Source organism: Sulfurimonas sp. NW7 (assembly GCF_051132265.1).
In the GTDB taxonomy this organism is placed as follows: domain Bacteria; phylum Campylobacterota; class Campylobacteria; order Campylobacterales; family Sulfurimonadaceae; genus Sulfurimonas; species Sulfurimonas hydrogeniphila.
On the sequence record NZ_CP093235.1, the window covers coordinates 1,497,897 to 1,554,705 of the forward strand.

A 56,809-nucleotide genomic window follows, 5' to 3' on the forward strand; every position below is an offset into this window, starting at 1 on the left:
AGTTTATCCTTGAAGAGATTGTCTTTGATGAAAAAACAAATAAATACTTCAGTGAATTAAAGGTGCGTATATTATGAAAATAAATCTTGAAGACTATCTCCATAGAATAGATGCAGCTTTTAAAAACAAAACCCAAAAAGACATCTATATGACTTACCTGATGGTTGTCGGTATCATTTTTACCTTTGCATACCTTCTGTTCTGGGACAGTTCCTTTGACAAATTCACACAGACAAGAGCCAGTGTGCAAAATCTCCAGACAAAGATAAATGCCGATAAAACATTTCTGCAGCATAATCCAGAATCAAAAATTCTACAGCTTGAAAAAGAAATCAGGAACATAAACAATGAGATAATTGTCATAAAAGATACCAACTCTTATATAAAAAGTAAAATTGAGACTATTTCATCTTTAATATATGATGAACGGGCATGGGGTGAATATCTTGATTCCATAGCGACTAATGCACAAAGATATAATGTCAAACTGCTTACCCTGACAAACAAATATGCAAAAAATGAGAGTTCTTTTGGACACATACTCGATATTACAATTGAATCAACTGCGAATTATAAAAACACCTTGAAGTTTATCAATTCATTAGAACAGAGTGAACTGGTCGTTGATATCCACAACTTTGATATAAAAGCTGATCAGGCGTTGATTTCTGATTTAAATATATCTGTATGGGGGATTACATACTAATGAAAAAATTCTACTTGATTTTAATGCTCCTTCTGACTTCGCAACTTTTTTCCAACAATCTGGCATGGGTTGATGAGCAGATTGAAGCCATTAAACCACCAAGAATCGGAGTTTCTGAAAAAGAGATTGCAAGGATAAAAGATCCTTTTATTTTTTTACACAAGAAAAATGATTCCAAAAAAAACAAAACAACCAAAAAAACAGTATTTGGTGCGCATGCAAACTACAAAAAAGTCACGCAACACAGCACTGTGCATTTCAGGCTTGATGCCATCTTAAACAAATCGGCAATGATTAATGGAAAATGGTATAAACAGGGTAAATATATTTATGGTTATAAATTGATTAAAGTCGGTAGAAATTCTGTTCTATTAGTTCGAAAAAATAAAAAACTTCTGCTTTCAACAAAAAGTAAAAGTAAAAAAATAAAAATCTATAATAAGTAGGGATCTCAAATGAAATTTATACAAACATCGGTTTATGCAACAATAATGACCGCGATGCTTTCAACAACCAGCTTTGCAGATTGTTCTTATGAGCTTTTTAGTATCAGTTCTGCAAAAAATACCAAAATCATTGACTTTGTAGAACAATTGAGTGATGAATGTGGTTTCAGTATCATAGTAACTGACCCTCATGCCGAACAATTCCTGAAAACCAAACTGAATAAAACAAACTTAAAGAATTTAACGATTGATGAAGTGTTAGATATTATATTGACACAGCATAACCTTTCCTATACTCTTGAAAACAACCTTTTAAAAATATCCTATTTAACAACAAAAGTTTTCAACATAGACTATATTCTTTCACAAAGAAAAAGCACAGGCAGTACAGATGTCACGCTCAGTTCTTCCTCAAATGCACAACAACAGGGAGGAGGAGCTGGCGGTGGCGGCGGCAGATCTTCCAATTCCCAAAGAGGTGCCGGTGGAAACTCAGGAACCGGTGGAGGCAATTCTACATCAGATACAGGTGTAAAAATCGAAAGTTCTGATGAAGTTAAATTTTGGGAGCAACTTGATACAGAGTTTCAGAGTATTCTCAACCGTCCAAATGACATCTACAAAGCAACGCCTCCAATTATAAACAAAAATGCAGGTCTGATAACTGTAACAGCTACAGACAAACAGCTCAAACGTTTTGAAAGTTATCTAAAAAAATTACAAGACAAGGTAAAACTCCAGGTACTGATTGATGTACAACTGCTCTCCGTTACCATGAGCAAGGGAAAAACAACAGGTATAGACTGGAAACAGCTGTATGCTCTGCAAAATGTCAAACTCTCTGCAAGTACAGCAAACTATAACAATATCGGTACGACAATACCTGCCAATGGAATTATTACAGATACCGCTGCTACAGGTGCGGGTGCATCACAACTTTTTACTATGAGTGCCGGCGGACAACTGACAGAGGTTATCAAATTTTTAAAAACACAGGGAGATGTTACTTCCATATCGAATCCGAAAGTGCTTACTTTAAACAACCAACCGGCACTTATTACAGCAGGGACAGAGTATTTTTATAAAATCCTCTCATCAACCAACCAACAGGGAACAGGCGGCGGAGTCGCTGCTACAACCCAAACCGATTTGGTCAATTCTGTCTTTGCCGGCGTTCTTTTAACAATTACTCCGGAAATTTCTGATGACAAAACAATCACTCTGAGAATAAACCCCTCTCTCTCAGAAACAACAACAGATATCTCCCAAACACCAAATACAGGAAGAGATATGCCGCCGGATTTAAACCGCCGTCAACTCTCTTCTGTTGTAACTGTCAAAGACGGCAACAGAATTATTTTGGGCGGACTTATAAATTCCAAAAACACAAATAATTCAAATCAGGTTCCAATCTTAGGCAGTATTCCGTTCCTTGGTAATTTATTTAAACATGAAGAAATGGTAAAAACAGTTGAAGAACTTGTCATAATTATTGAACCGCATATTATCCATAAAGAAAAAGATTCAATCTCTTTAAGTGATTTAGGTTATGAGGGACTGAGCGACGAATTACTTACACTGGAAATGGCCTCAAAAAAGAAAAAAGAGATAAAACTGAATCAGACTGATGACAAGGAAGAAGGTAAATAACATATGGAGAGTATCTTTGCAAATTCAAAAAATGTTTTCTTAGATACAGTCAATGCCAAGGACTATATACAACTAGACAGAGTCTCCACAATCTATAAATCCTTAAAAGACTCTATATCCAAACCATTAAAGATGGTACTTCTTTTTGGAAAACCGGGAACCGGAAAAAGTATGTTCCTGAGCAAACTCTATGATGATTTAGTGCAAGAGTGCGATATCTATCTTTATGAAACACCTATTTTAGATGAAACAGAATTTTATAAAGTCCTCGCTCAGGATATTTTCAACATCCAATATAATGACACCTTAAACTTAACGCAGTTTATGAAAATTGTAAAAGAGAGAGCTGTTGAGCAGGTACCAATTGTTTTACTTGATGAAGCACAGCTCTATTCTGAAGTTTTAATGGAAAAAATAAGACTTTTATCAGATACAAGATGTATTAAATTTGTTATAACCCTGCACAAAACAGAAAAAGAAGATCTCATCGCAAAAGAGCATTTTCAAACAAGAATCTGGGAAACTTTTGAACTTGAAAATGCATCAAAAGCAGAACTCAAGATTTATATACAAAAAAAACTTATGAAAGCAAACTGTTTTGATACAGCAAATATGTTTCACACTAAAACAGTAAATAATATCTACAAACTTACACAGGGGAATTACAGAGATACCAATAAACTGCTTTATACTCTTTTTGATATTTATCATACTTATGAACAAAACAGTCATTATTCATTAAGTACTACACATATTCCCAACAAATTTATTGAAATGGCTGCCATACACACAGGACTTATCAATGCTTAATATTCGTGATTTGGAGAAACGTTGGAAAATCTATAAAATAAAATCATTTTTACCTTACTTCATTGTCAGTATTGTTTTATTCGCGATTGTTCCGGCTGTTTACTACTTTTATACAGCCAACAGTAAAGCTGTATCACAAAAAAAGCCTGTAACAGCAAAAAAAACAGTTCAAAAATCAATTCTTCCGCCAAAAAACCAACCGGCAGCAGTAAAAGTCAAGCCGGTAAAAAAACAACCTGCGCCAATGGCTGTACAGCCAAAACCAGTAACAGCACAACCTAAAACAGTTGTCGCAGACAAAACAAAAGAAACCTCTTTCCAAACACTCAAGCCATCAATGAATTTTATGAAAAACATTCAACATGAAGTAAGACAACCACAATACAGATATAAACAAACAAAGCACAAGCATTTCAAAGAAAGAAAAGTTACAGAGGCTGTTCAAGATATCTCAGTCAAATCGCCTTCAATAAAAAAAGAGAAAAAAATCAGTATCACTATCCAAAGAAAAGAGACCCAAAATGATATTTTTGAAATTATCAAGCGTTTTAAAAAGAACAAGAACCCTGCTTTGAGTCTTTTTGTCGCAAAAAAATATTATGAACTTGGAAACTACAAACAGGCATATAATTATGCACTGATTACAAATCAGATCAATTCCAATATTGAGGCAAGCTGGATTGTTTTTGCAAAATCTCTTATGCAGCTTCACCAAAAAAACAAAGCAATCCATACACTGCAGGAATATATAAAAGTTTCACACTCAAGTAATGCCGAAATTCTCTTAAATGAAATCAAATCAGGAAAATTCAGATGAAATTACTACTGCTAATCATGGTTACATGTAACCTTTATGCCTATAATATAAAACAAAATTTATTTACTCTATATCAAAATAAAAAATATGAAGAGGTCTGCACCATAGGTTTTAACAATTTTCAAAGATATAAAAAAGATGAAGAGTTTGTCAGTTTATATGCATTTGGCTGTTTACATTCAGACTATATAGACAGATTGTCAATACCAATAACAATGCTGAAGTTTTCAAAAGAAGCTCGTGCAAACTCAGCCTATTTTGCAGTTATTTTGATGCAAAAGAAACTTTTGTACCATGCCCTTATCGACGGATATGAATTATCTCAATATGTTTTGCCATCAACAGATTATATATTGTCAAAAGTCTTTGATTTATATGTAAAACTTGGAAAACACAAACCCAGAACCTTTTATCTGTTCAATGATCCGACAGATAAAAAACTAAGCTATAAACTCTATATTTCAAAAGATGACAGAATAAGCAAGATGATTATTGAAGAATATTATGATACAATAATTTTAAAACGTCACATATACTGGTAGGAGTTATTGTGGATAGAATAACAACTGATTTACTTGCCAACGGCTCAATTATGAAAAGCCAGGTTGACAGGCTTCTGGCAAAAGGAATTAGTGAAAATTTAATTCTCAGAGATATCACACTTTCCGGATTCATGACTATGGATCGTCTTGTAAGATTTATTGTGCAACAAATAAGAGAAGGTGTTTATGATCTCTCCATTATAGACAATTATGATTATATAGAAGAAAAAGCAGTCCTGCAAAGGCTTGCAAAAGAGCTGAATCTTCTTTTTGTTGATCTTGATTCGATTGATATGGATTACAATCTCATTGAAAAAGCGCCTCTGAACCAACTTGAAAAACATAATGCTATTCCTGTTTCACAGGATGATCTGAGTGTTACTGTCGCTTTTAGCGATCCTTTAAACATGGATGCACAAGAAGCTGTCCAAAGACTCTTTCCAAGAAAAGTTCTTAAAATTGCTTTGGCAACAAAAAAACAAATTGTATCCTATCTCTATAAGATCAGTCTCAAAGACAGTATTAAAGATCTGGTCAAAAAAATACGTGATGAACTAAATTCCATCAGTTCTATTGAGGAGCAACAAGAGGCCTCCTCTATTTTACAACTCATAGATGTTGTTTTAAAAACATGTATTAATGCACGGGCAAGTGATGTCCACATCGAACCTACTGAAAAAAACTGTGTGGTTCGTGGACGTGTTGACGGAAAACTCACAGAAATGTTTATTTTCGAAAAAGACATCTATCCGCCTCTGGCATCAAGACTCAAACTGCTTGCAAATTTGGATATAGCTGAAAAAAGAAAGCCGCAAGACGGCAGATTTTCAACTTCTGTAGGGGCAAAAGAGTATGATTTTCGTATATCAACACTGCCCATTCTTTATGGCGAATCAATTGTTATGCGTGTTTTAGACAAACAAAAAGCGCTTGTAAAACTGGAAGATGCCGGGATGGACGCCAACAGCTATCAAAAACTGCTCAAGGGTCTCAAAACTCCTTATGGAATTATTCTGGTTACAGGACCTACAGGAAGTGGTAAAACAACTACTTTATATGGTGCATTAAATGAGCTGAGAAATGTTGAAGACAAAGTTATTACTGTTGAAGACCCCGTAGAGTACAGAATGAATCTTATTCAACAGGTACAGGTAAATGCAAAAGTAGGTTTGAGTTTTGCTGATGCGCTCAGGTCAATTTTAAGACAAGATCCGGATAAAATTATGATTGGTGAAATTCGAGACCAGGAGACTCTCGAAATTGCCATAAAAGCAGCACTTACCGGTCATATGGTTATATCTACGCTTCATACAAATGATGCAATCAGTGCAATACCCAGAATGGCCGACATGGGAATAGAACACTACCTCATCAGTGGTGCACTTGTAGCCATTCAGGCACAAAGACTTGTACGAAAGATATGCAGACACTGCAAAGTAGAAGACACTCTTTCCGCATCCGTTTTGGAAGAGATAGACGGGGTTGTGCCCGAAGGGACAATCTTTTACAAAGGCAGAGGGTGTAAAGAGTGTTCAGATACAGGATATATGGGAAGAGAAATGATTTGTGAAGTACTTAATATTTCAGAAGAACTCTCTTCTTTGATTGCCAAAGGTGCATCAAAAGAACAGATGCTTGAACAGGCAAAAAAAGAGGGATTTGTCGGACTCTTTCAAAATGGCATCCAAAAAGCAATTGACGGAATAACCAGCATAGAAGAGATATTAAAGGTAGCCAAGGGATGAAGTATTTTATAGCCACTGTTTTAACAAAAGGAAAAAAAGAGGAGATTGGACTCTATGCTGAAAACAAAAAAGAAGCAAACAGTTATGCCAAACTGAAATTTTCCGGTATCATCATCAAGGTTTCAGAAGCGCAGGAGCCTCTTGAAGTACAACTTAAAAGATTTAAAACAAATTTTTTATCAAATATAAAAAAAAGAAAAATCAAACCTGATGCTCTTATTGCTGCTATCCGGCAACTGGCTGTTATGACAAATGCCGGTATTTCCATCCATGATTCTCTGACAGAGATAGCAAATGCAACAACAGACGAAGCCCTCAAGAGTGTTTTTTCAAAAATTGCAGAAGATATCAATGCAGGACACTCCATTTCATCTGCCATGCAGAACTTCCGGTATGAACTTGGAAATCTTACAATTGCGATGGTCGAACTCGGAGAAAAGACAGGTAATCTGGATGAAGCCTTATACTCTTTGGCAAATATGCTTGAAGAGATACGGGCCAATGTTGTAAAGTTTAAAAAAGCGATGGCATACCCGCGAAATGTCATGATTGCCATGGCTATAGCGTTTACAGTTTTAATATCCTACGTTGTCCCTCAGTTTAAAGCTATATTTGAAGAACTTCATGCCGAACTGCCTCTGCCGACAGTTATTCTTTTAAAACTTGAATATATTTTCAATAACTTCGGTCCCTATGTTTTAGCCGGATTGGCTGTAGCATTTTTAATATTCAAATATCTTATCAACAATTATGAACATATAAGATACGGTTGGCATAAATTTTTACTGAGAGTTTATCTCATAAAAAATATTATTAAATTTGCAACTTTAAGTAGATTTACCCTTGTATTTTCTGAACTTATCCGTGCCGGAATTCCAATAGCTGAAGCTCTTGACACCGCCACAGCAATGGTAGACAATCTTCCTCTCAAAAGAAAACTCCAATCAGTCATCAGCACTGTAGAAAAAGGAGGAACACTGAATAAAGGACTTGAGGAAACAGGACTTTTTGAAAATATGATTATTCAGATGATTCGTGCCGGAGAAGACAGTGGTACCCTTGATACAATGATTAAAAAAGTTGCAGAATATTATAAGATGCGATTTGATGCCATTATAGACGGTTTAAGTGAAGCCATTGAACCAATTATGCTGCTTATTATAGCTTCTATGGTTATATTACTGGCACTTGGTATTTTCTTGCCAATGTGGGATATGGGCAATGCGGTGCAGGGAAGAAGATAGCTACACCGTACTAACAGTTGCTACTCTGGCAGTTTTGGAAAGAAAATTTTTCATATTTTCTTCACTGGCTGTAACTGTATAAGAGACTTTTTCATCAAACTCTTTTTGAGAAACAGTGACAGCAAACTCTTTGCACTCATACTCTATAAAGCGCACATCACTGTAATCAAAAACAATTTTTTGCGTCAATTCTTTTTTATACTCATACAGCTCTGCTTTTTCAATTACTAAATTCACAGCATCACTGTATGCTCTGACCAATCCGCCAGTTCCTAACTTTGTACCGCCAAAATAGCGTACGACAATCACGGCAGTATTGATAAGTTTCTGTCCTTGCAAAACCATCAGAGAGGGTTTTCCCGATGTTCCGGAAGGTTCACCGTCATCACTTGAGTGTTCAACTGTTTGATCATACTTATTCAGGTATCTGTATGCCGTTACAAAATGCCGTGCTTTAGGATGTTCTTCTTTTAGTTTATGAAGCAGCGTTTCATATTTGTCGTATGGCACCAGGTAAGCAATAAACTTTGACTGCTTCACTTCAAGAGTATTTGCATACTCTTCTTTTATATAGTACATGTAAAGTATATTTTACGCTAAATTGGTATAAACTTTTTGAACATCCTCATCATCTTCGAGTCTTTCTAAAATTTTATCTACATCAGCCTGCTCTTCTTCGCTGATTTGTATCGGAGTATTTGCAATTCGCTCAAGTGTTGCTTTTGTAATTTCTACACCCATTTTTTCCAGTGCTTCATTCATCGTACCAAAACTTGTATAGTCAGCTGTCACTAAAACAACTCCGTCTTCTGTTTCTATCTCTTCAAGCCCTGCATCTATAAGTTCAAGTTCCAGTTCTTCTATATCCATATCTTCTGAAAGTGGAAATTCAAAAAGAGCTTTTCTCGAAAACATAAATTCCAAAGAACCGTTTGTAAGCATTTCTCCACCGTTCTTATTTAAAATACTTTTGACATTTGCTACTGTTCTTGTGTTGTTATCAGTTGCACACTCAATAAAAAGCAGTACACCGTGAGGCGCTTTTCCCTCAAAATTTACCTCTTTCATATCGGCACTGTCTTTGGCAGTCGCCCTTTTTATAGCCGCATCAATATTGTCTTTTGGCATATTTTCAGCTTTTGCATTTAAAATTGCAGTTCTAAGCTTAGCATTCATATCAGGATCACATCCACCCTCTTTTGCCGCCATTGTGATAACTTTACCAAGTTTTGGGAACAATTTGGACATTGCTCCCCATCTTTTTAATTTTGATGCTTTTCTATATTCAAATGCTCTACCCATAAAAAAATTCCTTATTCCGATTATTTTTGAAATTATACCATTTTAGGTGTATAATACGACACAAGGAACATTAATGAGGCTCAGTTTTAGATTAAAACATCATTTTTTCAGTGCTTTTCGCGAACTCTTTGTACACCATCACGGTTCATTGGAATTTCGTGCAAAAATTTTTGCCCTGATAATTGCAGCCAATAAAGAAGCAACAGTGGAAAGCTATATCCTTATAAAAAATATTGGACTGGATCTCTACAAAGAAGATACTGACAGAGCAAATCTTCTGATGCTTTCAACAAAAGAACTTGTCAAAAAAGTACAAGACAACAATGGTTTAAATATTGACGCACTTGTTTTAAACATACAAAAAGAGTTGAAAATAATTCCCAGATACGCACATAAAATAGATATCGATTCACTTCGCAGACTACTCCAGTATACTTATGATACGGACACTTTGGCCTACCAGGAAAATATTTTAGAATTTTTACAAAAAATTAAAGATGAAACACTCAATGACAAAGGATAACCTGTGGATATACAAACATTAGCACTCCATGCCGGATATGAAAAAGATACGCAAGGGACTATGGCGGTTCCGATTTATCAGACAACTGCCTATGAGTTTCGTGATGTAGAACATGCTGCGAATCTTTTTTCATTAAAAGAACTCGGCAACATATACACACGTCTTAACAATCCTACAACGGATGTTTTTGAAAAACGTTTTGCAGCACTTGAAGAGGGTGAAGCAGCCATTGCTACAGCAAGCGGTATGAGTGCAATCTTTTTTGCAATTGCCAATGCAGCCCAGGCAGGAGACAATATTATTTGTGCCAAACAGCTTTATGGAGGAAGCTTGACGCTCAGCACGCATACACTCAAACGTTTTGGCATAGAAGCCAGATTTTTTGATGTGCATCAACCCAAAGAGATAGAAGCACTTATTGATGAAAATACAAAAATAGTCTTTTTTGAATCATTGACTAATCCGAGTATTGATGTTGCGGATATAGAGGCAATTACCTCCATTGCAGACAAATATAATATTTTAACTGTTGTTGACAATACAGTTGCAACCCCTGCTTTGTGCCGTCCTTTTGAGTTTGGAGCAGATATTACTGTACACAGTGCCAGTAAATATACTACAGGTCAGGGGCTTGCCATAGGCGGAATCATGGTTGAGAGAAAGAATCTTGCAGAAAAACTCAAAGACAATCCGAGATATGCTCATTTTAATGAACCTGATGCTTCGTACCACGGACTTGTCTACACAGATGTCGGGCTTCCTCCCTACACACTTCGCGCCCGTCTTTCCCTTTTGCGTGATTTGGGTGCTGTTGTCTCTCCCTTTAATTCATGGCTCTTTATTCAAGGAATGGAAACACTCCCCTTACGCATGAGAGAACATTCAAAAAATGCACTTTTACTGGCAGAATTTTTAGAATCACATCCTAAAGTAAAAAAAGTAAACTACCCTGGCTTAAAAAGTAATCCTAACTATAAGAATGCTCAAAAATACTTTCAAGACGGTTTGTGCAGTGGACTGCTCAGTTTTGAGGTTGAAAATTTTGATGAAGCAACAAAAATTGTCAATGCCACAAAACTCTATTCACTTGTTGTCAATATCGGTGATTCAAAATCGATTATTACGCACCCTGCTTCGACAACGCACCAGCAACTCTCACATGAAGAACTGCTTGCCTGTGGTGTTCCTGAAGGTCTGATTAGAATTTCCTGTGGTTTGGAGAGTCCAAAAGATTTAATTGAAGATATGAAAGAGGCACTTGAAGCATAATTAAGACTCTTTTGCTAAAATACTGTTACTAATTTTCGGAGAGCAATCACCTTGTCTTTAAACCTGCAAACGCATACAGAACATTTTACAAACCCGCTTTATCTTGAAAGCGGGCGTATTTTAGAACCGTATGATATTATTTATGAAACCTATGGCACACTTAATGAAGAGAAGAGCAATGTAGTGGTTGTCTGTCATGCACTTACCGGTTCACATCATGCTGCAGGACTGTATGAAGATGATGCAAAACCCGGCTGGTGGGATGGCTTTATCGGTCCGGGAAAAGCCATTGATACTGACAGATATTTTGTAATATGCTCAAATGTCATAGGCAGTTGTTTTGGTTCCACAGGTCCTATGAGCATGCAGTACCCCCATCACGAACCCTACCGTTACAAATTTCCGGTTGTCAGCATAAAAGACATGGTAAAAGCACAGCGTATTTTGTTTGACAGGCTCGATATTCACAGAGTACATGCAATAATCGGCGGTTCCATGGGCGGTATGCAGGCACTGCAGTTTGCCATACACTATCCAAACTTTGCCAACAAAATTATTGCAATGGCAACAACACATGCAACACAGCCATGGGCAATAGCTTTTAACAAAGTTGCGCAGGAATCCATTCTCAATGATCCTGATTTCAAACAGGGATATTATGATCCGAATCTTCTCAAAGAACAGGGACTCTCAGGGATGGCAGTCGGTCGTATGGCGGGACATATCAGCTTTTTGTCTCCAGAATCAATGCGTGAAAAATTTGGCAGAGAGTATAAACTCACAGATGGGCTGTATGAGCTTTTTGGAAAGTTTCAGGTAGAGTCTTATCTGGAATACAACGGGTACAATTTTACAAAATGGTTTGATCCCTTGTCTTATCTTTATATCACAAAAGCCATTAACATATATGACCTGTCTCGAGGATTTGATTCACTGGATGAAGCACTTAAAAGAATAACCTCTGCTCTGTATCTGATAAGTTTTAAAAATGATCTGCTGTTTAAAAACACTGAAATGCAAGAAATGGCACAGATACTCAAAAAAATAGGAAACAGAAATCATGATTATATAGATATTGACAGCAACTATGGTCATGACGCATTTTTGGTAGAGCTTGATAAATTTGAAAACAATGTAAAGGATGCACTCAATGGCTAAAGAAAAATTTGAAAAAAAACTCCAAAATGCCAAAGAAATTTTGGAAACACTTATGAGCCCCGAGATTACACTTGAAGAGAGTGTAAAAGCCTATGAAAAAGGCATGAAAGAGTTGGCCGAAGCACAAAAAATGCTTGAAGAAGCTCAAATCAAAATTCAAAATTTAAAAACTACGCAATGAGAGCGGCAGTTTTACAGCTCAATGCACAGGGAATGAGTTCTACAAAACTTTATAACTATATTCGGGTAGCCAGTAAAAAAGGCGTCAAAGTCCTACTTCTTGGTGAATACGTTCTCAATCCTTTTTTCAAAGAACTCGAACAGATGTCTGTCTCTATGATAAAAGAGCAGGCACTCCATCAGATTAAAATCCTCAAAGAACTCTCTTTAACATACAGTATAACAATAATCGCTCCCTTGGTTATTGTCAAAAAAGATAAGATTTACAAATGTATTGCAAAGTTTTCTCCAACATCTGCCTCTTACTACAATCAGCAAATCCTTATTAACTATGCCCACTGGAATGAAGAAAAATTCTTTGCAAATGCACTTGCACCACTGCTCTCCCCTATGGTTTTTAAAATTGACGGCTTCAAATTTGCGGTAATGAACGGATTTGAACTTCATTTTGATGAATTTTTTGCTAAACTTAGAAATAAAAACATAGACTGTTTGCTTGTACCGAGCGTTTCAACTTTTGACTCTTATGAGAGATGGAAAGCATTAATACTCACAAGAGCATTTACACACAATATGTATATACTCAGAGCCAACAGAATCGGTGAGTATCAGGACAAAGAGTTTGTATGGAAATTTTACGGTGATTCTATATTGGCATCCCCGAATGCGGAAGTTTTAAACCATTTGGGAAATACTGAAGAGTTAATGATAGTTGATATGAGTCATACAGAGGTAGTGCGCTCTCGTCGCACATGGGGATTTAAAGAAGCTATCAGCAAGAGAGCATTAAAACTTACAAAAAAGGATTTATAATGATGGAGTATTTTCACAGACAGGTGCAACTTTGGGGAGAAGAGACACAAAAAAATCTTCAAACAAAAAAAATAGCAATTGTTGGAGCAGGAGGGCTTGGTTCTTCGCTTGCCTTTGCTTTGGGATCAACAGGAATCGGAGAAATCCACATTATAGATTTTGATGAAGTCAGTCTGCATAACATTCATAGACAAATCGCTTTTAAACTAGGAGATGAAGGGAAGAACAAGGCAAAAATAAATGCTGAAATTATACAACAGCGATGTCCCTTCACAAAAGCTGTTTCCCATGAGTGTAATTTTGAAGAGTGGAGCAAAAAAAACATTACAGTGGATCTCATTTTAGATGCCACAGATAATCTTCCTACACGCGGGGATATTAACACGTATGCAAAAAAAGTCAATACACCCTGGATTTATGGAAGTGTAGAAGCATTTCACGGACAGGTCTGTTTTTTTGACAAATCATCTTTTAATGACGCCTTTAAAATTGTACAAAAAACACCCGCAGGTATTGCAGCACCGATTGTGATGCACATAGCATCTCTGCAGGCAAACCTTGCTTTGAGATTCTTGGCGGGTTTACATGTAAAGAAAGATTTACTTTATTATCTTTTTTTTAATGAAGAAGGAGAATTGATTACTCAGAAATTCGGATTGCCAACAGCGGATTAGTTACAAACAAAAGAGGGAACGAAAAATGTTATGTTTGCCCCTTATTTTAACCCGCCAATTCTAATATCAAGTGCAATTTTTTAAAAGTAAGTTGAAAGGTAGGGTTAACTGATAACCTGCTAATCTATTTCAACCAAAAAATAAAAATTGACAAAGCATAAAAAAATAGTTCCAAGAGTGTTGAAAAATTTTGTTGAAAAAACAATACACCAATTCAAATTTAAAGTTCGTTGTTTAGGGGGTTTGTAAGTGGTGGGTTCTGAGTGACTCGAACACTCGACCGCTCGGTTATGAGCCGAGAGCTCTAACCAACTGAGCTAAGAACCCACTTATTGTTGGTAGGTCGGAATTATACAAGGAGCTTCCTTATATAATCCTTATTATACGGTTACTACTGCGTATTTATCATCCAGATGGAAAATATATCCAAATATCTCCAAAATGAGTACAGTGATGTTTCTGTCACCCCTTTTTCTTTTAGCTCTTCAATGAGCGGCTTATAGAGTTCCAGCCATGTTTGACGTGCTTTTGCATCAATGCGAAACGGTGCGTGACGACCTACCATTTGCGGTGCCCCTCTGTTTTGATTAAAATACTTCGGTCCTCCACATATTTGAATGAAAAAGTCTGCCGAATTCACTTTTGCTTTTTCAAATTCTGCATCATCCTGAGGAAAAAGATGAGAAATATCACTCTGCTTTATTGCATCATAGTGTTTGGAAATCAGTTCCCTGATGCCTTCCTCCCCTACTTCCAGTAAAAACTCCGGTATTGGTTTTGTCACCGGTGGTCTTACACCAAACTGTGCCTGACTTATTTCTAAATTCATTTTTATCCTTTGTTTGCTTGAGGTGGTTTGATTTTATATACAACAGCATAAAGCAAGGGGACATACAACAGATTTAACACTGTCGCCCATGCGATACCATACCCCAAAGATATTGCCATCGGTTGGAGTATTTTTGCCTGACCTGATGCAAAAAATATAAGTGTTAAAAGCCCCAGTACAGTTGTCAGCGATGTCAAAAGAATCGGTCTGAGTCGTGTTTGCGCTCTTTTCATCAGATCTTCTGTATTTTTGGCATTTTTTATAAAATCTACCATGATAAGCCCGTCATTGACAACAACACCTGCAAGCCCTACTATACCTATGAGTCCCGGCATAGTCAGGTTTAGCCCCATTATCCAGTGTCCCACATAAACACCCAGAAGTACAAGAGGAATTGTACTGATAACAATTAAAGATTTTCTTATAGAATCAAAGAGCCACACCAAAGTAATAAAAATTAAAAATATTGCTATAAGCGCCGACTGCATCATCTCTCTTTTGTTTTTGTTATTCTCTTTTTCTTCTCCTTTGATATCTACAGCAATGCCCTCTTTTTTAAACTTTTGCAGTGTCGGTTGAAGTTTTTTCATGAGTTCGGATGATGTTATAATTTTTTTGTCTGTAGAAGCATAAACACTGCGTACTCTTTTGCCGTTTTCTTTTTTAAGCGTTACAAAGCTTTGTATATACTCAAAATCACATATCTCTTTTAAGGCAACATATTTGTCTGATCCCGGAACCTGCAATTCAATTGTATGTATGGAACGTATCTCTTTATTTACATTGCTGTCAAGTCGTATACGCACCAAGCCCTGGTCATTAAAAAGTTTTCCGTATTCCCCTTTAAGATAATATGCCCGCAGTTCATTTGAAACATCCTGTTCGGTAAAGCCCAGTTCCTGACCATATCTGTTTACATGTAACTTTAATTCTTTCTCACCGAGCGTTGCATCATCCGCTATATTGTAAACACCCTTGATACCTGCGAGTTCTTTTTCAAGAATTTTCAGATAGGGTACAACACTTTGGGCATTTTTTGTACTCAAACCAATTTCGACATCATGTGCTATCACTCCTGCACCAGGAACTTTCACAACAAGTTCTTCAAAAGCTGATTTTTGATTTTTCAATACTTTTTTAATCTCTTTTGCTATCTCTTTTGCATCTTTTTTACGTGTTTGTACTCCAGGGTTGTATTCTATAGAGAGATAAGGACTGATGTATGTATCAAAAAAATTCTCAGGCGCGCGCTCATGTAAATCTATAAATATATGAAACATATTTTCACCGAGTTCGGCTCTGTTTTTGGCATCCATTTTAAAACCGATAACAGAAGTTACAGAGGAGACATCTTCATTATTTATGTTTTTAAGGATGATATTCTCCAGTTTTGTTACAATTTTTTCCGTATCTTTGAGTTCATTGTTAATATTGACCTTTCCGTAGACATATATTTGAGTATTGTCAAAATCCGGAAAAAGCTGAAATTTTGCATTTTTAATCATTACAAATTCAAGTAAAACAATGCTCACAACAATAACACTCAAAGAGAGAAACTTTCTTCTAAAAAGAAAATGCAGGGCTGTACTGTACCAGTCATGCATTTTCTGCCAAAATCGTTTTGTAAAACTCCCTTCTTTGGAGACTTTCAAAAAGTCATGTGCATGCAAAGGAAGAAAATAAAAAGCTTCAAAGAGTGAAGAGAGTAAAAGGACCGTTATCATTATAGGAATTATCTTAATAAACATTCCCATTTCACCTGTCATCAAGAGCATAGGTAAAAATGCGAAAACTGTTGTAAGCGTTGCCGTAAGTACGGCAGGAAACATCTCTGCCGCACCTGTTATGACCGCTTCTTTTCTATCCATCCCCTCTTCAAGGTGTCTGTAGATGTTCTCGGCTACAACTATTGCCTCATCAACGAGCATTCCAAGCGCAATCAGTGCTCCCAGAAGAGAGAGCATATTAAGACTGTCTCCCAATATTTCTGTCACGATAAGCCCTATCATAAAACTTACAGGAATACCGAGTGCAACAACAAAGGCTATGCCTCTGTTGATAAAAATCAGCATTGCCAGAAAAACAAGCATCAAACCAAACATTATATTTGAAAAGACGGTATTGAGGCGGTTTTTAATCCATACAGAAGTATCTGTGTAGATGTTGTAATCCAAATCAGGATGTTTTGCTTCTTGTTTTTTTAAAAGTTCTCGTATCTCTTTTACCAAAGCAATGGCATTGCCGTTTTTGCTCTTTGTGACATTTATTGAAATATTTCGTACCCCATTATAGTGGGAGAGTTCCACCTCATCACTCAACTTGAAAGAAACCTCTGCAATATCGCCGATTTTAACTCTTTTTCCACCAACATCAATCAGTGTATTTTCAACCGCCTTTTGTGTCTTTTCACCGTTGTATGTAGAAATATAAAGATGATTTGCTTTTTGTTTGATAGTGCCTATGGGAAAAATCGAACTTATTTTGGAGAGTTGTGCGATAACCAGTGTTGAGGAGAGTCCGTAGGCTCTTATTTTTTGCGGATTAAGCTGTATATCCAACTCTTCATCGGCATCACCACGAATTGTAATGTCGCTCAAATCTTTAAACTTGCTTAATTCTGTTTTAAGTTCATCTGCATGTTTTAGCAGTGTTTCTTTAGGAACATCACCGGAGAGAGCTATAAGAACAAGGGGAAATGCATGTGTTTTGATTTTGGCAACAGGCTCATTCATATCCGCCGGCAAATCTTTTTTTACACTGCTCACCACATCTTTGACATCATTGAGTACTGTAATATTGTCCGAACCGTTCTTAATGTCTGCACTGATACTGAATGAACCGTTTTTGATACTGCTTTTTATATCTTCAAGTGCATCAATATTCTGCAAATCATTTTCAATACTCTGCACAACCATTTTGTCCAAAATATCAGCCGATGTTCCGGCATAACCGCCTTTTATGGTTATTTTATCCATATTCATCGGAGGGAAAATTTCTTTGGGTATATTGATATACGCAAAAATGGAGAGCATAAAAATAAAGAGTAATAGTATATGATTTAAAAGTGGTTTTTCTATAGCAAATTCTATAAACTTACGAATCACTGCTGTTCCTTAAAAGAGAGTATCTAGTATTTGATTTTTAAATTTTATCGACTCAACAGAAGCACGGATGAGTTTGTTTTCTTCTTTGAGCGTATCATACTCTACTTTGAGTTTTGCAATATCTCTGCTTTTAAAGTAAATTTGCTCTGTAATGTAAATTTTAGGAAATGCAAACATGGCTATAAATGTCAACACCAGCAACATATATAAAAAATAGTTCAGACCTAACTTTTGTTTTGATATGACCAGATTATCAAGTTCATCTAAAAGTTCGTTCTTTTCGCTCATTTTTCACCCATTTGGAACAGACGCATTTTTGCGCTGCGGCTCCTGACATTTTCTTTGAGTTCTTCATCTGTAGCCGTAATCGGTTTTTTCGTTAAAATCTTTCCTAACTGATTATTGTTTCCGCATGTACAGCGAAATGCCTCAGGAGGACATATGCATGATTTGGACCATTTGGAAAACTCTCTTTTAACAATCCTGTCTTCAAGAGAGTGAAAAGATATTATTGCTACTTTTGCATCCGGCAGTTTTGCTTCTTCTATGCTCTTGAGCAGTGATCTGAGTTCACCGAGTTCATCATTTACTTCTATGCGGATTGCCTGCATCAAAAGTGTTGCAGGATGAATTTTCTTGCCTCTTGGCATATATGGTTTGACGGCTTCGCTTAACTCTTTTGCAGAAACAAAAGGACGGTTTTGCACAATAGCATCTGCAATTTTTTTATAGTTTCTGAGTTCTCCGTATTCTAAAAGTATTTTTTCAAGTTCGCTTTTAGCATATTCATTCACTACATGTAAAGCACTCAGTGGTGCTTCTTTGTCCATACGCATGTCAAGTGTCTCACTCTCGTACGAAAAGCCCCTCTCTTTTTGGTCAAGCTGCAAAGAAGACACCCCTATGTCTGCAAGGATGCCTTTAATTTCGCCGGGATCAACCTCTTGCAAAATTTCTTGCATCACATTTGAAAAACGGCCTTTTCTTATACTTACTCTCTTACCGTATTGTTCAAGACGTTTTGTTGAAAAGTCTATAGCGGTCTGATCCTGATCAATTGCTATGAGTTTTATATTTGGATTGGCTTCAAGTATCATACAGGAGTGTCCGCCGTACCCCATGGTACAGTCTATCACTATACCCTCTTGTAAATCTTTAAAAGCTTCGACAACCTCTTTATATAAAACCGGAACATGTGGAATATTTTGCAAAAGACACCCTGTCAATAGAAATTTATTAGTGATTATACAGCAAATTTGATTTAGGTTTAATTTTTTATACTGTATGATTTACTCCAAGAACAAAAAAAGGGTCTTCTTATGGTTTTACAGTATCAAAATGAGTTACTTGCTCTGGCAGCTATATTTCTGCTCATACTCATTTATCTTGGAATAAAACGAAAAAACAAAACAGAAGCTGACACAAAAGCGGCTAAAAAAGAAGAAGCACTCAAAGCAGAGCAAAGTGGACAAAGTACTGCAACACCACAAAAAAAGATTCAAGAAAAAAAAATACAACATTCTGTGCCAAGGCATGCAAAGATAACAAAAGAAGATTTTAAAATATTTGCCGGGGAAAGAATTCTTTTGGCCGAAGACAATCTCATCAACCAAAAAGTAATCCTTGGAGTCCTTGGAGACAGCGGTATAGAGGTTGTTGTGGCAAATGACGGACAGGAAGCACTTGACATCCTCAAAACAGACAAAAATTTTCTCATTATACTCATGGACGCGCATATGCCGAGAGTTGACGGGTTTGAAGCCACCAGAGCTATCAGACATGATCCGCAGAACAATCATATCCCTGTCATTGCACTGAGTGGAGATACGGCAAGTGATGACATTAGAAAAATGAAAGAAGCCGGTATGGATGAACATCTTGAAAAGCCTTTGCAGGTCGGTGCTTTGTATGATATTTTGTATCATTACTCAAGCAGAATCTCTTCTGCTGAAGAGAATTCTTCGGATTTACCAACTTTAGATACACACAGAGGATTGCAGGTATGCGGAAATGACAGTGATTTTTACCATGATATTTTAAAAGAGTTTCTTGTCGCCTACAGCAACTCAGCAGAGGAGTTGGAAATTTTATTCAAAAACAATAAAACAGATCAGGCTGACAGTCTGTTACTTGACATCATCGGTGTCTCTGCAAATATTGGGGCGGATGCCTTAACTGCCTGTGCAAACGATATTAAAAACAAAATAGCCAAAAATGAAAGTAGCGATCTTACTTTATATAAGAAAAGAGTTCAAGAACTTATCCAAAGCATTGAGAATTATTTTCTTACATGTAAGTAACGGGATAAGCCTAAGCAACTTACATATAAGAAAAACTATTACCAATCTACACATATAAATAATTCCTTAAATAAATAACAAAATTCATTCACCTAATGTAACACTAATTATAAAAATAAGATAAAATCATTATGTTAGTCAATAAAATTGATTTATATCAATATTATTGGTATCAGAAAAGACTAGAATACATATGATTCTAAAATATTAACAGAGTTTAAGGAGTGTAAAATGATCGATCCATCTATAATCAGACCGGAAATTGCGTTGGATGATTTTCTAACTATATTTGTATCGTCAGCACTTGTGTTAGTTTTTGGAGGATTTTATGTTGGTATATATACTGCAGTAAAAGTTAAACTACTAAAACCGTGGAGTATGCTTTTTGCATACATGTTTTGGGTATTGACTGCCTATTGTTTGTATTTAATGGGAAGTTTAATGCATGTCGGGGAATTTACTGCAAAAGCTTTAGTTGTCGCAGCAATTGGATTGTTTTTACTTCCATTTGCTGTTTATTATATGCAAAATCAGGTTCATGAAGAAAATGAACACTGATTGTTAATATATATTTTGACAATAAATTTATAGGAGGATACAGTGGCTAATAAATCTGTATGGAGTGACAATCGTTTCTGGCGAAGAACAGCAACGTGGGTTACAGGTTTTGCATCAGTTCTTTTAATTTGGCTAACGTTTGATACGTCAGCTCAGATTGCAATGGGAAATGATCAGGATCTACAAAACAAGGTGACGAAGAGGGTTCCAGGACCTACCGTTATAAATTACAAAATCACGTATGAAATGAGCGCAAAACGTGGTCATGAAATTCCTGTGATTGGGGAAAAAGAAAAGTTCTTTGGTAGAGATGACTATTCTGAAGAAGAAGCCGGGGCTTTACTTCACTTAGGCAAGTTGGGCTCACAGGCCAAAAACTGTATGGATTGTCATACACTTCTTGGGAATGGCGCATACTATGCACCTGACTTAACAAAAGCATGGTTGGACCCTGCATGGGGACCAGATGGTGCGATGCAGGCTTTAACGGGGAAAAACACAAAAGAAGAGGCGATGGCTGAATTCCTTATGCATCCGGACCAGTATCCTACACATGCCCGTATGATGCCGGACTTAGGTATCACAGCAAAAGAGGCTAAAGGTTTAGTTGCTTTCTTGAAACATATGTCATCTATTGACACAAATGGCTTCCCAAGAAACTTTGGAAAAATAAAAGGAGCAGTTCATGGCAAGTAAATATTTAACAGGTGTCGGAAGTGAATCAAAACAGTTGGCAACATGGTACTTTACATTTGCAGCTATTCTCTTTGGCGCCCAATTACTTTTCGGGTTAGTGGCAGCGATTCAGTATGTAATGCCTGGTTTTTTATATGGCGTTCTGGACTTTTCAATTGCCAGAATTATACATATTAATGCACTCGTTGTTTGGATGGTCTTTGCAATGTTTGGTTCTGTTTACTGGTTACTGCCGGATGAGACAGGTATTGAGACAGTCGGTATCAAAATCGGAAAGCTTTTGTTTTGGATTTTTGCAGCAGCAATCGTTGTCGTTGTACTTGTATACCTGTTCATTCAGGTAGGTCCTGCAGATGCAACAACAATCTGGTTTATTACAGAGGGTCGTGAATATATTGAAGCACCTCGTTGGGCTGACTGGGGCATTGTCGTTGTCGCACTTGGATTTGTCGGAAATCTTTTCTTAACAGGAATGAAAGGGGAGCAGACAGGAATTGTCACCGTTCTTATGGCAGATATGATTGCCTTTGCAGGTCTTTATTTGGCCGGTATGTTCTTTACGGACAATATTTCAGTTGATCAGTACTGGTGGTGGTGGGTAATCCACTTATGGGTTGAGGCTACCTGGGAAGTTTTCGTTGGCGCGATTGCGGCTTACGGTCTTATTACTATGATTGGCGCGCACCGTAAAGTTGTTGAAATGTGGTTATGGATAGAAGTTGCAATGCTTTTCGGTTCAGGTATTCTTGGACTTGGGCACCACTACTTCTGGATTGGTACACCTGAATACTGGTGGGAAATTGGTGCACTATTCTCTGCACTTGAACCGTTACCGCTTGTAGCTATGTTTATTCATGTACTTTATGATTGGGGTAAAACGCAAGGTGGAGAAGAAGCAAGAGGAAACAATGTTTCTGTTATTAACAATAAGCCTGCATTTACATGGTTTGTCCTTAATGCTTTTGGTAACTTCTTGGGTGCAGGTATTTGGGGATTTTTCCATACACTACCTCAAGTAAACCTTTATACTCACGGTACACAGTTTACTTCGGCACACGGGCACTTAGCTTTCTTTGGTGCTTATGCAACTATTCTTGTCGGTATGATGTATATCGCAGTTCAAGGCACAAACGGGATTAAAATTATGAAAAACACGAAAGCCTCTATATGGGCTGTTAGCCTGATAGTTAGTGGGGTAGTCGGCATGACCGTAGCACTTACGATTGCAGGATATGTACAGGTTCTTGTTTCTCGTGCACAGATGGGTGCTACTTGGGCAGGATATTTTGACGGTCAAAGCGGAATGTGGTTTTCTCAAGCAATGGATTGGAGACTCATTATGGGTGTAGTTACATTCACAGGTTTCATATTCTTGGCAAAAGATTTACTTACAACTGGTAAAAATCCAGTACACGAAAGATAAGGAGATACAATGTTTGAACCATTTACAGATGTCAACCCGAGTTTTTTCGGTTGGCTTAACCAAGGTCCTTTGACCTTAACAATTTTTCTGCACACTATAATAATACTTCCAATGATTTGGATCTATTTTCAGGAGAAGAAACGTTTGGAAAATGAAAACTAGTCGGTATTGACTCTTTATTGAGTCAATATCTAATCATATTTTAGAAGGAGAAATAAAATGAGATTAGGTAAATTAGTTATATCAGCTGCAGCGTTTGCAGTTGTCAGTTCAGGTCTGTTTGCGGGTACTTCGCATATGGATGTTGAGAAAATGTTCGAAAAAGAGTGTCAGGGTTGTCACGGTCCAAATCATGAAGGGGGCGTCGGTGCGGATTTGCGTCCGGCAAAATTAGAAAAGAAAAATGCATACAGTCTGGCTGAAGTTATTTTAAATGGTCGCCCCGGAACTGCAATGCCTGCATTTGCAAATAAAATGAATCAAGCAGATGCACAAAAAATGGTGGATTATCTTCAGCATTTCAAAGGTAAAAAAATAGAAGTCCTTACGCTCGATGCGGTAAAACAAGGCTGGAAAAAACTTAATGATAGAGCAAAGCTATTAAAAAAATATCCGCATGCAGTGGATGTAAAACATGTTACGGATATTTGTTTTGTTACAGAACGTGATGCAGAAAGAGTTACTTTTATCGATGGCACAAGTGGTAAAATACTTTCACGTCACCCTGCAGGTTTCGCTGTTCACGTAACAGTAACAAACAAACGTCAACCTCGTTATGCATACTCAATCTCTCGTTCGGGTTTAGTCACTATGTTTGACCTTGCATCAAAAGGTCAGCAAAAAATTGCACAGGTACAAGTCGGTTCCGATTCTCGTGGTTTAGCAGTTTCACCTGATGGAAAATACCTCATGGCAGGAAACTATGTTCCGGGCGGTGCAATTTTAATGGATGCAATGACACTTGAGCCGTTAAAAGTTTACCCAACTTCATCTGTAATTAATATGGACGGAGATATCGGTTCATCTCGTGTAGCAGGTATCTATGATACTCCATACGGTCCATATATTGCATTTGCACTCAAAGATGCAGGGCATGTCTATATTATAGATTATTCTAAACCAAACTTCCCAATTGTCGGAGATATTCCAAATATCGGTAAAATCCTGCATGACGGTTTTGAAAATGAAGGAAAAGAAATAGGCCGTTACCTAATGCAAGCTTCTCAAGGAAGTGATGTAATGGGTGTAGTTGACTTTAAAACAAAATCTTTGGTTGCCAAAGTATACACAGGTCCGGGAAGCAAGCCGCATCCAGGTCAGGGTTCATCATGGTATAATGACAGATACGGTCAACTCTATGCGACAAACAGTATGAATGTCGGTGATGTAGTTATTTGGGACAGCAACTGGGATGTTGTTGCACATGTAAGAACTGCAGGCGGCGGTCTATTTGTCGGTACAAGTGAGCATACACCGTTTATCTGGTCTGATTGTGTACTCGGCGGTCCAGATAACTGGAATAAAATCTACCTTATCAACAAACAAACATTAGAGACTGATAGAATTTTGACAGTCGGTACAAAAAAAGGAACTATTACAGATCCTGTAACGCATAAAACACTTTACAGTTGGAAAGTCCCTACTGTTAAAGATAAAAAAGGCAAAGTAATTATTCCTCGTATTTTACATGCTGAACCTGCTAATCATGGTCATTGGACAATGGTTTCAGAGTGGAATGCCGGTCGTATCGGTATTTATGAAGCGAAAACCGGTAAATTTGTTAAATATATAGAAGGTTTGACAACACCGACGTTTACATATTCTATCGAACACAGACAGTCTATTCCTGGCGCGTAGACTCTACTTTTATATTTCTCCCTTTTTTGGGAGGAATCCTCTCATTACTTGATATAAATCATCTTTTTTTTCATAATATTTTTTTATAATTATATATCTAAGCTTTTTATTTAATTTTTCCCTGTTTTTTGGGATTTATAAGCAAAATTTCAAGTAAATTTTCGCTACAATATAAGCAATATACAGTTCTTAAAAAAGGGAGATGGAGTGAAAAAACTGATTATTCTTTTTTTACTTTTTTGCTCTGTGGCTTTTGCACAAAAGCCAGATGGTAAAAAAGTCTTTCAAACTTACTGTTGGGGATGCCATCATCAAACAGCAATGGCCTTTGGTCCTCCGTTTTCCCAAATTGCCGCAAAAAGAACAAAATCTGAAATAGAAGCCTATATCGCTTCTCCAAAATCAATGTACAAAGCTTTTGGCTACAAAAGAACTGTTATGACACAGCTTCATCTCAATGCACAAGAGCTCGATGCCATCAGTGACTATATTCTCTCTTATAAAGGTAAAAAATAATGTTTCGATTGTCAAATCTTATCGCCTCCGTTGTCGAAGAAAAAAAAGAGAGGATTTTAGACGGCAGTATCGCCATTTGGAACTTTACCAACCGCTGTAATCTCTCCTGTCTGCACTGTTACTCAAAATCAACCTTGGATGAAGTAGATACCCTCACAACTGGGCAGATTAAAAAAACCATCCTGGAGATGAAAGCCAATGGTGTAAAATTTATCATCTTTTCAGGCGGTGAGCCCTTAACAAGAAAGGACCTCTTTGAAATCGCCGATTTTTGCAAAGAAAACGGTATCATTACCTACCTCTCAAGCAACGGGCTCTATTTTACAAAGGGCAATATAAAAAGAATTACCGATACCTTTAACTATGTCGGTGTGAGTATAGACGGTGATGAAGCCACACATGATTACTTCAGAGGGCTAAAAGGGGCTTTTAAAGAAACATTAAAATCTGTTTTGCTTGCCAATGAAACAGGCGCAAAAGTCGGTATTCGATTTACTATGACAAAAGACACCATCAATTCTTTGGAATATATTTTTGATTTGGTCGAAAAACACAATATTCCAAAAATATATATTTCCCATTTAGTCTACTCTGGACGGGGACTTGATAACTTGAAAATGGATTTGACAAAAGAGCAGAGAAAAAAAGCGGTTGATTTTATACTTAACAAAGCATTTGAGTATTATGAAACAGGGCGTGACATAGAAATAGTGACCGGAAATATGGAGATGGATGCGGTTGCATTTCTCAATAAGTTTGCACAAAAGTATCCGGAACTTAAAGATAAAATGAGACAAAGACTTGTAAAATGGGGCGGCAACTCCGCAGGTCGAAAACTCCTCAACATAAACAGCGAAGGCGATGTGCGTCCTGACCCGTTTTTTCCTCTCATTGTCGGTAATATTATTCATCAGGACTTTGGTGATATCTGGCAAAACGGAGCATTATTGGATGAGCTGAGAATTCATCCAAGAAAACAAATCAGCGGTATTTGCAGTACATGTAAGCAGATAGATATATGTAACGGCGGCAGTCGCGCACGTGCGTATGCAATAACAGGTGACCTGTGGAGTGAAGATCCATCCTGTTATTTAACCCAAGAAGAAAGAGAGACAGTATAATGAAAATAAGAAAAATTTTAGCAGTTGTATTAACAGCCTTGTCTTTACATGTAATTGCAAGTGCACATGAAAAAGTCTTTGTTGTTGAGAGAGAGAGTAATTCGGTAGCAGTCATAGAAGACGGGCTCCCAAGAAACCATATGGAGCATATGCACAATATGAATCATGGTGTTATGAAGTTTTATGGCAAGGACGGCTATCTTATCTCCCGCGACGGCTATATTATAAGATTTAATCCTGTCAGCGAAAAAAAACTTTCCGAATATAAAACAAGCAAAAGTGCCATAGGGTTTGTCATTAACAAAAACTATGTCGCCGTTGCCAACTATGATGACAAAAGTGTAGATATTTTATCCCGTAATCTGCAGCCCATACAAAAGCTCAAAACCGGTTCACGCAATGTTGGTATAAAAATCTATAAAAACTATCTTGTTTTTTCAGAGATGGACAAAGACACGATTGCCGTCTACAAAGACACAAACAAAGGCAAAGGCAAACCGCATTTTGTTCTCTACAAAGAGTTTAAAGATGTGGGAATTATGCCTTTTGACGCTTTACTTGATGGCAATAAATATGTCAACGGCTTTTTCAACAGTCCCTGGATAGGCGAACTCAACTTGGATACCATGAAATTTAAAAAAATTCCATTACAGTTGGGAGAAAGAGAACCGGTTTTAAAAGTACCGCATTTCGGTTTCTGGTCAGTGAGCCATTCTAAAATCTTCATTCCTGCGGTGGGAGACAACAAAGTTTTTGTCTTTACTCCAAAATTTAAATTTATTACAGCTATTAAAACTGAAGGAATGCCTGTTTTTACTGCCCTTTCACCGGATAAAAAATATTTGGCTGTGACGTTCAGCGGTAAAAAGTTTCCGATCATTCAAATCATAGATACAAAAACACTCAAAGTCATTAAGCGATTTCAGTTTGACGGCAAGGTGTTACATGTAAGATGGTCCCGGGAAAAACCTTATCTGTATGTTTCTGTCAATGATGCTAACAAAATCGCTGTAATAAATACAAAAGGATGGTGGTTAAAACGCGAAATTTTTACCATCAAGAAGCCTTCAGGTATTTTTATTTATGAGGAAAAAAACAATGAGTAGAGTTTATTTAACCGGTGCCGGACCCGGAGATATTGAGCTGTTAACAATGAAAGCACACAGAGTTATCGGTGAGGCCGATGTCATCATATATGACCGTTTGGCAAATCCGGAAATATTAGAAATGACAAAAGACGGATGTGAATTTGTCTATGTCGGCAAAGAAGACGGCAGGCATACACTTCCTCAAGAAGAGATAAATGAAGTTATTTACCAAAACTCGCTCAAGCACAATGTAGTTGTCCGCTTAAAAGGCGGAGATCCTTTTGTCTTTGGACGCGGCGGAGAAGAGGGAGCATATTTGCATGAAAGAGGTGTAAAATTCGAAATTATTCCCGGAATCACCTCTGCAGTCAGCGTTCCTGCCTATGCCGGCATTCCGGTCACTCACCGTGGCATTGCCGTGAGTTTTCGAGTAGTTACAGGGCATGAATCCCCAAACAAAAAAGAGTCCCAGATTGCCTGGGAAAATTTCAAAACAGATGACACCATCGTATTTTTAATGGGACTGCATAATCTTTCTAAAATTTCATCAAAACTGATAGAAGTAGGCAAGCCTGAAGATTATCCCTGCGCTGTTATTTCACGCGGTACGACAAAAGACCAGAGTGTTGTTGTCGGAACACTCGGTGATATTGTGCAAAAAGCAGAAGGTGTACCAACTCCCGCACTCATTATAGTCGGAAAAGTTGTTACACTCAGAAAACAGCTTGACTGGTTTCATCACTAATAGTTTTGTAACTTATACTCTTTATACAAGAGTGCAGCTTCGGGATTTCCTGCGTCTATAGCCTTTTGGGCCCATTTCTTTGCCTCTTTGAATTTGTTTTGTGTAACATAGATTTCACTTAACAGATAACAGGCTTTGGTATCACCCTCTTTTGCATTTTTTTTCAGCCACTCTGCGGCTTTGTCAAAATTCATTGTCTGCATATAAATACGGCCTACATTTTGCAGCGCTTTTTTATGCCCCGCTTTTGCCGCACGTTCTAACAGTTCGGCTGCTTTAGAGATATTTTGTTCTACTCCATACCCATTGTAATACATCAGCGACAAATTATAGGTTGCATTGATACTCCCCTGCTTCGCTTCTGTGTCTAACAATGAAAATGCTTTTTTATAATTTCCGGCATGAAAGGCTTCAAAAGCAGCATCTGACCCGTATAACAATGCACTCAGCAACAGTATAGAAAGTAATTTTTTCATACAATTCCTTTTGTCATATATAATACAATAAAGAGGAGAGAAACAGGGCACCCAAAAATGTTACCGCTAACATTACAGAGCGTTTTTGAGACTCTTGTATCCCGTGATGTGCCTCCAGATAATCACTGAGTCGAATTGCCGGATAGATTGTAAAAATAAACATTGGGAAAGTCAGCACCAAAATAATCATAACATCGTGAAGTGTCATCAAAATTCCTCGAAATTAAATTTTTCTTTATAATTATTATTATATCATATAACAAAGGGGTTACTATGAAAAAAATCATAATTTCGACGATTTCGATACTTTTAAGCACTCTGCTTTTCAATGCCTGCTCAACAGCAAAAATATCATCCGAAGATGTAAAAACAGCTGATTTCACACACTTCAAACATGAGATTCCACTCAAAAAAGTCCATACTCTCATTCGCGAAGCCGGTGAAAAAAACGGTTGGAGAATCACTGAGTTTAAAGAAAATATGCTTATCGGAGAAAAAGAAGAAAATGGTAAAATGAAAGCAGTTACCATTACTTTTGCAAAAAATTATTTTAATATCTCACCAAAAGACGCTGATTTGCAAGAAGCTATAAAAAAAGAGGTTGAAGCGACAGAAGAGTAGTTATATTTATATACTTTTGATACACTTGATGCAAGAAAAAAACAAAAGGTATTGAATGGATTTTTTTAAATATATACATGCGGTAGGCACCGGTCCAAAAGGCAACAGAGATTTAAGCTTTGAAGAAAGCAAAGATATGATGGAGCAGGTTTTGAACCAGAGTGTTCCAAGCGAACAAATTGCCGCATTCCTGCTTGGATGGAGACTCAAGCCTGAAACGACAGAGGAGTTCCGAGGAGCTTTAAGCGCATGTGACGAATATACCCGCAAAGAGAATATTCCGGATTCAATCGAATTGGGATACCCTTTTGACGGTAAAGCAAAAAATCCGTATATATTTCCTCTGGTTGCGCAAATGTTAGAAAAGACAGCATTGAAACTTGTCATTATGGGGGATGAAAAACAGCCGGCAAAAGATGGTATCACCACTAAAAATATATGCCAGGAGATAGATCTTCATCCAAATATTAAATATTTTGACAGAAAAGAGTATTGCAACAAACTCCATAAGCTGACAGATATCAGAAACAAACTGGGACTCAGAAGCGGGTTCAATACAATAGAGAAACTTCCAAAAGCTGCAAACAGCAAATATGCCATTACAGGCGTCTTTCACAAACCTTATGTCAAGAAATATGTTGAAATTTTTGCAGACAGATATGAACGTTTTGCCTTAATTCAGGGGAATGAAGGAACACCGGAACTTTTCAGCAAAGGACGCCTTTGGATGATTGAAACAGATGAAGTCAAAGAGATCATTATAGACCCGCAATACTACGGCATACATTATAAAAAATCCTGGGACCAGATCACTCTTGCAGACTCACTCGAACAACTTAACAACCCTTCTGATGAATATTTAAAACTGGCAAAACTCAATGCCGCAGTCTATCTTTTTATAGCCCAACAATACAAAACAATTGATGATGCTTTTGAAGCTTTGCAATAAAAACATCAAGGAGTAAACATCTACTTTTGCTTTAAACACCTAGCTATATCACTGGGTTTCATATGTCCTCGCAATGCCTTGCAGCGAAAGAGCTCATTTTCGTCAAGAAAAAAGAGCGTTGGATATTGCACAGTATAGAGCATTTCTATAGGAAAACTCTCTTTTTGTTTTTGATAGACTATAACAAAAACTGCATATTTTTCAATAAGCGATGAAACTTTTTTGCTGTTGATAATTTTAAAAAGCTCTTTATTGCAAGCAGCAGAGTGTTTTTTTGTCAGATAGACCATCAGTATTTTATTTTCCTGAACAGCTTTTTGATGGGCATTGCTGTAAGAGTTTTCAAGTATAAATGATTCTCCCTCCATGAAAAAGAAACAAAGCAATACAAGAAGTCTAATCAAAATCTTTTTCCAGATCTGCTATTGTAATTACCGGCGGATCCGGAAGTTGCGGGTATGCCGCTTTGACAATATTTGTCACCCATTGCGGATAAATTCTAAAGTTAAGCTTTATGTTTACATGTAAAGGATACTGCAGCTCTTTTTGCAATGAAAATTTTTCTACAACCCGTTTGCCTGCAGGGATTCTTGTATCTTTGAGCAGTTTTTCATATCGCCAAAAAAACAATCCTACCGGTTTGCCCTCTTTGTCTCCAAATACTTTGTTGAAAATGACAGAACCTTTTTGAATCTCTCCCTCTTTATTCAGTTTTCCGCTGCTAAAAACAATTTTTCCGCTTTTGTCTTTTACTGTTATATCAAGCCAGAGTTCCCGAAAATCTGCCGCGCCTGTCGGGAGTTTGTGTCCAGCCCCCACATTTTTTACACCTACAGACAAAACCCCTTTGTCAAGTTTCACATCCAGTTTTGCCGATGTTTTTAAAAGCTGTATGGACTGAGACTCATTCTCTTTGTTTTTCAAGCCGGCAAGGAAATGGTTTCCGCCTGCAAAATAGTGTACTTTGATATCCTTTTTATGTTTTCCCCCGAGAGTTGACCTGCCTTCAAGCGGAGAGAATTTTCCGTTTTTCAAATAGGTCATATGACAGTCGATACACTCTTTGTGCTCCTTTGGCTTCTTCGGATTGTTATAAGGTGATTTTTTCCACTGTTCGTACGTTGAGACAACTTTTTTCCCGCTATGCGGCAGAAACTCATTATGACAAGAAGCACAATACTCGCTTTTTTTGTATAAAGGTTTCATATACTCCTGTTTATGAACCTTTGGCTTTGCATTGATAAGCTTCTGACTGATCCAGACTTTCATATCTGCATGCGCATCTTCATACAGATATTTTTTTCTTTTTGTAAGATTAAGACTGTAGGAACTGTTTCCCGTCGGCTTTGCATCTGTTATACGGTGGCATGCAATACAGGAGACACCCTGTTCAAGTCTGTTTGGATGTTTTTCAAATTCATTTATCAGATTTTTTGATCCCTTGGTAAAAAGCGGTTCCGGCATAATATTGTCTTGCATAAAATGTGTAGTTCTTTCCTGATGCATACTCACGGCACTCGGATTGTGGCAACCCATACACCATTGTCTGAACTCTTTGCCTCTGTCCATTTCGGCTAAATTTTCAAGCACCATATAGTATGGATTGGAATCGGCAAGATGCCTGTGGTTTGAATCCGCCCATTGTTGAAAGACAGCCGGATGGCAGGCCTTACATGTAACGGAGTTTGTCCAGTCTATGCTGTGGTGATGTTTTGCACCGTCTGTAAAGATGATATTTGTCAGTTTCTCTGAACTTGAATAGGCATAGTTTGGAAAGAATATCAGCAAGAGAGGAAGAACAGCTGTCATTTTTTTTACTGCAAAAAACTTTCTCAGATGCAGTGCAAAAAAGAACAGCAAGACAAAAGAGCCATAAAGATGTATATAGTATGAGATAATACCATAGATATCACCGCCTCTGTTGCCTATCAAGAACAGGTACGTTCCGCTGACGAGCAAAAACACAAACACAAAAGCAAATGCCAATCCGCTTTTGCTTTTGTGTTTCATAATTATCATACTCTCATAAATATGCTTATATAAAAAAGGAAGCACAAAAAACAGTGTAAGGACTACAGAACCAAAAATGTGAAGAAATTCTATCACTCGAAAATAGGACCATTGCAGCGAAAAATAGTTCATCAGCAAAATTCCACTGACAAACATAAAGAGAATATCAAGGTTTATATATAAAATTTTCATTGCAGTTCCTTATACTCGACAACATCACCTTCAAGTGACTTTAAAAATGCTACGATTTCATCTATCTGTATCTCTGTCAACTCCATGCTTAACTGGTATTTCCCCATAATGCGGACAGCTTCCCGTAAATCAAATACGGCTCCGTTATGAAAATAGGGAGATGTTTTCGTTACATTTCTTAAAACAGGTACCCGAAAAAGCTGTTCATTGTTTTTTCCCAAAAAGCCGCCTTTATTTTCAAATGGATATCTGCTGTAGGGTTTGATATTGAAATCAAAAGCAGCTACATCACGACCGATAAACTCTGTGCTGAAAATTCCCGTTACATCTATGATATGATTATAATTGCGTGTCGGAAACTTTTGAATTGTCTGTCCTCCGACCGTTATACCGGTATGGCATCCCTTACATCCAAGCTGAATGAAATTTCTGAAACCTCTTTTTGCCTCCTCACTCATAGCAGAGTCATCACCCTCTAAAAATCTGTCATAGGCACTTCGGGTAAGCAGCGTTTTCTGATATACATCCAAAGCCTTACACACATTTTCAAAAGTCACTCCGTCTTCAAAAACTTTGTCAAACTTTTGTTTATATGCATTGTTTTTTTTGACTCTTTCTTCGACCTCTTGCGTTGATAAATTCATTGTATATTTGCCATGTATCATCGGAGCAATAACAGATTTTGAAGTTGTTGCAGACCCGTCCCACATTCTGTATTTTGCCAAAGCAGAATTTAGGATTGTAGGGGTATTTAAATGATTGGGAGCGGTTTTTCCTTCTGTACCAATAGCAGTTGCAAGTCTGTCACTGCCGCTTTGATCTTTTATATGGCATACCATACAGTCAGTTTTGGCCTGCGGACGAGTCAGGTCATCTAAAAACTGCTTTTTATTGTGCGGATTTTCACCCAACATATGACAAGAAGCACAACTGACTGATGTGTCCTGAGAAAGTATTTTGTCAAAATACAAACTTTTGCCCAAGGCAACTTTCTCTTTTGTTATCGGGTTCTCTTTGGAATCAAGCAGTTTTAAAAAGCCGCTATACTCTTTTGGTATAGGAGACATGCCTCTGCTTAAGGCAATTTCCCGAAGTTTCTCATCACTGTAAATTTCTTTTGGTTTGTTTGGGATTATATAAGGGAGCAGTTCTATCCATACAACAATAATAAAAATTGCCAGGAAAGTCAAACGTAGCATAATGCACTCCCTTTATAAAACGAATATAAGATTAGATACCAAAAAACTTTTTCAGCCAGTCTCTTTCTTCTTTTGTCTCTATATAGATTTTTCTCACTGTTTGATTTGCATCACCAAGGACGACAACATCATTTCCGATAACTTTCAAATGTTTTTTTCCCCACTTCTGGTCCAGTTCATCCATACGGTACAATGAATCTGCCGCATCCGGTTTCTCTTTGGTCCCTGTTCTTGTATCTATAATGGCAAGACCCCCGATTGTTTTTTCAAACTTATACGGACTGTAGACTTTAATCTCTTTGTAAATTCTGTGCGGCTTTGTATCCGGGGTAGCTTTTTGTATCGCTATAAACCCAAGTGCAAAAAATGCAAACAACATCCCTAAAAACAATCCTTTTTTAGCATTCATTACTGACTCCAATTTTCTATATATTTTTTTGCTTTTTCATCAAGCATTTTCATTCTCTCTTTTCCTTTGGGCAAACTTTTACGCAGTTTTTTCATCTCCTGCAAAAACTCCGAAATTCCACCTGGAATCATCTTTTGCAGATACTTTCTTAAATGTTTTGCCATTGCAGGAGAAGCACCTGAAGTTGATATTGCAATAATCAGATCCTCTTTTTTTACATACGAAGGAAAAATAAAATCACAATAGGCCACTGAGTCCACAGCATTACACAAACAATTGTACTGCTTGGACTCCTCAAATATCTCCGCCTGCAGTGCAATACTGTCCACAGCAACCACTACAACAGCAAACTCCCGTATATCACCTTTTCTGTACTTACGCTTTTCATACACAAGATTTTCTTCCTGTATACGTTGCAGCATCTCTTGTGAAAATTCATTTGCAATGATATGTATGTCTTTTGTAAAATCAAGAAGATGTTCCAACTTTTCATACGCAACATTTCCGCCACCTACTATAAGAATTTTTTTACCGTCTAATTTTAAAAATGCCGGAAAATAAGCCATTCCAAATACCCTTACTTAAGTTTTTGTAATCTAATCATAACATATACAGACATAAAGTTCTTGACAAATATCAATTTAAATTTAGATAAAGATAGATACAATCATTATGCTAAAAATTAATATAAAGTAATACAGATGAAACAAGAGATACTTTCAAGAATACAGAAAAAGTTTCCGTTGGTACAAAAACCTTTTGAGGTGATTGCTGATGAGTTGGGTATGCGAGAAGATGAAGTTTTAGAGATATTGCAAGCAGAAAAAAAAGCAAATATCATACGTCAGACTTCCGCCATATTTGACACAAAACGCCTGGGGTACAAATCATCTCTGGTTGCGTTTAAAATTCCCGAAGAAAAAATCAACAGTGCCGTAAAGATTATCAATGCCCATCCCGGTGTTTCGCATAACTACGAAAGAAACCATGATTTTAACATCTGGTTTACCATGGCAGTTGCACCTGATTCTGTTTTGGGTTTAGAAAAAACAATACAAACGCTTGCCAGCCTTGCAGAAGCAGATGATTATATTGTTCTGCCTACCCTGAAGCTTTTTAAGATCAATGTCAAACTCAATACGACAGGAAAAGACGAAAAAAAAGAAGAGGTAAAAAAAGTTGTCCATAAAGATATAGAACTGACACCTTTACACCATAAAATTATTCAGAGAGTACAGTATGACATTGACTTTGTCAGCGAACCGTTTGCTGATATCATCAATGATCTTGATATAGACTACGAAACCTTTTTCAATACCCTGCAGGAGTTGCAGAAAGCCGGTGTCATGAGACGGTTTGCTTCCATTTTAAACCACAGAAAAGCAGGTTTTAATGCAAATGCCATGGTTGTCTGGGATATTGATGAAACACTCGGCGATGCCATAGGTGCAAAGGCAGCGGCTTTTTCTGCCGTAAGTCACTGCTACCTGCGTCCAAAATACAAAAACTGGCCCTATAATCTCTTTACAATGGTCCACGGAAAAACGACCCAAGAGACAAATGCCATGATTGCGGAGATGGCACAGGAGATAGAATCAAAAGACTACATGCCTCTGTACTCATCAAAAGAGTTTAAAAAGGTAAGAATTGAGTATTTCACACCCAAATTTGCCGAATGGGAAAAAAAACATGCTACAGTTGCATAAAGGAGAAATATAATGGAAAGATTTTTTGAACTGGAAATTGCATATATTGTAATAGGAATATTTTTTTTGGCCATTACCGCCTTTGTCACAACAAGGGATTTTATGCCAAAAGGTGCCTTTAAAAAAGGAATGTCTGGTATATTTGCCATATTTGCCATTATGATAGGTATTCATTATTTTGTAACTACCAAAAGAATGCAGGGTGTCAAAGAAATCTTTAATGAAGGCAAGACTGTTATCTGTGAAAACAAGATGAGAAGAACCATTTCACAATCTGTTTTGATTTCAAAAAAGCTTGGATGGAGACTTGATGGTGATTACTTCAAAAATCCTGATTTTATCAGAGATTTTCATACGGCAAGATGCGTAGACTATTCACCTATTGCCCCAAAAGATGAGACTGAAAATGATAAGTAGACTCAAAAGATATGGTATGGCTGTCATTTTTTTGTTTTTAGTTGTCATTTTAATGCTGCTAGGAACCCTGGGTGTCAAAGATTTTGGAGATCAGATGTTTAAAGATGCAAATATTACAATTACCCCAGAAGGAGAAAGGATACATTTATGAGTTTGACATTTTTGTTGAGTATTGGAATTGTTCTGACAATTATCTTTCATTTTTTAGGCGTGTATGCCGGTGCTAAAAAAATAGTATGGATTGCCATTATTCTTATATGGGCTGCTGTTATTTCTGTTGCAACAAGTGAAGTCAAGCCGAAAGCCTATGATGATATAAAAAGAATGCAGGGTAAATATAAAGATACAGACCAACTTATAGACGAAGCGATGCCAAAAGTTTCGGTATATGAAATGATACTGATAAAAAACAGTTATTTAAAACATGAGCCTCAAGAGTAGGCTCATACAATCAGGCAGCACCCAGTGCTTTTTTGACATTTTCATCAGCCATGGAAATATTCCACTGCGGTTCCCAGACAACTTCTACATCAGCACTTTTTACATTTGGCAGTTTTTCTACTGCTTCTTTTACCCATTGCAAAATCATCTGATGCATAGGACAGGCCTTTGTTGAAAGCGTCATGACTACTTTAGCATTCCCCTCTTCATCACAACTGGCATCATAGATAAGACCCATTTCCACAAGATTAAAACCTACTTCCGGATCTATAACCGTTGAAATTGCCTGAAATAATTCATCTTTTGTATACATGTAATTCTCCTCTTCTAAAATTTTATGCTTTAAAATTTATCATATAAAATACATTTCTGATAAATGCCAATGTTCCTATAAAAAGAAAAGAAGCACCGGCATGCAGCAATGCATCACCTTTTGTAAGTATTGCGATGGTAATCAAAACAACACCGACTGCACAAAATACAAACTGAGCCTGCGAACTTTTGTACGGTACCATATCTGCCAGCATCGGAACCTTCTGTTTCCCTACCAATGGTGAAAACTTTTCAAACCAGACCAAAAACGGAATTATTTTGTAAATATGCCCTGTAATCAAAAAAGCAAAAAATCCAAAAAAGAACAGCCACATAGAGGCCAGTAAAAATTCCTCTTTTTGTGTCAGAAAATAAAACACGACAATCACAATGGAAACCAACATGGAAATATAAGAGAACATCAAAGAGACCGCATAGATATCGTTCTCTTTTCTTGGTCTTGTACTGTAAATTATATAGATAAGATAGAAATAGACGATCATCGAAACAGCTGCCAAAGCATAGCCGGTATAGGCCAGTATATCTATCTTAAAAAATGAAGATATGACAACACTCACAACAGCCATACTCATCATAATCAAAGAAATCTTTAACGGTTTCAAAGAAAAGCTGTGTGAGAGCGTAAACATAGGAACAAGCACAATGGAGAGTCCCATAATGGTTATCGCAATGTAACCGCCTAAAACCGCATAGACATGGGCCTTCAGCAAGGATGCAATATCCAAAGAAATTGTTCCGGCATAAGAGAGTGCCATTAAAAGCCCAAAAATTATTCCGAAGAACAAAAAAGTGTTTGAAATAAGCAGACTGCTCATCACCAAAGTTAATTTTTTGACTTTAAATATTGTTAAAAAAATTTCGCCTACAAATATCAGCATAGATATCAATACAGTCACACCGCCGTAAGGCAGCAGCGCGGGAAAATACAAAAATCCGAACACCATGAGCAGTGTACCCGTGAGCAGCAACGGCCAAATTGCATAAAAAAGTTCTACACCAAAGTGTCCGACTTCAAGAACAACCGGAACCAGTTGTGCCATTGCACCAAAAATCACCATCATGACAAAACCCAATAAAAACAGATGTACAAATGCCATCATATCCGGGTTGACAAAAGAGAGATTTGCAGCATCAAATGAAAAAAGATAGACTGATGCAAAAAAATAAAACAGGCTCCCTATCAGGAAAAAAGGAGCTATCAGTTTAAACGGCGGTGCAAAGTCCTGCGATATTTTTACCATTACTCAACTCAACCGCCACAACTTGTCTGTGTCAAATCAGATTCACTTGCAGCATCTTTGTTATATGAAAAAACAACTTTTACCAAACCGTCATCCAGCTCTTGTATATCATACTTCACATCATCTTCAAGTTTTGCAAAAAGTCCTCCCGGTGCTTTATGGTTTATCATCACCAAAGTGTCATTAGTTCCTTTTATAAGAGCCAAGCCTGCCATTGCATTTACCATTGGGTGTGGCGGCCCCTCTTTTGATGTATCAAAATAATAGGTACTTTCTCCATCTTTTTGCAATTTATAAAAATCAACGGTAGCGCCGTCAACAACTATTTTTTCAGCTTCATTGGGTATATGTGACATTATCAATCCTTTTACTTATAAGATTTCATGATTGTAATCAAGAAAGCGTAATAACAGGTTGACCAATATCAATAAAAAGAGAAAAATCACTCAAAAAGGATGGTTAATGCCTCTTTGTTTGTAATTTTGTATGAACTTGCCTCTTTTTTTACAAACCCTAACTTTGTAAATTTCTTCAGTATTCTCGAGAGTGTCTCGGGAGTCATGTGCAGATATTGTGCAAGCTGATTGTTTTTCATCTTCAGTGCCTCGTCATTTTCACAAATATATTTTGCAACTCTTGCCGTTGAGTCCAGAACAACATTCAAGGCTATCACATTGTCAAGATGCTTGATTTTTTGGGTCAGTGATTTAAAAAGAGCCAAAGAGATATCTTGATTTCCAAGAAAATACTCTTTGAATTTTTCAAAGTCTATCTCTAAAACACTCCCGTCACTTTCAAAAGCAGCAGAAGCAGGATAAGGAATACCTTCAAAAACCGCCATTTCGGCCACCATGCTTTTTGGTCTAAACCGATGCAGAATAATTTCATTGTTTTTTGGATCTATTTTATAAATTTTCACAACACCTTCAAGCACCATCGTAAGATGCTGTGCTTTGTCTTTTTCATAAAAAAGAATTTCACCTTGAGAAAAACTTCTCTTTCTTGTGATTGAAAGTAACAGTTTCAACTCTTTTTCATTGAGATTTTCAAAAAAAACAATACTTTTTAATTCGTCAATTGTCAACATCATCTTATCTGCCCGCTTCCGTAAATTTTGTATTTATACGTTGTCAACCCTTCTATTCCCATAGGCCCTCTTGCATGGAGTTTGTTTGTACTGATTCCCACTTCTGCACCAAAGCCAAAAGCGCCTCCGTCTGTAAAACGGGTAGAGGCATTGACATAAACTGCCGCTGCATCAATGTTGTTTAAAAATTTCTCTGCTGTAGTGATATTTTCAGTAACAATAGCTTCCGAGTGTCCTGAGCCGAAACGTACTATATGCTCAATTGCCCCGTTGACACCCTCAACAACCTTCAAATTTAAAATATTTGCCAAATACTCAGTATCATAATCGGCATCTGTCGCCTCTGCAACACTGATTATTTCCTGAGTTTGCACACAGCCCTTTAATTGTGTATTTGCATTGTCAAACGCCTCTTTTAAAAGAGGAAGTACCTCTTTTGCTATTGTTTTGTCTACCAACAGTGTCTCCATAGCATTACAGACACCCGGTCGTTGTACTTTTGCATTCAATGCAATTTTTACAGCACTCTCAATATTTGCGTCCTTGTCTATATAGGTATGACACTGCCCTTTGTCATGTTTGACAACACTAACCGTTGCATTTTCACTGACAAATTTTATAAGCCCTGCTCCTCCGCGAGGAATAATCAGGTCTACATATTTATCCATTTTGATAAGTTTGGCCACACCTTCACGGGAACTGTCCGGAATCAAAGATATAAGAGATGTCGGCAAATCATGATTTTCCAAGACTGCTTTTAAAACTTTTGCGATTGCTTTGTTTGAGCGTTCTGCTTCTTTGCCGCCTTTAAGGACACAGACATTTGAGCTCTTAAAACAAAGAGCAGCTGTATCACTCGTAACATTAGGGCGTGATTCGTAAATTATACCGATTACGCCAATGGGAATACTCACTTTTTCTATTTTCAGCCCATCTTCAGTCAACCACCCGTCAAGTACGCGTCCTACCGGTTCTTTGAGTGCAGCTATCTCTTCTACAGCCTTTGCCATGGACTCTATTCTCTCCTCATCCAAAAAAAGTCTGTCCATCAATGCAGAATTTAATTTGTTCTTCTCACCTTCAAGCATATCAATAGCATTTGCTTCTATAAGATCCATAGTATTGGCACGTAAAGCATTTGCCATTTCATGTAGTATTTTGTTTTTATCACGTCCGCTCAAACTGTTAAATACTCTACTCGCAGTCTTTGCTTCTTTTAAAAATTGTTCCATATCCTCACCCATTTTTTAGACTTTAGGGCACCTCTAAAAAAATTTAGAGGTGCCCTAATTTTAATAATGTTATACTACCATAAAACATTTAGGACTTGTATGAAAACAATTACATTTATCGGAAATGGCAATATGGCACTCAGCATTGCCAAAGGTTTAAAAAACAGTTACAAAATAGAAGTAGTTGGAAGAGACCGTAAAAAGTTAGACAGTTTTGAAGAAAAACTCGGTTTACATGTAAAGAAATCTCTTCTTGATAATTTTAATATTGAAGATAAAAATATTCTCCTGTGTGTAAAGCCGGCAAATGTAGAAGAAGTGTCAAAAAAACTGCAAGGCAGAGCAGAGGTACTCTATTCGGTTTTGGCAGGAACAGGCATTCAAAAACTCAAAGATCATTTTAACACATCTGCAGTTGTAAGAGCTATGCCAAACCTTGCGGCGAGTGTTAGAAAATCCATAACAACACTTACAGGAGATACCGCCTATAAGGAAGAAGCACAAACGCTTTTTAATTCTATCGGATCAACAAGATGGCTGGCAAACGAGAAAGAAATAGACATAGCAACAGCTCTTGCCGGCAGCGGTCCTGCTTATCTTGCACTTATTGCAGAATCTTTAAGCGACGGAGCAGTCAAACAGGGACTCAAACGCGAAGATGCCATGGCTATTATGCGTGGTTTGTTTGACGGTTTTGGAGAGCTTATCCAGGAAATACACCCTGCACTGCTTAAAGATGGTGTCATGAGCCCGGGAGGAACAACAGCAGCAGGATATGCTGCACTCGAAAAAGGAAATGTTCGCAATGCCTGCATCCAAGCAATAGAAGAAGCCTATAAAAAAGCAGTGAAGCTGTAAGGCTGGGCTGCTTTAATACCCGTCTTCTGCTTCATAGGTTAAATACAGAATCATAATCCAGATCAACAGACAGACAGAGACTATTTCATACCCTATCAGCCAAACTACAGGAAATGCATTGAGATTCAGTAACTGAAAGCTTTCCCAATTTGCATTTGCTATAAATAAAAATAAAAACAAAGCTCCAACGGTATAGGGGATACCGACAAAATAGAGTATGTATGCAACGAATTCCCATTGTTCGGGAATAAACAGATAATCTTTAAAATCGACTTTTTGAGAACCAAAACTTGTACGCTTTTTAGCTGTTTTTGCTTTTCTTCCATGAAAAGACTTTGCACGTCTTTCATTCAGTATCAGCTGATTGTAATAAAGCATATTCCGCTTCTGCTTTAACTTATCCTCAGTTGTTGTTTTATTCATAATTTTTCCTATTAAAGTTATTTTACATCTTTAATAGTTAATGACAACTTAAACTGTTAATAATAATGATTTATCACTTTTTGAAAATGTTATAAAAATTTAAGTATCTCTTCTTCTATTTCCTCTTTTTCTATCACTGTTTTTTGCACTATCGGTTTTGTAAACAACTCTTGTATCATCTTTGGAATTTCAAAATTTGCCACTCTCGATATTGATTCTAACGCATCAATATCTTTCATATCAATCTCTCCTGTCAGTGCATTTGCAATTACCGGAGAAAATTTTGTCCACTCAGCCGTCGAATAGGCAATAGTCTTAATTTCAGGTTTTGAACATGTTTCATAGGATTTCATACATGTAGCCGTATGCGGATCCATCAAATAGTTATATTTTTCAAAAGTCTCTTTGATGTATTTTTTACCCTCTTCTCCTGTACAAAAATCAGCATCAAAACACTCACGGAGCTTTGTAAGTTCATCCGCTGTCAATTCATAGAAATTATTCTCTTCAAGATTTTGCATTAACTCTTTTGTTCTGTCTTCTCCAAACAGATCGAACAAAACTCTTTCAACATTTGATGACTTTAAAATATCCATAGCAGGTGATGTCGTACCGATAACTTCACAATTTCTCAAATCATATTTCCCGTCACGAATCAGACGCGTAAGCACATTGTTTTCATTTGATGAAATAATGATTTTTTCAACAGGCAGACCCATTTTCCAGGCATAATATCCCCCAAGAGCATTTCCAAAGTTCCCGCTTGGGACGTTCAGATACACTTTTTCACCCATTGTGACTGCATTTTGACGAACCAGCTCCAGATAAGAGTGAATATGATAAATAATCTGAAATATTATACGTCCAAAGTTAACTGAATTTGCTGCTGAGAGTTTCATATCTTTTTTTTGCAATGCATTCTTGAAACTTTGTGAAGCCAGTAAACGTTTTAAAGCGCTTTGTGCATCATCAAAAACACCGTTTATCCCGATGACTTTTAGGTTTGGTGCATCTTCTGTCACCATCTGCAGACGCTGCACATCACTTGTTCCGCCATCCGGGTAGAGACATGCAACTTTTACATTTGCTTTGTTTTTAAAAGTTTCAAGTGCCGCAGGACCGGTATCTCCGCTTGTTGCAGCCAAAATCAAATAATTTTCATTTAATCTCTGTGCGATAGAAGAAAGAACTACACCAAAGGGTTGCAGTGCCATATCTTTAAATGCGCGAGTAGGCCCGTGATACAGTTCACTGATATAGAGGTTTTCTTTGACTTTTACAACAGGGACAGGATTGGATGCATCATCAAATTTGTCATACAGACTCAGTGCCTCATCAATCACTTCTTTTGCTATATCTATTTCAAAACGATCCAACATATCTGCTGCAAGTTCTTTATAAGAAGAGTTCAAATGCTTTTGTAAAAATTCTTCTCCGAGAGCAGGAAGATTTTGCGGGACATATAAACCGCCAAAAGATGCTATAGGACTCAATATTGCTTCCGAAAAGGTAACCGTTTGCGACTTTTTCTTATCTACGCCGCGTGTTTGAATAAAGTTCATATTTTTTCTCTGTTTTTTATTTTTGCAATTATATCAAAATCTATTGAAATAAACGTATCGGATTAATATGATTTGTTTTTTGTGTGACTTCAAAAACAAGTTCATCTTTAACCCTGCCGATTGTTGCACCTTTGGCAATCTTTTTCCCTTTTTTGACATTTGGTGCTATCTGTGAAAGATTTGCATAAATCGTATGGAGTCCGTTTTTGTGTTCGACAATCACAATATTGTCTAAAACCGCTGTCTTTGCCGCATAAATCACTTTACCGTTGAAAACAGTTTTTACTTTTGCATTAGGATATTTTGGTTTCAAAGAGATAGACTCATTAAATATCTTTATACCGTAAATAGGATCTGTATAGGTACCGTATTTTTTTGTAATTGTATACGCATTAAGCGGAGCAATCGTTTTTCGTCCTCTGTACCTGATTGTCTTTATTGCCTGATAACTGCTGCCGTGTTTTTTTACTTTTGGCAGATTTTTTCCAAGTTTGTTCTGACGTTTTGCAAAAGCCAGTTTTCTCATCTTTTCTTCTTTTGCTCTTTTAATTTCATCTATTTTTATAAGATTAAGCTTAGAAAGAGTTCTTTTTAAAGCATTTTGCCTTCTGATAAGACTTTTTAACTCTTTTTTGTAGGACTCTTTTGCCAAAGTCAGTTTTTTTAACGCTTTTTTGTTCTCTTTTTTTCTTCGGATTACTTCTTTTCTTTTTTGATCTATACTTGCGATTGCCACTTCGAGTGAACTTACATGTAAACTGATTAAATCTATATTTTTTTCATTTTCAAAAAATTTTCTGCTTAAAAGTTTTGCTTTGTCTTTTGAAGCTTTCAGCATAGCTTTTAAAACTTCAAACTCCATGATGGCTTCTTCGTTTTCAGGATACTCTTTTTCCAGAACAACTGATAAAGAGACAGTTTTGGCTATAACAAAAATCAGATCCTCTTCGAGTTTTTGTCGTTTTTTTTGAAGTGCTTCCTGGGATTTTTTTAAAATTTTCAACTGTTGTATATTCTCACTGTGACTGCTCTCTTTGAGAGAGAGTTCTTTTTCCAACTGTTTGAGATAACGCGTTTTTTTTGCCAACTCTGTTTTTTGTTTGATGATAGCTTTGGCCGTCTGTGCCATTTTCGCATTAAGTACAGAATAGTTCTTCGTATAAGACTGCAGCGCAGAACTTGTTTTGTTTATTTTTTTATCTATTGCTGTTGATCCGAATACAGCACTGCTGCATATAAAGAGTAAAAAAAATAATACAGCTCTCATCAGACCTCTTCTTTATGCCCTAAAACTATAAAACCTGCCAGTAAAATAGAGACTGTTATAGAAACACCAAGCATAATCAGTGAATCATACACTTTGTCAAAAATCACAACAGATATGCCTATGTTTGCAAACTGTTCTTTTACCCACGGGCTTGAGGCAAAATAGGAAAAAGCTATAAATGAAATACCAAAAGCTATAAATGCATCAACAATGGAAAGCCGAAACAAAACTGCTGAACGCAACCATGTAGGCGCACCGAACAATCCCATTATATTCATTCTTTCATTGTGTTTAAACTGCCATATGCGAAGTTCTTTAAATATTAAAAGTATCGTAACAAGCAAAATAGATACAGCCAAAACAGATATGACATTTTTAAAAAGCAGCAGCAGTTTATAGGTTGTGTCATGTGTATTTGAAAAAGTTTCCACTTTTGTAATATACGGGTATGCTAAAAGCTCTTTTTTTATTTTTTGCAACTCAACAGGTGTCGGATATCTTTTTAATTTAAATTTATAAAATTTCGGCAATGTTATTTTCAACAGTTCTATATTTCTTTTGTTTATCCCGGTATTGAGTTTTTTTATAATCTCATCAGGAGAAAGCTGTTCGACAGAAGAGAGTGCTGTTATTTTATCCGTCAACTCTTTTGGCTGCAATGTTTTTTGACTGACGACCACAAGTGAATAGTTGTTTGCCAGATTCTCTTTATAGGCATTGATAGATCTGTCTACTATAGTAAAAATCTGCAATGAAAACAGTATACTTACAAGAGCAATGACAAGAGAGATATGGTTTTTAAATGACTTCATGTACCTCTCCGAATTCTATATGATAGTGCTTGTAATCAACCTTCATTGTTTCAGGAATATGGTGTGTTACCACAATAACAGTAGTTTTAAGCTGCTCATTTGCACCTTCTAAAAGATTCCAGATCAGCTGTGAAGAGTAATCATCAAGATTACCTGTCGGCTCATCGGCAAGTATCAAAATCGGATTATGTGCCAAGGCTCTTGCCATGGCTACACGCTGTTGCTCTCCGCCGCTGAGTTCCAAAGGATACTTCCCCACTTGATGCTGCAGTCTTACATGCTTAAGCAGAGAGTCAACCTGACTCTGTGTGATACTTTTTTCATAGCCGTTTATAATCAGCGGCAGCATGATATTCTTTTCTATCGTCCACTCTTTTACAAGTTTATAGTCCTGAAAAACAATGCCGAGATGCTTTCGCAAAAAATTCAGCTTTGCATTTGAAACACCCTTGAGTTCAACACCTCCGACAACAAGACTTCCCTCTATGGGTTTGAGCGCACCATAGAGTGACTTTAACAGTGTTGATTTTCCGCTACCGCTTGCTCCGGTTATAAAAACAAAACTTCCCGAGTCTATAGAAAAATTTGCTTTGTTTATAATGGTTTCATCTTTGGAATAAGCAAGAGAGAGGTTTTGAGCAATAATAACTTTATCCATGTAACACCTTGTTCAGTTCTTTGTGTGCTTTGAGATTACTGCGTGATTTTAATGGGTACTCTGGATAGTAAAAAACTTCTTCATTATTGATAATAAGATACAAATGTTCCGGTCTGTCAAAACTCCCCATTGACAAACGCAGCATAACCCCTTCTTTGAGTCTGTATACACGTTCAAAATGTATAAAACCGCCTTCAAAACGAAAAGTCTTATTATGCAGTGCAATGATTTCTTCCACACTCAAGCCGGGTTTTGTAAAAGTAAAGTCACCTTCAATAGCCAATTCCTGAGAAAACTCATCATTTATCATTGTCACATCATAAATGTTTTTTTCTTGTCTTTTCCATCTGTCTTCATATTTTGAGCTGATGGCTATATCTTTGTTTTTATTAATTTGCAGTGTTGTTTTGTCAAATGCTATAAAGGTTTCATAAGAGTACACATAATAGTTTTCACTGTCTGTTCTAAGTTCCAAAGTCCCGCCAACTTTCAATACACGACGGGCCTCTTGGATAAAAGAAGTTGAAATAACTCTGCGATGCGGTTTTTTATCCCACGGAACAGGAAAATGCACATAAATAGCCCCGACGATATTTGAAGGAACAAGCTCCATAAAAAGCCTCGCATCATAATCAAGCACAAGTAAATTATCCAGCTTCTGTATAACGCTCTGTTTGAGTACCTGTTCTATGGAAGGACGATGAATCTCCAAACCTATAAAGAGCACATCAGGATTCTTTGCTGCCTGATGCAGCAAATGCCGTCCAGAACCAAAGCCTACTTCAATGCGGACCTCTTTGTCCTGTGGAAATTCATTGGCAAAATATTCTATTTTTTTGAGTGCCGTTACTTCCTGCAGATGTATATTCTTCGGTGCCTGGGGTACATTGGATTTGATTACATGTAACCCTGCAGCTTTTGCATATGCCAAAAGTGCTTTATGTACATTGTGTATGGAAGCGGGACGCGTAAGCTTGTCAGTTTTGAGCAGGCTTCTGTTCTCTTCTTCTTTAACCAAAAGAAAAAAATCTTCACCTTCTACAGTTGTTGCAATGAGTTTTTCATCGGCATGCAAAACATTTGATGCAATAAAATTAAAACTCACCTCATCACAAAGCTTTGGAAAATCAATTTGTTTAAATTTTTCTATATGTAAATGTGGCATTAAATCTCGTTTAAATCTAAATCTTTTACAGGAGTCACTCTCTCTTGTGTGCTGTCTGTATTCTTTCTATAAGTTTTGACAGGAGCCTCTTTCACCGGCGCACTCTTTTCTCCATCTACCACCTTGGTAAATGCACCAACTTTTATTTTGACTTCAGTACTCGGTTTTGAAACTATACCGTTTTCATCTATACCGTAAACAGTATATGCATACATACTGTCTGCAGCAATGTTTGTATCAATAAACCTGTTTGTATGAATATTCTTATACTCTTTTTTTGTCTCTTTAAACCAGCCTATCTGGCGCTTTCTGACAATTTCATAAGATTTGATTCTTGCGTCTGCAGTTTTCCAGGAAAGTTCTACTCCTGAATCAGTAAGCTGTATTGAGGTAATAACAGGAGCATCAGGCTTTGGCAGTGTCATCCCCATAACGGTATTTTTATCATGTTCGCTTTCAAGCCCGTCTTTATCCACAACACTGACTCTGTAAAAATAAACCTGCCCGTCTTTGTTAATATGATCTGTAAAGCTGTTGTTATACAGTTTGGCTATCAGTTCAAAAGAGCTGTCTATGTCTTCGCCTCTGTATAAATAGTATTGATGAAAATCTTTTTGTTTTGAAGCAGACCAGCTGATTTTTATCATTTTTGGCAAATTTTTGCTTGCACTTATATGTCCTACACCTTTTGGCAGTGCCTTTGTTACAGATTTTACAATCTGTGAAGGTTTTGAAACAATTCCATCATAGGTCTTTACCCGAATTCTGTACAGATATACGGCATTGTCTTTTAAACCTTCATCAATATACTCGGCATTCAAGCGCCCTTTCAGTATTGCAATTTTTTTAAATGATTCATCTTCAACACTCTGGCGTTCAATTATATAGGATGCAACCCGTTGATTTTCATGCGGTCTCCATATAATTTTCGCACTTCGAGGAAGTCCGGCAATGGAGTGTATCCAGGCTACAGATTCCAGGACAGGGAGAGTGCTGACATTATAAACTTTACTGAGTTTGCCCTGGGCATCTTTGGAAACTACCCTGAAAGCATAACTGTATTTTGTACCCGGTTCATTCTTTGCATCAAGATAATGTGTTTTAAATCTATTGTCTATACGGTCATAATAATCCAGTTCTTTTGTGGCTTTTTTCCCTAGAATTCTTTTATAGACATAAATACCGTTTACACGCGGATCTTTTATACTTTTCCATTCAAAGGCTACTGTTTTCATATCACGCATGATTCCGTTTTTTGTAAGCATTACAACAGGCAGCGTAGAGTCTATAGCAACTTTTTTCTTTGGCAGCGGGCTTATTCCCTGACAGCCACTAAGAATCAGCAGTGAAACTGCGCATAATGTACTCAGGCTCAATAACTTCATTTAAAATCTCCGTATCAAATTTTTTATAAATTGTTTCTCGCATTATAGCATCAAACTCTGCTTGAAAAGTTAACTTTTCTTTTGTTGAAGGATGAATAAAGTAAATCATATAGGCATGCAGCAAAATACGTTCCGAGTTCTCCTGTTTTGGGCTCAATCCATAGATATGATCCCCCAAAATATGACGGTTCATACTCTCAAGGTGTACCCTTATCTGATGGGTTCTTCCGGTAAAAAGCTTACAGGCTATAAGCTGTGTCTGTTCATCTTCACTCAAAGCCAGATGTTTAAACATCGTTTTTGCATACTTTGCATGTTCCAGTCCGGATGCCATTTTCAAACGGTTATGGGCACTTCTGCCTATGTTTGATTCTATTGTGGTAATTTCTTCTTTTAGAGGAGGCACTATGACAGCTATATAGTAACGCCCCATACTTTTGTCCTGCAACTGTTTTGACAAAAATTCATGGGCAGCATTGTTTTTGGCAACAACCATTGTGCCACTCGTTCCTTTATCCAGACGATGCACGATACCGTGACGCTCTTCCCCGCTTATAGTAGAAAGTCTGATACCTTTGTGCTTGAGCCAGTCAACCAGTGTTGCTTCTTTCACGCTCGGTGCAGGATGAACTGTCACTCCGCTTGGCTTGTTTATGACCAGAACGTCATCATCTTCATATAAAATTTCAACATCAAAATCTACATCAAGTGCTTTTTCCTCTTTCGCCTCAGGAAATTCTACCCTGACCGTCTGTCCTGATTTAAGTTTTACACCCGGACGGGGAACTTTTTTTCCATCTACAAAGACACATTCATGTTTGATCAGTCCTGCTATCTGCGAACGGGTCTGTCCTATCTGTGCAGTCAAAAAAGTATCCAGTCGTTCAGGATTTACGCATTTGTATTCTTGTGTGTTTATCATTCTTTACAGCCTTTATGATACAATCATAATAATTTTATTTTGGAGTTACAAATTTGTGGAGATTTGATAAGAGTATTTTATCACAATTTGACTTTTTTTCCATCATTCTTATCATTCCTTTGATAATTATGTCTCATTGGCTCATCGGTGAAGCTGTCCCTGCTCTTGCTGAAAAACAGCTTGCCTATGTCGGTGTTGCACTTTTGGCTTTTTTGGTTGTATTTTTATTGCCTATCAGACGGATGAGCTGGCTTATCCCTTTTATATACTGGGGCAATATTGCCCTGCTTTTTGCAGTAGAACTTTTCGGACACTCACGTCTTGGAGCCCAAAGGTGGATAGAAATACCCTTCATCAATGCCACCATACAGCCCTCAGAATTTGTAAAACCTGCGCTTATTTTAATGCTTGCCTATCTTATACATAAAAATCCTCCTCCTCAACAAGGCTACAGACTCAAAGATTTTTTACGCATAAGCTTTTACATACTGCTTCCTTTTGTTCTTATTGCAAAAGAACCGGATTTGGGTACAGCCATTGTTTTACTGCTTATAGGCTATAGTGTTTTGTTTTATGTAGGTGTTTATTGGAAAATAATAGCCACTATTGTTGCAGGAATTTTGATTCTGTCCCCGCTTGCCTATAAATTTATGCTGCATGATTATCAAAAAGAGAGAATTACAGATTTTTTAAGTGAAAAACCATCGTATCACGTACAGCAGTCTATCATCGCTATAGGCTCTGGCGGATGGACAGGAAAAGACAAAGAGAATGCGACACAGACACAGATGAAATTTTTGCCTATCGCCACAAGTGATTTTATTTTTGCTTTTGTTGTTGAGCGAACCGGCTTTTTAGGAGCGTTAGCACTCATTTTACTCTATGCTATGCTCATCCTGCATCTTTTGAGTCTGAGTATATTTAACAATGACTACTATATTAAAGTTGTAACTGTCGCTATCTCTTTTATGATTTTCATATATATGGGTGTCAACATTGCCATGACTATAGGCTATGCCCCTGTAGTCGGCGTACCTCTGCCTATGTTTTCCTACGGAGGCAGCAGTTTTTTAAATTTTATGATACTGTTTGCCATCATGCAAAATCTCATCACATTCCGATACAAAGATATGTATGACAAAGGTGGGACAAAAAGCTTTGTATAGTCTCACAGACTATTTTTTCAGTTCTCCCGCCAGTCTTTGATACACAGCAGAACACTCTAAAAGCTCTTTATGTGTACCGCTCGCCACTATAAGCCCTTTTTGCAGTACCAAAATTTTGTCAGCATGCTCAATTGTAGAGAGACGGTGTGCGATTGTCAGTGTGATTTTATCTTTCGTGTAGGTATCGAGTGCTTTTTGTATACGTTTTTCACTCTCATTGTCCAGTGCCGATGTTGCTTCATCAAAAAGCAGCAGTGAAGCGTGTTTGTATATTGCTCTGGCAATGGCAATGCGTTGTCTCTGCCCACCTGAAAGATTTGCCCCTGCTTCACTCATCATAGTATAGATACCCTCTTCAAGCTGCATCACAAAATCATAGGCATCCGCCAGTTTCAGAGCTTCTATGACTTTTGCTTCATCTATACTTTCTTCACCGTAGGCAACATTGGCAGCCAGGGTGTCTTGAAAAATGTAGATACGCTGTGAAACAAGTGCAATATGATGTTTGAGTGACTTTTGCTTGAATTCTTTGATATTGATGCCGTTAATGAGAATCTCTCCGCTGTCGGGATCATAAAAACGCAAAAGCATATTCATAAAAGTAGATTTGCCCCCGCCACTGTCCCCTACAAGAGCAATATGCTCTCCTTGGTTGATTGTCAAAGTAATACCGTCTAATATATTGATATTTTCATACTGCAAAACAACATTTCTGTATTCAATTTTCCTAATATCCTCTTTGAGCTCTTTTGTACCCTCGACGACACTGTTTTCTTTGTCTATGATTTCAAAAACACGCTCACTTGCCGCAAGCGCATCCTGAATTTTCGAATAGGTTCCGCCAAGTTTGCGAATCGGTTCAAATACAAGTCCTACTGCCGTGATAAATGCTGTAAACTCACCAACAGTCATTTTACCGTCAAAAACCTCTTTACCCCCGACATACACGACCATGGCAAGTCCTGAAACTGCTATGATCTCCATAATAGGAGAAACAAGGGCACCGACATAAATGGCTTTCATATTTATCTTGAAAAAGTTCCAGTTTTCTACACTGAAACGGGAGACTTCAAATTTTTCTGTTGCATTGGCTTTAATGATTTCACTGTTGTTAAAAACTTCTGTCAAACGCGATACCAAATCGGCATTTTTACTCTGGGAACGGTGTGAATATTTTTTGAGTTTTTTGGCAATAAGCATCAAAGGGTAAATAATCAAAGGCACAACAATAAGTGTATAAAAAGAGAGTAAAGGGTTGAGATAGACAATGTACCCCACGAGTGCAATAACCGTTAAAAGGTCACGAAACATATCAGGAAGCATATTTGAAACAAAATACTGAATTCGGCCTATGTCATTTGTCACACGAGAAATAAGCTCTCCGCTCCGGTTTGCATACAAAAATGCCATATCAAGATGAATCATTTTGTCTAAAAGTATTTCACGAAAACGGGTCACAATACTCTGTCCGATGTACTCCATGAAAATTGTCTGAATATACTTTCCAATCGCTTTTGTCACATAAATGGCAATAAGCCCAAGAGGAATAATGTAGAGCATTGTCTTGTCTTTTTTAATGAACATATCATCCATCATTGGCTTCATAATCTGGGCAGTTCCCACAGTTGACACAAGAATGAGCAACCCACCAAAAATGACAAGCAAATAGTAGAGTTTATACTCTTTTATATAAGGCCAAAACCGTTTAACAATCTCTTTCAAATGCACTCCGTTAAGTTAATATGACATTTTACACTAACTATCCTATATAAATGTTAATTGGCTATAATTACACAAAAAAAACAAAGATTCCTATGAAATATCCTTTACATGTAACCCTAAGAAAAAAACTCTCGAGTATTCTCAATGGTGTGCTTTCTTTATTTTCTCACAAATCACAGCCTGCTCAATATATTGACAAAGAGCGCATCAAAAGCATTGTCATAATACGGCCAAATTACCGAATAGGGAACCTGCTTTTTTTAACGCCTCTTATCAACGAACTTTCAAAAGAGATGCCAAATGCCAAAATAGACATCATTGTCGGTATGAAACTTGCCGGAAAAATTCTTGAACCTCTGCCAAATGTTGACAAAGTCATAGACATCCCCCGAAAACTGCTTTTGCATCCGCTTGAAATGTTTGCCTATATCAAACAGGCCAGAACAAAACAGTATGATGTTGCGTTAAATATTTCCGGTGGTTCCACCAGTGCCCAAATCGTCACGGCACTCACAAGAGCAAAATACAAAGCCAGCTTCGCAAGTGACAAACTCTGGGCAAATTTCACACATATTCAAGATAGAGGCTTAAAGACCTACAGGCATATGGGACTTGAAAGTCTGGAATTTTTACGGTTTTTCAAAATTGATTTTCCCAAAAAAATGCCAACACTTGATATAAAACCGACACAAGAGGAGAAAGAAAAAGCAAAAAAAGACTTGCTTTCACTGTTACATGTAAACAACATTGATACCGATACAAAGGTTATAGCCATCTTCAGAAATGCAAGATTTGACAAAAAAATAAGTGATGAATGGTGGAATGAATGGGTAGACACACTCCTTAAACTCGATGAGAATATTGTTATCATAGATATCCTTTCACCCGATATTCCTACAAAACTCAACGAAAAAGTTTTGGAATATGCCAACAGAGATTTAAGAGTTTTAGGGGCGTTTTTTCAGGCATGTGATCTGTATGTCAGTGCGGACACAGGACCTATGCATCTTGCAGTCGCTTCAGGTGCAAAAGTTTTGGCACTTTTCAACAAGACAGATATTCAAGTCTACGGTGCTTTGGGAAAACAGAACAGAACCATAAACATAGAAAAACTCTCACCCGGGGATGTTGCACACATTACAACTGACTTTCTCAGTACTGTCAGTCCGGACTAATTGAGTCTCAATGTCACCGCAGTGAAGTACGGGCTCCGAAAAAACTGTTTGACGTAACAGTATTAATATACATTTGAATAGATGATGTGAAAACAGAATTTGATGATTGAATAAGTATACTGAATGAATGAAAAGAGAATGGCGCGGTGGATGGGGCTCGAACCCACGACCCCCTGCGTGACAGGCAGGTATTCTAACCAACTGAACTACCACCGCAACCTTAAAATTATGCTTTTTGCTTTACTCGGCGTTAGAACCTTTCGCTCAATCGTCACATAGTATAACTATGCTCCTCTTTCACTCTAGAACCTGCCTTGATTAAAACAAAAATCAAGAATTTTATAAAAAATTGTCACATTTTCTTTTTTAAAGAAAGAAAAAACTTGTTTTTTGCATTAGTTGTGCTTAAGTTTTTAGTGAAGCGTACTCAAGTACGCGAACTAAAAATTTGAGTGCAAATAATCAAAAAATGGTGGGCACTACTGGACTCGAACCAGTGACATCTACCTTGTAAGGGTAGCGCTCTACCAACTGAGCTAAGCGCCCAAAATTATGTTTCAAACACCAATTAAAATGGCGACCCCTAAAGGATTTGAACCTCTGTTACTACCATGAAGTGATAGTGTCCTTGGCCACTAGACGAAAGGGTCACTTTCTTCAATAACAAGGTTATTAAAACATATGGCGCGGTGGATGGGGCTCGAACCCACGACCCCCTGCGTGACAGGCAGGTATTCTAACCAACTGAACTACCACCGCAACCTAAAATTATGCTTTTTGCTTTACTCGGCGTTAGAACCTTTCGCTCAATCGTCACATAGTATAACTATGCTCCTCTTTCACTCTAGAACCTGCCTTGATTAAAACAAAAATCAAGAATTTTATAAAAAATTGTCACATTTTCTTTTTTAAAGAAAGAAAAAACTTGTTTTTTGCATTAGTTGTGCTTAAGTTTTTAGTGAAGCGCACTTAAGTACGTGAACTAAAAATTTGAGTGCAAATAATCAAAAAATGGTGGGCACTACTGGACTCGAACCAGTGACATCTACCTTGTAAGGGTAGCGCTCTACCAACTGAGCTAAGCGCCCATTCAATAAAATAAATGGTGTCCTGTGATGGATTCGAACCATCGGCCACATCATTAAAAGTGACGTGCTCTACCAGCTGAGCTAACAAGACATTTGCCTCTTATTGTTAAGAGGTCGAAATTATAGACAAATAGATTTTAATTGTCAAGATATTTTCTCCTAAATTTAGAAAAAAGTCTCTTTATCAAGCAAAAGCAACATTTTTACTGCCATAAGGGCACTCTGTTCCTGCACATAATTCCTGTCACCGTGAAAATGCAGATGCTTCTCAGTGTGTTGCGTTTTACTTCGTACACCTATATACACCGTACCGACCGGTTTAAATTGTGTACCTCCTGTGTCTCCGGCGATTCCGCTTACTGCCAAAGCATAATCTGCTCCACTGACATTGAGTGCACCTTCACTCATTTCTCTGACAACTTCGGCACTGACTGCACCGTTTTCTTCAAGTATGGCATGATCAACCGCCAACCAGTTTTCTTTGAGTGTATTGGAATAAGTTACCAAGCCTCCCTCTAAAATTTTTGATGCGCCGTTGTGTTTTGTAAAAAAGTAACTGAGCAGTCCTCCTGTGCAACTCTCGGCAAATGTTATTTTTTTTCCTGAATGTGAAAGTTTTTCTATGATATACTCAATAATATTTGATGATGCAATAAGCTTTTTAGGCAACAGGTTTTTTGCTGCATGAATAAATTTGGTAATATCCCCGTACTTGTTACTCGTCACATCTACTCTGTGCCACCCTTGCACCTCCTGTGTTACATCAATATTGACTTCATATGTTTGTGCGATTGGAGTCAAAATTGTCACTATAGTGGATTTGTCTTCTTCAAATATATGTATGGTTGCCCTTATCTCTTCATTTTTCAAAAGCAATTCGGGCATTTTTTGTCCTTCATCCATCTGTAGTACATTTATCAAAGAGCTTTGAAATTCCAAAAGATAGGAACGTTCTGCAAACAATGAAGCTTTCTGCGGTATGAGCATCCCCTCTTTTAAAATCTGATTATCACTGGTTGCAGTACATATCACTTTTCCGACAGTTGAAAAGTTTTGTTTACATGTAACGATAATAACCCGGTTGGATGCATGGAGTTCTTCTTCAAGATAAAGAAAAAAGGAGTTGTCACTGTCCTTAAAATAAGTTATATTATCTATAAAACCACTGTTTTTTTCAATATCCCGCAAAATATATTCCTGTAACGATTTGTTATAAACAAATTTATTTCCAATGATTATCAGATGTGTTTTCATACTCTGTACAGCCTTGTTTGAAGAATTTTATTTGGCTTATTATAACACTTTTATTAGGTTTTAAACACTTAAAAGGTATACTGCAAAAATTTATAATAATATTTTGAGGTTTCAATGGACTACAAAGACACACTACTTTTACCAACAACTACGTTTGCCATGCGAGGCAACTTAATAAACAATGAACCGAAGCGTTATGCTGCATGGAACAAGAAGAAAGTTTATCATAAAATGAAGGCAAAACGTGCCGGTGCAAAACACTTCACCCTTCATGACGGTCCTCCCTATGCAAACGGGCATATTCACATAGGTCATGCACTCAATAAAATTCTCAAAGATATTATCATCAAAAACAACTATTTCAACGGTAAATCTGTCCGTTTTACTCCGGGCTGGGACTGTCACGGACTGCCGATTGAACAGCAGGTTGAAAAAAAGCTTGGCGGAAAACAGAAAAAAGAGCAGCTTGAAACTGCCGAAATAAGAAAACTTTGCCGCGAACATGCTGCGAAGTTTGTAAACATTCAAAAAGAAGAGTTTAAGACACTTGGAATTATTGCTGACTGGGAAAAACCGTATGTGACAATGGACTACAGATTTGAAGCAAATATTTTCAGAACACTCTGCAGTGTTGCAAAAAAAGGTCTTTTGATTGAGCGCAGCAAACCTGTCTTTTGGTCATGGGCTGAACGAACTGCACTGGCAGAAGCCGAAGTTGAATATGAGGACAAAGAAGACTACTCGATTTTTGTAGCATTTGAACTCAGCAATGAAGCCAAAGAAAAACTCGGACTGGACAAAGAAACAAAAGCAGCACCGGTTATCTGGACGACTACACCATGGACAATTCCTGCAAATACGGGGATTTCGCTAAACCCTGAAGAAGAGTATGTTCTTACAACTGAGGGTTATATTGTTGCAAA

General features: G+C 37.2%; 63 protein-coding genes and 7 tRNA genes (2 of these 70 only partly in view). 35 read left to right on the forward strand and 35 right to left on the reverse strand.

Going from position 1 to position 56,809, the window contains the following annotated elements; genetic code table 11:
* The 9 genes in view from MLC35_RS07815 to MLC35_RS07855 are tightly spaced (at most 9 nt apart) and all read left to right on the forward strand, a layout consistent with a single transcriptional unit that may run on beyond the window.
* Positions 1–77: the final stretch of a hypothetical protein gene (locus tag MLC35_RS07815; RefSeq protein ID WP_434636493.1), read on the forward strand. 1,069 nt of this gene lie to the left of the window's left edge; the window shows 77 of its 1,146 coding nt (coding positions 1,070–1,146); the start codon falls outside the window, past its left edge; the stop codon is at positions 75–77.
* Positions 74–706 carry a hypothetical protein gene (locus MLC35_RS07820; RefSeq protein ID WP_151899993.1) on the forward strand — a complete coding sequence of 211 codons (633 nt, stop codon included), beginning with the start codon at positions 74–76 and terminating at the stop codon, positions 704–706. The genes MLC35_RS07815 and MLC35_RS07820 overlap by 4 nt, the downstream gene beginning before the upstream one ends.
* Positions 706–1,152 (forward strand): hypothetical protein, encoded by a 447-nt coding sequence (locus MLC35_RS07825; protein ID WP_151899992.1) that lies wholly within the window; start codon positions 706–708, stop codon positions 1,150–1,152. Before MLC35_RS07820 ends, MLC35_RS07825 begins: the two co-directional genes overlap by 1 nt.
* A 9-nt stretch (positions 1,153–1,161) precedes the next feature.
* The gene (gene mshL / locus MLC35_RS07830; RefSeq protein WP_151899991.1) at positions 1,162–2,802 is read left to right on the forward strand and encodes a pilus (MSHA type) biogenesis protein MshL; all 1,641 of its coding nucleotides are present in this window, start codon (positions 1,162–1,164) and stop codon (positions 2,800–2,802) included.
* A gap of 3 nt (positions 2,803–2,805) precedes the next feature.
* The gene (locus MLC35_RS07835; protein WP_434636495.1) at positions 2,806–3,612 is read left to right on the forward strand and encodes an AAA family ATPase; all 807 of its coding nucleotides are present in this window, start codon (positions 2,806–2,808) and stop codon (positions 3,610–3,612) included.
* Entirely contained in the window at positions 3,605–4,429 is an 825-nt protein-coding gene (locus tag MLC35_RS07840) for a CDC27 family protein (RefSeq protein WP_434636497.1), read from the forward strand. The genes MLC35_RS07835 and MLC35_RS07840 overlap by 8 nt, the downstream gene beginning before the upstream one ends.
* On the forward strand, positions 4,426–4,971 hold the full coding sequence (locus MLC35_RS07845; protein WP_151899988.1) for a hypothetical protein: 546 nt from the start codon (positions 4,426–4,428) through the stop codon (positions 4,969–4,971). The genes MLC35_RS07840 and MLC35_RS07845 overlap by 4 nt, the downstream gene beginning before the upstream one ends.
* Positions 4,972–4,979: 8 nt before the next feature.
* On the forward strand, positions 4,980–6,716 hold the full coding sequence (locus tag MLC35_RS07850) for a GspE/PulE family protein (protein WP_346388972.1): 1,737 nt from the start codon (positions 4,980–4,982) through the stop codon (positions 6,714–6,716).
* Positions 6,713–7,960: a type II secretion system F family protein gene (locus MLC35_RS07855; protein ID WP_434636499.1), complete on the forward strand. Its 1,248-nt coding sequence runs from the start codon at positions 6,713–6,715 to the stop codon at positions 7,958–7,960. Before MLC35_RS07850 ends, MLC35_RS07855 begins: the two co-directional genes overlap by 4 nt.
* Here MLC35_RS07855 and MLC35_RS07860 read toward each other — a convergent pair whose 3' ends face one another.
* Together MLC35_RS07860 and MLC35_RS07865 are read right to left on the reverse strand one after the other, a co-directional pair.
* Positions 7,961–8,539, reverse strand: coding sequence for a YigZ family protein (locus tag MLC35_RS07860; RefSeq protein ID WP_434636501.1), 579 nt, complete (start codon positions 8,537–8,539; stop codon positions 7,961–7,963).
* A 12-nt stretch (positions 8,540–8,551) separates the two neighbouring features.
* Positions 8,552–9,262 carry a YebC/PmpR family DNA-binding transcriptional regulator gene (locus tag MLC35_RS07865; protein WP_151899984.1) on the reverse strand — a complete coding sequence of 237 codons (711 nt, stop codon included), beginning with the start codon at positions 9,260–9,262 and terminating at the stop codon, positions 8,552–8,554.
* 73 nt (positions 9,263–9,335) lie between these two features.
* Here MLC35_RS07865 and MLC35_RS07870 point away from each other — a divergent pair, with 73 nt between their 5' ends.
* Genes MLC35_RS07870 through MLC35_RS07895 form a run of 6 tightly spaced genes read left to right on the forward strand, consistent with a single transcriptional unit; the run spans position 9,336 to position 13,879 of the window.
* Entirely contained in the window at positions 9,336–9,785 is a 450-nt protein-coding gene (locus MLC35_RS07870; RefSeq protein ID WP_151899983.1) for a hypothetical protein, read from the forward strand.
* A gap of 3 nt (positions 9,786–9,788) precedes the next feature.
* Positions 9,789–11,054: an O-acetylhomoserine aminocarboxypropyltransferase/cysteine synthase family protein gene (locus MLC35_RS07875; protein ID WP_346388974.1), complete on the forward strand. Its 1,266-nt coding sequence runs from the start codon at positions 9,789–9,791 to the stop codon at positions 11,052–11,054.
* A 51-nt stretch (positions 11,055–11,105) separates the two neighbouring features.
* Positions 11,106–12,212 carry a homoserine O-acetyltransferase MetX gene (metX, locus tag MLC35_RS07880; RefSeq protein ID WP_151899981.1) on the forward strand — a complete coding sequence of 369 codons (1,107 nt, stop codon included), beginning with the start codon at positions 11,106–11,108 and terminating at the stop codon, positions 12,210–12,212.
* Positions 12,205–12,393 (forward strand): exodeoxyribonuclease VII small subunit, encoded by a 189-nt coding sequence (gene xseB / locus MLC35_RS07885; protein WP_151899980.1) that lies wholly within the window; start codon positions 12,205–12,207, stop codon positions 12,391–12,393. The genes metX and xseB overlap by 8 nt, the downstream gene beginning before the upstream one ends.
* Positions 12,390–13,205, forward strand: coding sequence for a carbon-nitrogen hydrolase family protein (locus MLC35_RS07890; protein WP_346388975.1), 816 nt, complete (start codon positions 12,390–12,392; stop codon positions 13,203–13,205). The genes xseB and MLC35_RS07890 overlap by 4 nt, the downstream gene beginning before the upstream one ends.
* The gene (locus tag MLC35_RS07895; RefSeq protein ID WP_151899978.1) at positions 13,205–13,879 is read left to right on the forward strand and encodes a HesA/MoeB/ThiF family protein; all 675 of its coding nucleotides are present in this window, start codon (positions 13,205–13,207) and stop codon (positions 13,877–13,879) included. The genes MLC35_RS07890 and MLC35_RS07895 overlap by 1 nt, the downstream gene beginning before the upstream one ends.
* Positions 13,880–14,129: 250 nt before the next feature.
* Here the strand turns inward: MLC35_RS07895 and MLC35_RS07900 are convergent.
* From MLC35_RS07900 to rsmH, 5 genes are all read right to left on the reverse strand, one after another.
* Positions 14,130–14,206 (reverse strand) — tRNA-Ile (locus MLC35_RS07900).
* Between the two features lie 64 nt (positions 14,207–14,270).
* Positions 14,271–14,708, reverse strand: a complete 438-nt coding sequence (locus MLC35_RS07905; RefSeq protein ID WP_151899977.1) for a globin — start codon at positions 14,706–14,708, stop codon at positions 14,271–14,273.
* Between the two features lie 2 nt (positions 14,709–14,710).
* On the reverse strand, positions 14,711–17,812 hold the full coding sequence (locus MLC35_RS07910; protein WP_418640499.1) for an efflux RND transporter permease subunit: 3,102 nt from the start codon (positions 17,810–17,812) through the stop codon (positions 14,711–14,713).
* 9 nt (positions 17,813–17,821) lie between these two features.
* The gene (locus tag MLC35_RS07915; protein ID WP_151899975.1) at positions 17,822–18,100 is read right to left on the reverse strand and encodes a hypothetical protein; all 279 of its coding nucleotides are present in this window, start codon (positions 18,098–18,100) and stop codon (positions 17,822–17,824) included.
* On the reverse strand, positions 18,097–19,023 hold the full coding sequence (gene rsmH / locus MLC35_RS07920; RefSeq protein WP_434636505.1) for a 16S rRNA (cytosine(1402)-N(4))-methyltransferase RsmH: 927 nt from the start codon (positions 19,021–19,023) through the stop codon (positions 18,097–18,099). Before rsmH ends, MLC35_RS07915 begins: the two co-directional genes overlap by 4 nt.
* 108 nt (positions 19,024–19,131) lie before the next feature.
* Here rsmH and MLC35_RS07925 point away from each other — a divergent pair, with 108 nt between their 5' ends.
* From MLC35_RS07925 to cobA, 10 genes are all read left to right on the forward strand, one after another.
* Positions 19,132–20,112, forward strand: a complete 981-nt coding sequence (locus MLC35_RS07925; RefSeq protein WP_434636507.1) for a response regulator — start codon at positions 19,132–19,134, stop codon at positions 20,110–20,112.
* Positions 20,113–20,343: 231 nt separating this feature from the next.
* A complete protein-coding gene (locus tag MLC35_RS07930) occupies positions 20,344–20,670 on the forward strand; it encodes a hypothetical protein (protein ID WP_151899972.1) in 327 nt (108 codons plus the stop codon).
* A 42-nt stretch (positions 20,671–20,712) separates the two neighbouring features.
* Positions 20,713–21,366, forward strand: a complete 654-nt coding sequence (locus MLC35_RS07935; protein WP_151899971.1) for a c-type cytochrome — start codon at positions 20,713–20,715, stop codon at positions 21,364–21,366.
* Positions 21,356–22,789 carry a cbb3-type cytochrome c oxidase subunit I gene (locus tag MLC35_RS07940; protein WP_151899970.1) on the forward strand — a complete coding sequence of 478 codons (1,434 nt, stop codon included), beginning with the start codon at positions 21,356–21,358 and terminating at the stop codon, positions 22,787–22,789. The genes MLC35_RS07935 and MLC35_RS07940 overlap by 11 nt, the downstream gene beginning before the upstream one ends.
* A 9-nt stretch (positions 22,790–22,798) precedes the next feature.
* Positions 22,799–22,951 (forward strand): hypothetical protein, encoded by a 153-nt coding sequence (locus tag MLC35_RS07945; RefSeq protein ID WP_188110045.1) that lies wholly within the window; start codon positions 22,799–22,801, stop codon positions 22,949–22,951.
* A 57-nt stretch (positions 22,952–23,008) separates the two neighbouring features.
* Positions 23,009–24,646 (forward strand): nitrite reductase, encoded by a 1,638-nt coding sequence (locus MLC35_RS07950; protein ID WP_151899969.1) that lies wholly within the window; start codon positions 23,009–23,011, stop codon positions 24,644–24,646.
* Positions 24,647–24,853: 207 nt separating this feature from the next.
* Positions 24,854–25,162, forward strand: coding sequence for a c-type cytochrome (locus MLC35_RS07955; protein ID WP_151899968.1), 309 nt, complete (start codon positions 24,854–24,856; stop codon positions 25,160–25,162).
* Positions 25,162–26,283, forward strand: a complete 1,122-nt coding sequence (locus tag MLC35_RS07960; protein WP_151899967.1) for a radical SAM/SPASM domain-containing protein — start codon at positions 25,162–25,164, stop codon at positions 26,281–26,283. Before MLC35_RS07955 ends, MLC35_RS07960 begins: the two co-directional genes overlap by 1 nt.
* Complete coding sequence (locus MLC35_RS07965; protein ID WP_151899966.1) at positions 26,283–27,389, forward strand: cytochrome D1 domain-containing protein; 1,107 nt, start codon at positions 26,283–26,285, stop codon at positions 27,387–27,389. Before MLC35_RS07960 ends, MLC35_RS07965 begins: the two co-directional genes overlap by 1 nt.
* Positions 27,382–28,116 (forward strand): uroporphyrinogen-III C-methyltransferase, encoded by a 735-nt coding sequence (gene cobA, locus MLC35_RS07970; protein WP_151899965.1) that lies wholly within the window; start codon positions 27,382–27,384, stop codon positions 28,114–28,116. The genes MLC35_RS07965 and cobA overlap by 8 nt, the downstream gene beginning before the upstream one ends.
* On the opposite strand, the gene MLC35_RS07975 is transcribed toward cobA, so the two are convergent.
* Positions 28,113–28,592, reverse strand: a complete 480-nt coding sequence (locus tag MLC35_RS07975) for a tetratricopeptide repeat protein (RefSeq protein WP_151899964.1) — start codon at positions 28,590–28,592, stop codon at positions 28,113–28,115. The two genes, cobA and MLC35_RS07975, sit on opposite strands and share 4 nt — an antisense overlap.
* A 13-nt stretch (positions 28,593–28,605) precedes the next feature.
* On the reverse strand, positions 28,606–28,800 hold the full coding sequence (locus MLC35_RS07980; RefSeq protein WP_151899963.1) for a hypothetical protein: 195 nt from the start codon (positions 28,798–28,800) through the stop codon (positions 28,606–28,608).
* Positions 28,801–28,865: 65 nt separating this feature from the next.
* Between MLC35_RS07980 and MLC35_RS07985 the strand changes: the two genes are divergently transcribed.
* Together MLC35_RS07985 and MLC35_RS07990 are read left to right on the forward strand one after the other, a co-directional pair.
* The gene (locus MLC35_RS07985) at positions 28,866–29,213 is read left to right on the forward strand and encodes a hypothetical protein (protein ID WP_434580017.1); all 348 of its coding nucleotides are present in this window, start codon (positions 28,866–28,868) and stop codon (positions 29,211–29,213) included.
* Between the two features lie 55 nt (positions 29,214–29,268).
* Entirely contained in the window at positions 29,269–30,162 is an 894-nt protein-coding gene (locus tag MLC35_RS07990; RefSeq protein ID WP_151899961.1) for a glycosyl transferase, read from the forward strand.
* A gap of 20 nt (positions 30,163–30,182) precedes the next feature.
* Here MLC35_RS07990 and MLC35_RS07995 read toward each other — a convergent pair whose 3' ends face one another.
* Genes MLC35_RS07995 through MLC35_RS08015 form a run of 5 tightly spaced genes read right to left on the reverse strand, consistent with a single transcriptional unit; the run spans position 30,183 to position 34,538 of the window.
* A complete protein-coding gene (locus MLC35_RS07995) occupies positions 30,183–30,566 on the reverse strand; it encodes a thioredoxin family protein (RefSeq protein ID WP_151899960.1) in 384 nt (127 codons plus the stop codon).
* Positions 30,559–32,364, reverse strand: a complete 1,806-nt coding sequence (locus MLC35_RS08000) for a multiheme c-type cytochrome (protein WP_434636511.1) — start codon at positions 32,362–32,364, stop codon at positions 30,559–30,561. Before MLC35_RS08000 ends, MLC35_RS07995 begins: the two co-directional genes overlap by 8 nt.
* Positions 32,361–33,563: a cytochrome-c peroxidase gene (locus tag MLC35_RS08005; protein WP_434636513.1), complete on the reverse strand. Its 1,203-nt coding sequence runs from the start codon at positions 33,561–33,563 to the stop codon at positions 32,361–32,363. Before MLC35_RS08005 ends, MLC35_RS08000 begins: the two co-directional genes overlap by 4 nt.
* 31 nt (positions 33,564–33,594) lie before the next feature.
* On the reverse strand, positions 33,595–33,972 hold the full coding sequence (locus MLC35_RS08010) for a hypothetical protein (protein ID WP_434636515.1): 378 nt from the start codon (positions 33,970–33,972) through the stop codon (positions 33,595–33,597).
* Positions 33,972–34,538, reverse strand: a complete 567-nt coding sequence (locus MLC35_RS08015; RefSeq protein ID WP_418640505.1) for a precorrin-2 dehydrogenase/sirohydrochlorin ferrochelatase family protein — start codon at positions 34,536–34,538, stop codon at positions 33,972–33,974. The genes MLC35_RS08010 and MLC35_RS08015 overlap by 1 nt, the downstream gene beginning before the upstream one ends.
* A gap of 135 nt (positions 34,539–34,673) precedes the next feature.
* On the opposite strand from MLC35_RS08015, the gene ahbA reads away from it, so the two are divergent.
* From ahbA to MLC35_RS08035, 4 genes are read left to right on the forward strand one after another with little or no spacing between them, the layout of a single operon-like run.
* A complete protein-coding gene (gene ahbA / locus MLC35_RS08020) occupies positions 34,674–35,678 on the forward strand; it encodes a siroheme decarboxylase subunit alpha (RefSeq protein WP_151899955.1) in 1,005 nt (334 codons plus the stop codon).
* A 12-nt stretch (positions 35,679–35,690) separates the two neighbouring features.
* The gene (locus MLC35_RS08025) at positions 35,691–36,095 is read left to right on the forward strand and encodes a hypothetical protein (RefSeq protein ID WP_418640507.1); all 405 of its coding nucleotides are present in this window, start codon (positions 35,691–35,693) and stop codon (positions 36,093–36,095) included.
* On the forward strand, positions 36,085–36,246 hold the full coding sequence (locus MLC35_RS08030) for a hypothetical protein (protein ID WP_226065899.1): 162 nt from the start codon (positions 36,085–36,087) through the stop codon (positions 36,244–36,246). Before MLC35_RS08025 ends, MLC35_RS08030 begins: the two co-directional genes overlap by 11 nt.
* Positions 36,243–36,536 carry a hypothetical protein gene (locus MLC35_RS08035; RefSeq protein WP_418640508.1) on the forward strand — a complete coding sequence of 98 codons (294 nt, stop codon included), beginning with the start codon at positions 36,243–36,245 and terminating at the stop codon, positions 36,534–36,536. Before MLC35_RS08030 ends, MLC35_RS08035 begins: the two co-directional genes overlap by 4 nt.
* A gap of 10 nt (positions 36,537–36,546) precedes the next feature.
* On the opposite strand, the gene MLC35_RS08040 is transcribed toward MLC35_RS08035, so the two are convergent.
* The 5 genes from MLC35_RS08040 to MLC35_RS08060 form a co-directional block, all read right to left on the reverse strand.
* Positions 36,547–36,849 (reverse strand): metal-sulfur cluster assembly factor, encoded by a 303-nt coding sequence (locus MLC35_RS08040; protein WP_151899953.1) that lies wholly within the window; start codon positions 36,847–36,849, stop codon positions 36,547–36,549.
* A gap of 22 nt (positions 36,850–36,871) precedes the next feature.
* Entirely contained in the window at positions 36,872–38,110 is a 1,239-nt protein-coding gene (locus tag MLC35_RS08045; RefSeq protein ID WP_434636520.1) for a hypothetical protein, read from the reverse strand.
* 8 nt (positions 38,111–38,118) lie between these two features.
* Positions 38,119–38,466 (reverse strand): hypothetical protein, encoded by a 348-nt coding sequence (locus tag MLC35_RS08050; RefSeq protein ID WP_151899951.1) that lies wholly within the window; start codon positions 38,464–38,466, stop codon positions 38,119–38,121.
* An 86-nt stretch (positions 38,467–38,552) separates the two neighbouring features.
* A complete protein-coding gene (locus MLC35_RS08055; protein ID WP_151899950.1) occupies positions 38,553–39,200 on the reverse strand; it encodes a Crp/Fnr family transcriptional regulator in 648 nt (215 codons plus the stop codon).
* On the reverse strand, positions 39,197–40,429 hold the full coding sequence (locus tag MLC35_RS08060) for a glutamate-5-semialdehyde dehydrogenase (protein ID WP_434636522.1): 1,233 nt from the start codon (positions 40,427–40,429) through the stop codon (positions 39,197–39,199). The genes MLC35_RS08055 and MLC35_RS08060 overlap by 4 nt, the downstream gene beginning before the upstream one ends.
* A 99-nt stretch (positions 40,430–40,528) precedes the next feature.
* Between MLC35_RS08060 and MLC35_RS08065 the strand changes: the two genes are divergently transcribed.
* Entirely contained in the window at positions 40,529–41,287 is a 759-nt protein-coding gene (locus MLC35_RS08065) for a pyrroline-5-carboxylate reductase (RefSeq protein ID WP_434636525.1), read from the forward strand.
* Between the two features lie 12 nt (positions 41,288–41,299).
* Here the strand turns inward: MLC35_RS08065 and MLC35_RS08070 are convergent, their stop codons facing one another.
* The 8 genes from MLC35_RS08070 to MLC35_RS08105 all read right to left on the reverse strand — a co-directional run bounded on the left by MLC35_RS08070 (position 41,300) and on the right by MLC35_RS08105 (position 49,481).
* Positions 41,300–41,710: a hypothetical protein gene (locus MLC35_RS08070; protein ID WP_151899947.1), complete on the reverse strand. Its 411-nt coding sequence runs from the start codon at positions 41,708–41,710 to the stop codon at positions 41,300–41,302.
* Positions 41,711–41,799: 89 nt separating this feature from the next.
* Entirely contained in the window at positions 41,800–43,272 is a 1,473-nt protein-coding gene (thrC, locus tag MLC35_RS08075; RefSeq protein WP_434636527.1) for a threonine synthase, read from the reverse strand.
* 40 nt (positions 43,273–43,312) lie between these two features.
* Complete coding sequence (locus MLC35_RS08080; RefSeq protein WP_346388989.1) at positions 43,313–44,539, reverse strand: murein hydrolase activator EnvC family protein; 1,227 nt, start codon at positions 44,537–44,539, stop codon at positions 43,313–43,315.
* Complete coding sequence (locus tag MLC35_RS08085; RefSeq protein ID WP_434636529.1) at positions 44,539–45,351, reverse strand: cell division protein FtsX; 813 nt, start codon at positions 45,349–45,351, stop codon at positions 44,539–44,541. The genes MLC35_RS08080 and MLC35_RS08085 overlap by 1 nt, the downstream gene beginning before the upstream one ends.
* The gene (locus MLC35_RS08090; RefSeq protein ID WP_151899943.1) at positions 45,338–46,009 is read right to left on the reverse strand and encodes a cell division ATP-binding protein FtsE; all 672 of its coding nucleotides are present in this window, start codon (positions 46,007–46,009) and stop codon (positions 45,338–45,340) included. Before MLC35_RS08090 ends, MLC35_RS08085 begins: the two co-directional genes overlap by 14 nt.
* Positions 46,002–47,174: a tRNA (guanosine(46)-N7)-methyltransferase TrmB gene (gene trmB, locus MLC35_RS08095; protein WP_434636531.1), complete on the reverse strand. Its 1,173-nt coding sequence runs from the start codon at positions 47,172–47,174 to the stop codon at positions 46,002–46,004. Before trmB ends, MLC35_RS08090 begins: the two co-directional genes overlap by 8 nt.
* Entirely contained in the window at positions 47,174–48,559 is a 1,386-nt protein-coding gene (locus tag MLC35_RS08100; RefSeq protein WP_434636533.1) for a fibronectin type III domain-containing protein, read from the reverse strand. Before MLC35_RS08100 ends, trmB begins: the two co-directional genes overlap by 1 nt.
* Positions 48,507–49,481, reverse strand: a complete 975-nt coding sequence (locus MLC35_RS08105) for an RluA family pseudouridine synthase (RefSeq protein ID WP_151899940.1) — start codon at positions 49,479–49,481, stop codon at positions 48,507–48,509. Before MLC35_RS08105 ends, MLC35_RS08100 begins: the two co-directional genes overlap by 53 nt.
* 53 nt (positions 49,482–49,534) lie before the next feature.
* Between MLC35_RS08105 and MLC35_RS08110 the strand changes: the two genes are divergently transcribed.
* Complete coding sequence (locus tag MLC35_RS08110) at positions 49,535–50,647, forward strand: FtsW/RodA/SpoVE family cell cycle protein (protein WP_434636535.1); 1,113 nt, start codon at positions 49,535–49,537, stop codon at positions 50,645–50,647.
* Positions 50,648–50,656: 9 nt separating this feature from the next.
* Here the strand turns inward: MLC35_RS08110 and MLC35_RS08115 are convergent, their stop codons facing one another.
* Positions 50,657–52,369, reverse strand: a complete 1,713-nt coding sequence (locus MLC35_RS08115; RefSeq protein ID WP_434636537.1) for an ABC transporter ATP-binding protein — start codon at positions 52,367–52,369, stop codon at positions 50,657–50,659.
* A 92-nt stretch (positions 52,370–52,461) separates the two neighbouring features.
* Between MLC35_RS08115 and MLC35_RS08120 the strand changes: the two genes are divergently transcribed.
* Positions 52,462–53,544 (forward strand): glycosyltransferase family 9 protein, encoded by a 1,083-nt coding sequence (locus tag MLC35_RS08120; RefSeq protein WP_434636539.1) that lies wholly within the window; start codon positions 52,462–52,464, stop codon positions 53,542–53,544.
* Positions 53,545–53,683: 139 nt separating this feature from the next.
* Here the strand turns inward: MLC35_RS08120 and MLC35_RS08125 are convergent.
* The 7 genes from MLC35_RS08125 to MLC35_RS08155 all read right to left on the reverse strand — a co-directional run bounded on the left by MLC35_RS08125 (position 53,684) and on the right by MLC35_RS08155 (position 55,886).
* A tRNA-Asp gene (locus MLC35_RS08125) sits at positions 53,684–53,760 on the reverse strand.
* A 254-nt stretch (positions 53,761–54,014) separates the two neighbouring features.
* Positions 54,015–54,090, reverse strand: a tRNA-Val gene (locus tag MLC35_RS08130).
* Positions 54,091–54,118: 28 nt separating this feature from the next.
* Positions 54,119–54,194: transfer RNA gene (locus MLC35_RS08135), tRNA-Glu, on the reverse strand.
* 32 nt (positions 54,195–54,226) lie between these two features.
* A tRNA-Asp gene (locus MLC35_RS08140) sits at positions 54,227–54,303 on the reverse strand.
* 253 nt (positions 54,304–54,556) lie between these two features.
* A tRNA-Val gene (locus MLC35_RS08145) sits at positions 54,557–54,632 on the reverse strand.
* Positions 54,633–54,647: 15 nt separating this feature from the next.
* Positions 54,648–54,723 (reverse strand) — tRNA-Lys (locus MLC35_RS08150).
* A 74-nt stretch (positions 54,724–54,797) separates the two neighbouring features.
* Positions 54,798–55,886, reverse strand: a complete 1,089-nt coding sequence (locus MLC35_RS08155; RefSeq protein WP_434636541.1) for a CinA family protein — start codon at positions 55,884–55,886, stop codon at positions 54,798–54,800.
* Positions 55,887–56,000: 114 nt separating this feature from the next.
* Here MLC35_RS08155 and ileS point away from each other — a divergent pair, with 114 nt between their 5' ends.
* Positions 56,001–56,809: the beginning of an isoleucine--tRNA ligase gene (gene ileS / locus MLC35_RS08160; protein ID WP_434636543.1), read on the forward strand. The gene runs 1,960 nt beyond the window's last position; the window shows 809 of its 2,769 coding nt (coding positions 1–809); its start codon is at positions 56,001–56,003; its stop codon lies beyond the right edge, outside the window.

Bases quoted from the DNA above. Each gene is read 5' to 3' on its own strand.
- MLC35_RS07820 (WP_151899993.1), top strand. From the start codon at position 74: ATGAAAATAAATCTTGAAGACTATCTCCATAGAATAGATGCAGCTTTT.
- MLC35_RS07825 (WP_151899992.1), top strand. From the start codon at position 706: ATGAAAAAATTCTACTTGATTTTAATGCTCCTTCTGACTTCGCAACTT.
- mshL (WP_151899991.1), top strand. From the start codon at position 1,162: ATGAAATTTATACAAACATCGGTTTATGCAACAATAATGACCGCGATG.
- MLC35_RS07835 (WP_434636495.1), top strand. From the start codon at position 2,806: ATGGAGAGTATCTTTGCAAATTCAAAAAATGTTTTCTTAGATACAGTC.
- MLC35_RS07840 (WP_434636497.1), top strand. From the start codon at position 3,605: ATGCTTAATATTCGTGATTTGGAGAAACGTTGGAAAATCTATAAAATA.
- MLC35_RS07845 (WP_151899988.1), top strand. From the start codon at position 4,426: ATGAAATTACTACTGCTAATCATGGTTACATGTAACCTTTATGCCTAT.
- MLC35_RS07855 (WP_434636499.1), top strand. From the start codon at position 6,713: ATGAAGTATTTTATAGCCACTGTTTTAACAAAAGGAAAAAAAGAGGAG.
- MLC35_RS07860 (WP_434636501.1), bottom strand. From the start codon at position 8,539: ATGTACTATATAAAAGAAGAGTATGCAAATACTCTTGAAGTGAAGCAG.
- MLC35_RS07865 (WP_151899984.1), bottom strand. From the start codon at position 9,262: ATGGGTAGAGCATTTGAATATAGAAAAGCATCAAAATTAAAAAGATGG.
- MLC35_RS07870 (WP_151899983.1), top strand. From the start codon at position 9,336: ATGAGGCTCAGTTTTAGATTAAAACATCATTTTTTCAGTGCTTTTCGC.
- xseB (WP_151899980.1), top strand. From the start codon at position 12,205: ATGGCTAAAGAAAAATTTGAAAAAAAACTCCAAAATGCCAAAGAAATT.
- MLC35_RS07890 (WP_346388975.1), top strand. From the start codon at position 12,390: ATGAGAGCGGCAGTTTTACAGCTCAATGCACAGGGAATGAGTTCTACA.
- MLC35_RS07895 (WP_151899978.1), top strand. From the start codon at position 13,205: ATGATGGAGTATTTTCACAGACAGGTGCAACTTTGGGGAGAAGAGACA.
- MLC35_RS07905 (WP_151899977.1), bottom strand. From the start codon at position 14,708: ATGAATTTAGAAATAAGTCAGGCACAGTTTGGTGTAAGACCACCGGTG.
- MLC35_RS07915 (WP_151899975.1), bottom strand. From the start codon at position 18,100: ATGAGCGAAAAGAACGAACTTTTAGATGAACTTGATAATCTGGTCATA.
- MLC35_RS07925 (WP_434636507.1), top strand. From the start codon at position 19,132: ATGGTTTTACAGTATCAAAATGAGTTACTTGCTCTGGCAGCTATATTT.
- MLC35_RS07930 (WP_151899972.1), top strand. From the start codon at position 20,344: ATGATCGATCCATCTATAATCAGACCGGAAATTGCGTTGGATGATTTT.
- MLC35_RS07940 (WP_151899970.1), top strand. From the start codon at position 21,356: ATGGCAAGTAAATATTTAACAGGTGTCGGAAGTGAATCAAAACAGTTG.
- MLC35_RS07945 (WP_188110045.1), top strand. From the start codon at position 22,799: ATGTTTGAACCATTTACAGATGTCAACCCGAGTTTTTTCGGTTGGCTT.
- MLC35_RS07950 (WP_151899969.1), top strand. From the start codon at position 23,009: ATGAGATTAGGTAAATTAGTTATATCAGCTGCAGCGTTTGCAGTTGTC.
- MLC35_RS07960 (WP_151899967.1), top strand. From the start codon at position 25,162: ATGTTTCGATTGTCAAATCTTATCGCCTCCGTTGTCGAAGAAAAAAAA.
- MLC35_RS07965 (WP_151899966.1), top strand. From the start codon at position 26,283: ATGAAAATAAGAAAAATTTTAGCAGTTGTATTAACAGCCTTGTCTTTA.
- cobA (WP_151899965.1), top strand. From the start codon at position 27,382: ATGAGTAGAGTTTATTTAACCGGTGCCGGACCCGGAGATATTGAGCTG.
- MLC35_RS07975 (WP_151899964.1), bottom strand. From the start codon at position 28,592: ATGAAAAAATTACTTTCTATACTGTTGCTGAGTGCATTGTTATACGGG.
- MLC35_RS07980 (WP_151899963.1), bottom strand. From the start codon at position 28,800: ATGACACTTCACGATGTTATGATTATTTTGGTGCTGACTTTCCCAATG.
- MLC35_RS07985 (WP_434580017.1), top strand. From the start codon at position 28,866: ATGAAAAAAATCATAATTTCGACGATTTCGATACTTTTAAGCACTCTG.
- MLC35_RS07990 (WP_151899961.1), top strand. From the start codon at position 29,269: ATGGATTTTTTTAAATATATACATGCGGTAGGCACCGGTCCAAAAGGC.
- MLC35_RS08000 (WP_434636511.1), bottom strand. From the start codon at position 32,364: ATGAAAATTTTATATATAAACCTTGATATTCTCTTTATGTTTGTCAGT.
- MLC35_RS08005 (WP_434636513.1), bottom strand. From the start codon at position 33,563: ATGCTACGTTTGACTTTCCTGGCAATTTTTATTATTGTTGTATGGATA.
- MLC35_RS08010 (WP_434636515.1), bottom strand. From the start codon at position 33,972: ATGAATGCTAAAAAAGGATTGTTTTTAGGGATGTTGTTTGCATTTTTT.
- MLC35_RS08015 (WP_418640505.1), bottom strand. From the start codon at position 34,538: ATGGCTTATTTTCCGGCATTTTTAAAATTAGACGGTAAAAAAATTCTT.
- ahbA (WP_151899955.1), top strand. From the start codon at position 34,674: ATGAAACAAGAGATACTTTCAAGAATACAGAAAAAGTTTCCGTTGGTA.
- MLC35_RS08025 (WP_418640507.1), top strand. From the start codon at position 35,691: ATGGAAAGATTTTTTGAACTGGAAATTGCATATATTGTAATAGGAATA.
- MLC35_RS08030 (WP_226065899.1), top strand. From the start codon at position 36,085: ATGATAAGTAGACTCAAAAGATATGGTATGGCTGTCATTTTTTTGTTT.
- MLC35_RS08035 (WP_418640508.1), top strand. From the start codon at position 36,243: ATGAGTTTGACATTTTTGTTGAGTATTGGAATTGTTCTGACAATTATC.
- MLC35_RS08040 (WP_151899953.1), bottom strand. From the start codon at position 36,849: ATGTATACAAAAGATGAATTATTTCAGGCAATTTCAACGGTTATAGAT.
- MLC35_RS08045 (WP_434636520.1), bottom strand. From the start codon at position 38,110: ATGGTAAAAATATCGCAGGACTTTGCACCGCCGTTTAAACTGATAGCT.
- MLC35_RS08050 (WP_151899951.1), bottom strand. From the start codon at position 38,466: ATGTCACATATACCCAATGAAGCTGAAAAAATAGTTGTTGACGGCGCT.
- MLC35_RS08055 (WP_151899950.1), bottom strand. From the start codon at position 39,200: ATGATGTTGACAATTGACGAATTAAAAAGTATTGTTTTTTTTGAAAAT.
- MLC35_RS08060 (WP_434636522.1), bottom strand. From the start codon at position 40,429: ATGGAACAATTTTTAAAAGAAGCAAAGACTGCGAGTAGAGTATTTAAC.
- MLC35_RS08065 (WP_434636525.1), top strand. From the start codon at position 40,529: ATGAAAACAATTACATTTATCGGAAATGGCAATATGGCACTCAGCATT.
- MLC35_RS08070 (WP_151899947.1), bottom strand. From the start codon at position 41,710: ATGAATAAAACAACAACTGAGGATAAGTTAAAGCAGAAGCGGAATATG.
- thrC (WP_434636527.1), bottom strand. From the start codon at position 43,272: ATGAACTTTATTCAAACACGCGGCGTAGATAAGAAAAAGTCGCAAACG.
- MLC35_RS08080 (WP_346388989.1), bottom strand. From the start codon at position 44,539: ATGAGAGCTGTATTATTTTTTTTACTCTTTATATGCAGCAGTGCTGTA.
- MLC35_RS08085 (WP_434636529.1), bottom strand. From the start codon at position 45,351: ATGAAGTCATTTAAAAACCATATCTCTCTTGTCATTGCTCTTGTAAGT.
- MLC35_RS08090 (WP_151899943.1), bottom strand. From the start codon at position 46,009: ATGGATAAAGTTATTATTGCTCAAAACCTCTCTCTTGCTTATTCCAAA.
- trmB (WP_434636531.1), bottom strand. From the start codon at position 47,174: ATGCCACATTTACATATAGAAAAATTTAAACAAATTGATTTTCCAAAG.
- MLC35_RS08100 (WP_434636533.1), bottom strand. From the start codon at position 48,559: ATGAAGTTATTGAGCCTGAGTACATTATGCGCAGTTTCACTGCTGATT.
- MLC35_RS08105 (WP_151899940.1), bottom strand. From the start codon at position 49,481: ATGATAAACACACAAGAATACAAATGCGTAAATCCTGAACGACTGGAT.
- MLC35_RS08120 (WP_434636539.1), top strand. From the start codon at position 52,462: ATGAAATATCCTTTACATGTAACCCTAAGAAAAAAACTCTCGAGTATT.
- MLC35_RS08155 (WP_434636541.1), bottom strand. From the start codon at position 55,886: ATGAAAACACATCTGATAATCATTGGAAATAAATTTGTTTATAACAAA.